Consider the following 57671-nt stretch of genomic DNA (forward strand, 5'->3'; position numbering starts at 1 on the left):
CCATCCGCAAGTTTCGTCCGCGCTGCCGCCAATCGGCTCATGACGGTGCCGATCGGCACATCAAGAATTTCGGCCACTTCACGATAGGAAAGCCCCTCGACATAGGCCAGGAACACGGCTGTGCGCTGTGCTTCCGGCAATGCCTGCACGCGCTCCAAGACCTGGCCGGCGAGAACACGCGTTTCGGTTTCCTGTGCGCCGTCAAATACGAGCGTCTCGTCGGCTTCGACGAAGCCCTGCCCCATGCGCACGCGGCGCGAACGGACCTCGTTCAGCCAGATCGAATGAAGGATGGCAAACAGCCAGCGGTCCAGCCTCGTGCCGGCGGTAAACTGCGCCGCCCGCTCCAAAGCTCTGACGCAGGTCGCCTGCACCAGATCATCCGCCACGTCGCGTTGGCGCGACAGCACCACGCCATAGCGCCACAACCGCGTCAGGTGCCGCGACAGGCCTGCCCTGATATCCTCTTCGCTCGCTATTGCATCCTCCGCGGCATTCGCAGGTCCGGAAACCGCCGACCTTTTCGGCGGCTCCGTTGCTGTCAGACTATAAGCAGAAATAGCACCACGAGCGACCGGCATCACTCCCATATCTCTCGCAAAGCTCCCTACTTGCCATCTTTATCACTGACACGGACCCGCAATCACAGGCTGGACGGATTCATGATCGCGGCGTGGAGATCGCGATATTCCTCGCAGCTCGTATTGCCGCAGAGCGTCTTGATCGTGTTCAGCTGATCCTTGGCGAGGTCCATCTGGCCCTTGATGACGTAGGCTTCGCCGAGATATTCACGAACCAGCGTGTACTTCGGATCCATGGCGACAGACTTCCGGTAATAGGAAATGCCTTCGTCCGTGCGACCGAGCTTGCGGGTAACATAGCCGCGATAGTTCAGCGCTTCTGCCGTATTCGGGTTCTTCATCGTGTCGAGAACGGCTAGGGCTTCCTCGTAGCGATGATCCTTCTTGGCGAGCGAATAGGCGTAGTCGGCGCGGTTTTCGTCGGTGACATTGGCGCTCTGCTGCTTGACGCACTTCTTCGCCTTCTGATCGTAGATCTCGCCCTTCTTGCAGGTCGGCGTCGTGCTGGAATCGTCGCCGGCGGCGAAGACGGGAACGGCGAAAGCGCCGAAGGTCAGGCTTGCGCCGAGGGCGATGGAAGCCAGGCGAAATGCTTTGGTCGTCATGGGATGTCTCCTTGGCAAAATGAACGTTGCGAGGGGAGAACACACCGTCTGCATATTTTATTCGAACGACCCGAGAATTTTTTCGACGCATCCTATGTCGAGACGCCGTCACTCTTTCGTGACCGCTCCGGCATCGAATAGACCACCTCTATCGCGTGTTTCAGCCGACATGCCCCTCAAGGGCACAGGAGAAACTCGTGACCGATACCGTCAAACTTCTAAGCCTTGCCGTCGCAACGCCCGACAACATCATCCTCCAGACCGACGCTGCCGAGACGGCGGGCCGTCTGTTCTCGAACCGTTTTCAGGATTTCAAATATCTCGCGCGCGTGTTCGAGAGCACCGGCATTCGCAGGCGCCATGTGGCGCGCCCCCTCTTCTGGTTCGAAGAGCCGCATGGCTGGCAGGATCGCATGGCTGCCTATACTGAGGTGGCCTCCGAGCTTTTCCGCCGTTCTGCAACAGCAGCGCTACAGCGGGCCGGTCTCGAGGCCGGAGAGGTCGGCTGCATCGTCACGGCTTCGTCCACAGGGCTTGCGACGCCGAGCCTCGAGGCACGGCTTGCGGGCGAGATGGGCTTTCGTCCGGATATCGAGCGCGTGCCGATCTTTGGGCTCGGCTGTGCTGCCGGCGTATCCGGCCTTGCCGTTGCGGCGAAAATGGCAAGAAGCCGGCCAGGCGCCGTCGTACTCTTCGTCGCGATCGAACTCTGCTCGCTTGCCTTTCGGCTGGACGAGCTGACACGGCCCAACATTATAGCCACCGCGCTGTTCGGCGATGGAGCCGCGGCCTGCGCGCTCCGCGCTGGCGAAAGCGGCATTGCGGAAATCGAATCGACCGGCGAACATCTTTTCCCTGACAGCCTCGGCATCATGGGCTGGAAGATCGACAATACCGGTTTTGGCATCATCCTCGAACAATCGCTGCCGGTCTTCGCCGAAACGCATCTGAGGCGCGCGGTTGCCGGCATTCTGGAGCGATCCAGGCTTTTGATCTCCGATGTCGACCGCTTCATCTGCCATCCCGGCGGCGCCAAGGTGCTGTCGGCCCTCGAGAAGTCGCTCGGTCTTGAAGAAGGTTCGCTCGATATCGAGCGCGAGGTGATCGGCGACTATGGCAACATGTCCTCTCCCACCGTACTGTTCGTGCTGGAGCGGGTGATTGCGGCCGGCTTGCCGGAGCGTTCCGCCCTACTCGCCATGGGGCCGGGATTTTCGGCAAGCTGCATGACGCTGAAGAGGGTTGCGTGATGCTGTGGCCATCGATCGCACTTCTGACCTTCGTGACGCTGCAGCGGCTGGCGGAGCTCATCTATGCCAGGCACAATACCACAGCGCTCCTTGCCCGCGGCGCTCGGGAACATGCGCCGGAGCATTATCCCTTCATGGTGGCGATGCACGCGGCCTGGCTGATCGGATTGTGGTTCTTAGCCATCGGCCGGCCGGTCGATCCCGTCTGGTTCGTGCTGTTCATGGTGCTGCAGGCAATGCGCCTCTGGGTGCTGACGACACTCAAGGATCGTTGGACGACGCGCATCATCGTATTGCCCGGCGCCGCTCTCGTGACCAAAGGTCCCTATCGCTTCCTCAGCCATCCCAACTATGCCGTTGTCGTCGGCGAGATCGCCGTCTTGTCGCTCGCTTTTGGCATGCCGCTTTATGCCGCGATCTTTTCGCTGCTCAACGGCATCATTCTTGCGATCCGCATCCGCGCCGAAAACGCCTGCCTCCAACAGAGTACGACCTGACCCGCATTTTTCAATTGCACCGCAGAAATTTGCCAGGCATTTTCGATGCTTAGAGCGCGGTCCAGGCTATGCGGAACGACCGGGCGGCAATGCAATAAGCATGCGGATAGCAGGGTGAGATGACAAAGGACGCAATCGTTCTCGGCGCAGGCATCGTCGGTGTTTCGACGGCAATCCATCTGCAGCGGCGGGGACGGCAAGTCGTCCTCGTCGATCGGCAGCCACCGGGCCGTGGGACCTCGTTCGGCAATGCCGGCCTCATCCAGCGCGAGGGCGTGGTGCCCTATGGCTTTCCTCAGCAATTCGGCCTGCTGCTGCGCTATGCCTTCAACAACCGCATCGACGCACATTACCATCTGCGCGCCCTGCCGGCGCAGATCGCCTTTCTTGCCCGCTATTGGTGGAACTCCAATACCAAGCGCCATGAGATGATTTCGCGTGCCTATGCGCCGCTGATCGAACATTCCGTCAGCGAGCACAATGACCTCATCGAAGCCTCGCACGCCGAGGAGCTCATTCGCAAGAACGGCTGGATGGAGCTGTTCCGCTCGAACGAGAAGCGGGATGCCGAGTTTGCCGAGGCGGAGCGCCTCAACCGCGAATTCGGCATCGGCTATGACGCGCTGAGCAGCGCAGATATCGCAAGTGCCGAGCCGCATCTGAGAGGCAGCTTTGCTGGAGCACTTCGCTGGCGCGATCCCTGGTCGGTGCTGGACCCGCACGGATTGACGGCGGCCTATCGGCGATATTTCGAAAGCATTGGCGGCCGTGTGACGACCGGGGATGCCGTCTCGCTCGGCATGGCAGGTTCGGCGTGGAGAATGGTGACGGCGGAGGGATCGATCGAGGCGGAGGATGTCGTCGTCGCACTCGGCCCGTGGGCTGATATCGTCACGAAACGCTTCGGCTACGCTTTCCCGCTCGGCGTCAAGCGCGGCTACCACATGCATTACGCCGCCGAGGGCAATGCCGTTCTCAACAACTGGATGCTGGATGCCGAGCGCGGCTATCTGCTGGCGCCGATGAGCCGTGGCATTCGTCTGACGACCGGCGCCGAATTCGCCCTGCGCGATGCACCGAAGACGCCGGTGCAGCTCGATCGCGCAGAGGCCATCGCCCGCGCCGCCTTCCCGCTCGGCGAACGGCTCGATCCGGAACCCTGGATGGGTGCGCGGCCCTGCACGCCTGACATGATGCCGATTATCGGCAAGGCGCCGCGCCACAACGGCCTATGGTTCGCCTTCGGCCATGCCCATCATGGATTGACGCTCGGCCCGGTGACCGGCCGCGTGCTTGCAGAGCTCATCACCGGCGAGACGCCGTTCATCGATATTTCGGCTTATGCTCCTAGCAGGTTTGCGCCCTAAAGAATTGCTTTCAAGCTTCTGACAGAAGCATCGACGATCTCCTTGATCGTGGCATCGATATCGACGGTGACGACGCCAGGCTCACCGGTCGGTACTTCCAGCGTCTGCAATTGGCTTTCGAGCAGCGAAGTCGGCATGAAATGCCCCTTGCGCTCGCCCATGCGCTTCGTCAGCAGCTCCTTCGAGCCTTCGAGATAGATGAAATAGAGATGGCCACCGGCAGATGCCCGCAGGCGTTCGCGATAGACGCGCTTCAGCGCCGAGCAGGTAACGACAACGCCCTCGTCTTTCTCGATGCTTGCCGCAATTTCCTGACCGATCTTTTCGAGCCAGGGCCAACGATCCTCGTCGGTCAGGGGGATGCCCTTGCTCATCTTCTCGACGTTAGCGGCCGGATGCAGCGCGTCGCCTTCAATGAAATGGATGCCAAGCTGAGCAGCCACGCCCTCGCCGATCGAAGATTTGCCGCTGCCGCTGACGCCCATGACGATGATGGCGAGGGGTGCCTTGGATTGTTCATTCATGCTGTTTTCTGCCTTGGATCATGGCCGATAAGGATAGTCAGGCCGGTTACGCCGTTGACTCATCTCAGTGTCTGGCCCCTCACCCCAGCCCTCTCCCCGCATGCGGGGAAGGGCTGGGGTGAGGGGCTAGGCAGAAAGGCGCGGCAAAGCGGCATCTGCCCGATTCACAACTTGGATCAATCCAGCGGAAAGAAACAGGAAAATTTATGCGTACCTTCGCCCGCCAGTTCCGGTTCGACCTGACGGCACTTGTCCTGAGCGCGCCAGCAACGCGGGTTGAAGTGGCATCCTTTCGGCGGGTTGAGCGGCGACGGCAGCTCGCCCTGCAGGCGGATGCGATTCTTCTCGCGCTCCGGATCGGCTATCGGCGTCGCCGACAGGAGGGCGGCCGTATAGGGATGGCGCGGCCTGTTGAAGACTTCCTCCGCCGTGCCGGTTTCGACTGGGCGGCCGAGATACATAACCATCACGTCATCGGCGATATGGCGCACGACGGAAAGACCATGCGAGATGAAGAGATAGGCAAGCCCCATCTCTTTCTGCAGGTCCATCAAAAGGTTCAGCACCTGTGCCTGGATCGACAAATCGAGCGCGGAGACCGGCTCGTCAAGCACCAGCACCTTCGGCCTCAGCATCAGGGCACGTGCAATGGCGATACGCTGGCGCTGGCCGCCGGAGAACATATGCGGATAGCGATCATAATGCTCCGGGCGCAGGCCCACACGCGCCATCATCTCCTCCGCCTTGCGGCGGCGAGTGGCAGCGTCGTCGTCAGTGTTGATCTTCAGCGGTTCCTCCAGGATGGAGCCGACCTTCTGGCGCGGATTGAGCGAGCCATAGGGGTTCTGGAACACGATCTGCACGGCACTGCGCAGGCTGCGGTCGCCGAGCCTGGCGGGCTTGCCGTCGATCAGCAGCTCGCCAGCCGTCGGATTTTCGATCATCGTCACCAGGCGGGCAAGCGTCGACTTGCCGCAGCCGGATTCGCCCACAACGGCGAGCGTGCGGCCCGACTGCAGGCTGAAGCTGACGCCGTTCAGCGCCTTGACCGTCGCTTCCGGTTTGAAGGTGCCGCGCTTGACGGTGTAGAATCGGGCGAGATCGCGCCCTTCGAGAACAGCGCCGGTCATGCGGCACCTCCTGCTTTTTGCGTGACGGCAATGCCGGGATGTCCGAGCGGCTTGCCATGTTCCAGCGGATAGTTGCAAAGGGTCAGGCCGAGCTCGCTACCCTGGCGCTTGACGCCCTTGTCGCATTCCGGCGTTGCGAAGGAGCAACGGGGCGCAAAGAGACAGCCTCTGGGACGATCATGCTGACCGGGAACGACGCCAGCAATCGACGGCAGGCGCTCGCCGATTTCGGCACGCTCAGGCAGAGCCGAAAGAAGGGCTGCCGTATAGGGATGATGCGGATCGCGGAACAGCGCCTTGACCGGCTGCTCCTCGACCTTTTGGCCGGCATATTGCACCTGCACGCGCTCCGCCGTTTCGGCAACGACGCCCATGTCATGGGTGATGAGCACGAGCGCCATGCCCTGCTCCCGCTGCAGGCGCACGAGCAGATCGAGGATCTGCGCCTGGATCGTCACGTCGAGCGCGGTGGTCGGCTCGTCGGCGATCAGCAACTTCGGATTGCAGGCGAGCGCCATGGCGATCATGACGCGCTGGCTCATGCCGCCGGACATCTGATGCGGGAAGTTCGACAGCCGATCCTCGGGCGCGGGAATGCCGACCAGATTCAGAAGCTCGATCGAGCGTTCGCGACGCGCCTTGCGGTCAAGCCCCATATGGATGCGCAAGGTCTCGCCGAGCTGGAAGCCGACTGTGAAGCACGGATTAAGGCTCGACATCGGCTCCTGGAAGATCATCGCCATATCCTTGCCGATAATCTTGCGGCGCTGACGCGAGGAGATGCCGCGCAGATCCTTGCCATCGAACATCATGCGATCGGCGGTGATCTTCGCCGTCCAAGGCAGAAGACCCATCATGGCAAGCATGGATACGGATTTTCCGGAACCGGATTCGCCGACGATCGACAGGATTTCACCCTTGTCGCATTTCAGCGAGACGCCATCGACCGCCCGGAACAGGCCGGACGAGGTCTGGAATTCAACGGATAGGTTTTCGATATCGAGGAGTGCCATTACGACCTCTTCAGCTTCGGGTCGAAGGCATCGCGCAGGCCGTCGCCCATCAGATTGATGGCGAGAACCGTGATCAGGATGCAGAGACCGGGGAAAGTAACGAGCCAAGGGTTGCTCTGGAAGAATTCACGCGAATCCGCCAGCATCGTGCCCCATTCCGGCGTCGGCGGCTGGGCGCCCTGGCCGAGGAAGCCGAGGGCAGCGGCATCAAGAATGGCGGATGAGAATGCCAGTGTCGCCTGAACGATCAGCGGGCCGAGACAGTTCGGCAGGATCGTCTTGAACATCAGCCGCAGCGGACCGGCGCCGGCAACACGCGAGGCGATGACATATTCCTTGTCGCGCTCGGCCATGACCGAAGCGCGGGTCAGACGAACGAAATGCGGCTGGTTGACGATGGAGATCGCGATCATCGCATTGGTCAGGCCCGGTCCGAGGATAGCCACCAGCACCAGGGCGAGCAGCAGGGAGGGGACCGCGAGGATGATGTCCATGATACGCATGATAATCGTATCGGTGCGGCCGCGAACATAACCGGCCACGAGGCCGATCAGGATGCCGGCCAGCGCCGAAAGCGAGGCAACCACCAGGCCGATGAACAGCGAGAACCGCGTGCCGTAGATGAGGCGCGACAGAAGATCGCGGCCGTTGGCATCGGTGCCGAGCAGGAAGCTGGTGTTACCGCCTTCTGCCCAAGCCGGCGGCAGTCGCTGCATGTCGCTGCCATAGGCAACATCGGGATTATGAGGTGCCACGACGCTGGCGAAGATCGCCAGCAGCAGGACGAAGATGAAGATCGCGAGGCCGATGACGGCGCCCTTGTTGCGAGAAAAATAGTACCAGAACTCCGCGAGAACGGAAGGACGATCGGTCTTGACGCTTACCGTGCTCATGGACCGCTCCTAGTGACGAATGCGTGGATTGACGAAGCCGTAGAGCAAGTCGACAGCAAGATTGACGAGCATAACGATGCCGGCGATCAGCAGCAGGCCGCCCTGCACCACCGGATAATCGCGCTTGAAGACCGCATCGATCATCCATTTCCCGATACCCGGCCAGGAGAAGATGCTTTCCGTCAGGATGGCGCCGCCGAGCAGCACGCCGACCTGCAGGCCGATCGTGGTGACCACGGGGATCATGGCGTTGCGCAGCGCATGGACGGAAACGACACGCAGCGGCGACAGGCCCTTGGAACGGGCCGTGCGCACGTAATCCTCGCCGAGCACTTCCAGCATGGCGGAGCGCGTCTGGCGGGCGATGACGGCCAGTGGGATGGTGCCGAGCACGACGGTCGGCAGGATCAGCGAATTGAACGCGGACCAGAAGGCGCCCTTCTGGCCGGAGAGCAGGCTATCGATCAGCATGAAGCCGGTGATCGGCTTAAAGAAATAGATGAGGCCGATGCGGCCGGAAACCGGCGTCCAGTGCAGATAGCCGTTAAAGACGATGATGAGCAGCAGGCCCCACCAGAAGATCGGCATGGAATAGCCGACGAGGGCGACGCCCATGACGCTCTGGTCGAACCAGGTACCGCGCTTGACGGCGGCAAAAACGCCGGCCGGGATGCCAAGACAGATCGCCAGGATTATCGCGCAGATCGACAGCTCAAGCGTTGCCGGGAAGAAGGTCAAGAAGTCGGTCAGCACGTCGCGCTTTGTCGTGATCGACGTGCCGAGATCGCCGTGCAGGGCGCTCCAGATATATTTGCCGTACTGGACGATCATCGGCTGGTCGTAGCCGAGATCGTGCGAGATCTGCGCATGGCGTTCCGGCGACATGACGCGCTCGCCCGACAGCAGCATGACAGGATCGCCTGGAAGCAGGCGGATGAAGGAGAAGGCGACGATCGATACGCCGAGGAATGTCGGGATCAGAACCGCAAGGCGGCTGAAAAAAAATCGCAACATGACAGTTGTCCAAATTTTTCCGGCGGTCAGACAGAGTGCCTGACCGCCGGGTCGCCCGGTCCTAGCCGGGCATTCTCACAGATTTTTCGTTATTCGGCGATATCGACGCCATCGAAGCGGTGAACGCCGACCGGGTCCTGATGGTAGCCGGAGACATTCTTCGTCATCGGGATGAATTCTTCCGAATGGTCGATGGTCATCCAGGGTGCTTCACGCTTGAAGATAACCTGGGCTTCTTCGTAGAGCTTGGTGCGCTCCTTGACGTCAGCCGTCTGCTTGGCCTTCTTCACCAGATCGTCGAATTCCTTGTTGCACCACTGTGCACGGTTGTTGCCGCCAACGGCATCGCAGCCGAGAAGCGTGTCAAGGAAGTTGTCCGGGTCGCCATTGTCACCGGTCCAGCCGAGGATGGCCGCACCGTCACGGTCCTTGGCGGAGGAGAGCTTCAGGTACTGGGCCCAGTCATAGGTGACGATCTCGGCCTTGACGCCGATCTTGGCGAGGTCTGCCTGCATCAGCTCGGCAGCGCGCCGCGCGTTCAGCATGTACGGACGCGAAACCGGCATGGCCCAGATCTTCATGCTGAGATCCTTGACGCCAGCCTTCTCAAGCAGCTTCTTGGCTTCTTCCGGATTGAAGGCGTCGTCCTTGATGTCCTTGTTGTAGGACCACATGGTCGGCGGGATCGGGTTCGTCGCTACCTTGGCAGAGCCCTGGAAGACGGCATCGACGATGGCCTGCTTGTTGACGGCCATGTTGATCGCCTTGCGCACTTCGACCTTGTCGAACGGAGCAACCAGCGTGTTGTAGGCGAGGTAGGAAACATTCAGACCGGCCTGCTCAAGAACCTTGAGGTTCTTGTCAGCCTTGAGGTCCTTGATATCGGCCGCATTCGGGTAAGGCATGATATTGCACTCACCGGACTTCAGCTTCTGCGCGCGGACGGAAGCGTCCGGAGTGATGGCGAAGACGAGATCGTCGATCTTTTCCTTGCCCTTGAAATAGGTTTCGTTTGCCTTGTAGCGGATGACGGCATCCGGCTGGTAGGCAACGAAAGTGAATGCGCCAGTGCCGAGCGGCTGCTGGTTCATCTGCTCCATCTTGCCATCGGCCTGAAGCTTGTCGGCATATTCCTTCGACAGGATGGAAGCGAAGTCCATGGCCAGGTCGGCGAGGAAGGGAGCTTCCGGACGGTTCAGCACGAACTTGACGGTGAGGTCGTCAACCTTGTCGATCGACTTGATGAGCTTCGGGAAGCCCATGCCATCGGCGTATTCGTAGGTACCGCCGGCGACATACTTTGCCCAGGGGCTGTCCGTGCCCAGCTGACGGCTGATCGAGAAGATCACGTCATCAGCATTGAGGTCACGCGTCGGCGTGAAGAAGTCGGTGGTCTGGAACTTCACGCCTTTACGCAGCTTGAAGGTGTATTCCTTGCCGTCCGGAGACACGGTCCAGCTTTCAGCCAGGCCCGGCTCGATCTCGGTGCTGCCATGCTTGAACTCGACGAGACGGCTATAGACCGTGCGCGACGAAGCGTCGAAAGTGTTGCCACCCGTGTAGAGACCCGGATCGAAACCTTCCGGCGAGCTTTCCGAGCAATAGACAAGTGTTTTTGACCAGGCGGACGTCGCCATGACCGAAGCCAGGGCTGTCACTGCCAGCAGGACAGAAATCTTTTTCATGATATCGTTTCCCAGATTTGTTATTCTTTTGAAGCCGTGGACACCACCAGAGGTTCCCATCCGGATCGCGCCGATGGAACTTTATTTTAAGTTTGAAAGCAACAAGCGCCGCCTAAAATTTTTCCAATTTATGGAGTTTGGAAATTTTTGGACAAAAAAACCTCTGAATTGATAATTTTCTGGCAAAAAATTGCATGGTTTTAGTAGATTCAGAACGATTTGGCGTTTTCTTCCCTCAATTTGCGAACCACTTATTGCCCGGATAGGAGGCAATACAAACGAAAATCCGCAGCTACCGGAGGTAACCGCGGATCAAAAACACGATCGAATTCTGGATGGCTGATCAGGCGGCCGGCGCTGCAACCGTCGGCTTCTTCGCGATCGCCTTGTGATCCTGATCGGTGAGGCCGAGCAGGAAGTTGATCTGCGGCCGCGCCTTGACCAGATCATCGATGGAATATTCGGTCAGAACATCGAAGAAGGCGTTCAATGCCTTGCGCAACGCCGAATTGAGGCCGCAGCTATCGACCAACGGGCATTCCACCACGCCGTCTTCGAAACATTCCGCCATGGCGAAGCTATCCTCGGTGACGCGGACCACGTCGAACAGGCTGATATCGGTTGCCGGCTTTGCAAGGCGCACGCCGCCATTGCGGCCACGCACCGTTTCAACGAGACCTGCCTTGGTCAACGGCTGCAGGATCTTGAAGAGGAACAGCTCGGACACGCTGTATGCCCTTGCGATCTCCGGGATGCGGCTCAGATGGCCATCATTGGCGGCGCAATACATCAGCATGCGCACTGCGTAATTGGTCTGCTTGGTCAAGCGCATGCCGATCTCCTGGAATCAAGGCTGCTTAGGGGCTGGACCCGTATATAGTGGCTTTCTTAGTTTTGAACAATTCCAAAATATGAAATTCATATTCACGTTATTCCGAACGCCCGGCCATTCTGCCTTGCCGATCTCTGCCCGGCCTATGCCGAAACTTATGGCACGGAAATCCAGACGGCCATTTCGCAGCCACCCGGCTCGCGGAAGTGAAAACGGCGGCCGCCGGGAAAATCGAAGGCGGGACGGGTGATGACGCCGCCGGCAAATTCGACGGCGCGCTGTGCAGCTTCCAGATCGGTGGTGCGCACGACGGGCAAAGGCGTACCCGCCGCCTCTCCCGCATCTCCGTCAATGCCGGCATCTATTCCGGCCGCCTCGATGACATGGTAGGTCGGTCCATAGCTGACAAAGCTCCAGTCAAAGGCTTCTTCGAAAAAGCGGCGGGTCTTCAGGCCGTCTTTCGACGGAAATTCGAGATAGTCGATCTGATAGGTCACGGCCATCGCGCGGCCCTCCCGTTGTTCTTGTTTTGTTCTAAATGATAACGGCGGCCCTGACAAGATGACTCCATCGAAAACAAACGCAATAAAAAAGCCGCCGTCCGAACGGTGTCGGACGGCGGCCGATACGAGCCAATGATTGCGATGCTTACTTCATCGTCGGCATGACGAATTCGGCACCGTCCTTAATGCCGGACGGCCAGCGGGCGGTGATCGTCTTGGTGCGCGTCCAGAACTTGATCGAGTCCGTGCCATGCTGGTTAAGATCGCCGAAGCTCGATGCCTTCCAGCCGCCGAAGGAGTGGTAGGCGAGCGGAACCGGGATCGGAACGTTGACGCCGATCATGCCGATGTTGATGCGCGAGGCGAAGTCGCGGGCAGCATCGCCGTCGCGGGTATAGATCGCAACGCCGTTGCCATATTCATGCTTCATCGGCAGCTCGAGGGCTTCTTCATAGTTCTTGGCACGAACTACCGACAGAACCGGTCCGAAGATCTCGGTCTTGTAGATGTCCATCTCCGGCTTGACATGGTCGAACAGCGTGCCGCCGACGAAATAGCCGTCCTCATAGCCCTGCAGTTTGAAGCCGCGGCCATCGACGACCAACTTGGCGCCCTCTTCGACGCCGCGATCGATCAGGCCGTTGACACGGTTATAGGCATCCTTGGTGACGAGCGGGCCCATGTCGGCCTTGTCATCGGTATAGGGGCCGATGCGCAGGGATTCGATCTTCGGCACCAGCTTCTCGACGAGACGGTTGGCGGTCTCTTCGCCGACCGGAACTGCGACCGATACCGCCATGCAGCGCTCGCCGGCCGAGCCGTAGCCGGCGCCCATCAGGGCGTTGACGGCCTGATCCATATCGGCGTCGGGCATGATGATCATGTGGTTCTTGGCGCCGCCGAAGCACTGGGCGCGCTTGCCGTTCATCGCGGCCGTGCCATACACATAACGGGCGATCGGCGTGGAGCCGACGAAAGAAACGGCAGCGATGTCCGGATCCGTCAGGATGGCGTCGACGGCGGCCTTGTCGCCATTGACGACGTTGAGGATGCCGGCAGGCAGGCCGGCTTCGATCATCAGTTCGGCCAAACGAAGCGGCACGGAGGGATCGCGCTCAGACGGCTTAAGGATGAAGGCATTGCCGCAGGCGATTGCCGGGGCGAACATCCACATCGGGATCATGGCCGGGAAGTTGAACGGCGTGATGCCCGCGCCGACCCCGACAGCCTGGCGGATGGAATACATGTCGATCGCCGGGCCGGCGCCTTCGGTAAACTCACCCTTCTGCAGATGTGGAATGCCGCAGACGAATTCGCAGACTTCGAGGCCGCGGATGATATCACCCTTGGAATCCTCGACCGTCTTGCCGTGCTCCTTGGAAAGAAGCGTCGCCAGTTCATCCATGTTCTGGTTCAGAAGTTCGACGAATTTAAAGAAGACGCGGGCGCGGCGCTGCGGGTTGGTGGCGGCCCATTTCGGCTGCGCAGCCTTGGCGTTTGCGACGGCTGCGCGCAGTTCTTCGACGCTGGCGAGCGCGACGGTTGCCTGCACTTCGCCGGTTGCCGGATTGTAGACGTTGCTCGTGCGCCCGCTCGTGCCGGCGAGGTGCTTGCCGCCGATGAAATGACCGATCTCACGCATGGATGTGCCTCCTCGTTTTCTTGGATGCTGACAGGATGGCACTTCAATTTGCACAAATCAATGAGCTGTTATAAGCAACCGTTGTGCAAAAATTGAAGTCCTTCTTGTGCAAGAGAGGGTGTGTAAATGGATTGGGATGATGTCCGGATGTTTCTGGCCGTGGCGCGCACCGGCCAAATCCTGGCCGCTTCGAAACGGCTCGGCGTCAACCACGCCACCCTCTCCCGTCGCGTAACGACGCTGGAGGAGCGGCTGAAGACGCGGCTGCTGGTGCGACGCACCAATGGCTGCGACCTGACTGCCGAAGGCGAGATCTTCCTGCATGCGGCGGAGCGCATGGAAACGGAGATGCTGCGCGCGCAGGCGAGCGTCGGCCACCTCGACAGCGCGATTACCGGAACCGTGCGCATCGGCGCGCCTGATGGCTTCGGCGTTTCCTTCCTCGCGCCGCGGCTCGGGCGGCTGATCGCCCGATATCCGGAGCTGCGCATCCAGCTCGTGCCCGTTCCCCGCTCCTTCTCGCTGTCGCAGCGCGAGGCCGATATCGCGATTACGCTCGAACGTCCCGAGCAAGGTCGCCTGGTCTCATCGAAGCTGACGGATTACACGCTCGGGCTCTATGCCTCCAAAACCTATCTGGAGCAGGCCGGATTGCCCGAAAGCGTCGAGGCGCTGAAGCTGCATCCGCGCGTCGGCTATGTCGAAGACCTGATCTTTACGGCATCGCTTAATTTTTCCGGCGAGATCATGCGCAGCTGGGATGCCTCCTTCGAGATTTCCACCGCCATCGGCCAGACTGAAGCGGTGCGCTCCGGCGCCGGCATCGGCATTCTGCATGATTATATTGCCAGGCAGTTTCCGGAGCTGACGCGCATCCTACCGGATGTCTCCATCAGGCGCGCTTACTGGACGACCTATCATGAAACTGCGCGTGACCTGGTGCGCGTGCGCACCGTCGCGGACTTCCTGCAGGAGCTGGTGAGCGAGGAGCGGCGGATCTTCCTGTGACATAACGCCGGCCAGTGGGATGGCGCCGGCGGATGTGCCGCTGGCCTGTCCGCGGCGATCACGGCATTAAGGTGCTCCACCATGACGGCGGATGGGCAGACGCGACTGCATGCTTTGGCGGTTCCTCGTTCTCATCCGGATTGGGAACAGGAACTTCATCCGGCAGCCTGTCAGGATCCGGCTCCTCGACGGGCGGCTTCGGTGTCCAGCCGGGTTCGGGCATCGGAGGCGTCTCGGGGATCGGCTCGTTTGGTACAGACATGTCCGCTCCTTTCGTCTCGTTGCCGATATGGACACAACGACGAGCGATGCGGACGGTTCCAAGATATTTCGGCATGCGGCCCGCATTTGTGGCGTGGGCGCGGTCCGCCACTCCTCGCCGTTCGTCCCTCGCGGCTGGACAAAGGCCGGACGAAGCCTAGTATTTCAGACAGAGAACAGGGCCAGGACGATGAGCGACAAGAAGCAGCAGAAACTGGACGAGAAAAAGCACAAGGAACAGGACGATTATCTGGAGGAAGCGCTGGAAGAGACTTTCCCGGCAAGCGATCCGATATCGCCAGGTCACGTGTCCAAGAAGCCTAAAGACAAGAAATAATCCCACAAGGCCAAAGGCGTCGGCATCTTATAAAGGATGGATCGGGAGAGAATGGTACGGTTGAGTGGGGTCGAACCACTGACCTCAGGTGCCACAAACCTGCGCTCTAACCAACTGAGCTACAACCGCACATGATCGCGTTGCCGCGTCAACGGGGGTCACATACGAGGACTTTGAAATTATTTCAAGTCCTATCTCCCCGCAATATAAAAAAGCTTTGCAGATATCCAAATGATGATGCTGGGCCGGATGTCGGCCAAGCCGGCTTATGCTGCAAATGAAAAGTCCCGCCCCAGGTTTTCACCTGGGAACGGGACATTCGTGCCTTGGGAGGCGTATCGGAAGTGATTAGGCCTTGAAGGAGGCCATTGCCTTTTCAGCGGCGTCCTTGGCGGGCTTTGCCAGCTTTTCAGCAACCTTCTTGGTGGTGTCCTGAATGGACTTGGCCTGCTCGACGGTAACTTCAGCCTGCTTGCGGATGAAAGCGGTCTGAAGTTCGAAGAGTTCTGCAACGGACTTGACACGAAGCAGAGCTTCCATGTGAGCCAGCGAGCTTTCGGCATTGGTGCGCAGAACGTCGATGGCCTTGAGGCCGATTTCGACCGAGCCAGCCTGTGCATTCTGAACGGTTGCTTCAACCGTCTTGCCTGCTTCTTCGGTGGCAGCCTTCAACTTGGCAAAGGCTTCCTTGGACTGGACAGCGCCCTTTTCCGCGAAATCGCGGAAGGATTCGGAGAGCTTGGACGGGTCGAATGCAGCCGTTGAAAAAACGTCGTCTTTCTTTACAGTAGCCATGATTACGCTCCTAAAAGGGCCCTCCCTGAGGCGCCCGTCGTGAACTTGTGTGAGGGGTATATAATATAAAATATTGTGCAGTGCAACATATTTGTGCGTCGCACAAGACGTTAACCTTTCCGGCCGAAAAATAGGCCGTTCGCTGGACCGGAAAGCGGGGCGCCGTTATTAATAAACCGTTAAATCACGAGAGGCGATCACGCCCGCAAAACAGGTTGGAAAATGCCCGCAATTCAATATCCGTTCATTGACATTGCCGTGCATCCGCGCGTTCGGGAACGTTTCGCGCGCGGTGAAGCCATGGTCATGTTCTCGACCGGCATGGATCGCGTGCTCTGGGCCAATGGCGCCGGCGCCAACCTTTTCGGCTATGATGTCATTTACGATTTCGTCGAACAGGGACCGAAGCCAGGCGACGTCACGTTCCGCCAGATCGAGGCGACGGCGCGCGGCCTTGGTGCTCTCGGCGATCAGCGCACATTCCTGATCCGCATGGCCTCCGGCTTCCAGCGGGCTGTCGTCAATGCCGCCGTCGAGCTGATCCGCATTCAGGCCGGCGAAGAGGCCGTGCTGTTTTCCTCTCCGGTCTCTTCGAAGCCGCTTTCATCAGCCGAATGCGCCAAGCGCATGATCGACGGGTTCGACGATCCTGATACCCACATTGCCGTCATCGGCCGCGACGGCGAAATCGTTACCACTTCTGCCGGCTTCAGGACGCTCGGCGTAACGCCGCAGACCGCACGGATGCTGACAACCATGGCCGGCGCACAGCCGGACCGGCTGATCAAGCGGCCGATCCCGACCGGACATGGCTATCTGCCCGCCGCCATCGGCAAGCTTTCCGAAATCCCGGCTCTGCACCTGCTGTTCGTCGTAGAAACGGTGCTTGGTCATCTCGACCCGACGGGAAGCCTTGCCGAGGAGACCAGCCCTGCCGCCATCGAGCCGCAGGCGGAGGAAGTCCGCAAGGAGCTGGAAGCAGCGGCGCCGGACGAGGAGCCGAAAGCTGCTCCGACCGCTCCTTTCGGCGACGTCATCGATGCGGTGGCTGATATCGAGGAGCTGGACGAAACGCCGGAATATCGCGAGGACGAACAAGCGGAGGCGACCCCGGCCACCGGAAATTTAAGCGAGACCGGAACGGACGCGACTGCCGATGCGGATAGCACGCTCGGCGCAGTTGCCGAGACCGAAGTTCACGCCGATGAGCATAAGCCGGAAACCGTGCCGGATAGCGAAAATAGGGTCGCCTCGGAGACAAAGACGGCAGCGGAACCGCCTCCGTCGGAAACTCATACCAATCCGGAAACCCGTACCGATATTGAAAACACCCCTGCGGAAGGTTTCAGCTTCAAGCACAACGGACGCGCCACCCGTTTTGTCTGGAAGATCGATGCCGCCGGCCATTTCAGCGAGGTTTCCCGCGAATTTGCCGATGCGGTGGGGCCGCATGCCGCCCAGATTGCCGGGACGGCCTTTGCCGATGTCGCCCGCCGCTTCAATCTCGATCCGGACGGCAAGATCGCGGAACTATTGGCGCGGCGCGACACATGGTCCGGCCGCACGATCTACTGGCCGGTGGAGGGTACGAGCCTAACGGTGCCGGTCGATCTCGCCGCTTTGCCGACCTATACCCGTAGCCGCGAATTCGATGGCTTCCGGGGCTTCGGCGTCGTCCGCTTGGCGGATGCCATCGAAGATCCGATGAAGCGCGGCATGGCTCTCGGCACACAGGCGACCGATGACACCGCGCCCATCGCCGAATTGCCCCCCGAAGCGGCAGCTGCATCCAACGAGCAATCACCAGCTATCGAAGCTGAACCATCTCCAGCGACGGAAGAGATTGAAAGCCCCGCTCAGGATAGCGCAGAAACCGCCCCGATCTCGCATTACGAACCGCCAGCACTGCGGATTTCCGAGACGCCGAACCGTCGTGAGTCGGACAAGGTCGTTCGTCTGCACGAGCGTCGGACGTTGACGCAGACTGGCCTTTCGCTGAGCGAACAGGCAGCGTTCCGCGAAATCGCACGGCAGCTCGAACCTTTCGGCAAGCGCACGGAACCGCCGGCGGAACAGCCTTACGACGGGCAGCATGAGCATGAGGAGGGTACGGATACTCCTCCGCAACCGAATGCGGCCGACGAAATCCTTTCCGAGGCACCCGAAACGACGGACGGACACGGCCATACCGATGACGAGCCGCCGGAAGCGGCAATTGCGGAAGAGACTGTAGCGACGCCGGTCGTGACATTCGTCGAGGCTACGGATGATAACGCCCCGAAAACAGGGGATGAGGCTGCCGCCGAAGCGGCGCCGGCATCGGCCGAGCCGGAGGAGGATTTCGACCCGCTGGATGTGCTAAGCAGCGCCATTCCGCCGCGCGTGAAAATGCGCACGGGCCTGTCGTCCGACATCGTCGACCAGCTGCCGCTCGCGATCCTCGTCCATGCCGGCGATCGCCTGATCCACGGCAATCCGGAATTCCTGCGGCTGACCGGCTATGACAGCCTTGGCGAGCTCGAGCAGGTCGGCGGGTTGGATGCGCTGCTGCAACGCAACGATCTCGAAGGCAAGACCGAGCAGCCCGGCACGATGATGGTCGTACGCGCCGACGATGCGCTCGTGCCTGTGACGGCCCGGCTGCAGTCGATCCGGTGGGAAGACGGCACGGCCCTGATGCTGGCGCTGATGCCGGTGGAAAGAAGCGAGCCGCCGGCACCGCCTCCAATTCCCGAAGAAGCCCGCCCCGAGCGCATCCTCGAAAAGGTCGCCAAGCTGCAGGTGGAGATCGAGGAACTGCGCTCGACGCTGGAGACGGCGACAGACGGCGTGATCATCATCGGCCAGGACGGCGAGATCCGCTCGATGAACCGCTCGGCCAGCGCCCTCTTCAATTACGACGACCAGGAAACGCGCGGCAAACCCTTCGTCATGCTGTTTGCACATGAAAGCCAGAAGGCTGTGCTCGATTATCTCGGCGGCCTGTCCGGCCACGGCGTCGCCAGCGTGCTGAACGACGGCCGCGAAGTGATCGGACGCGAGGCTTCCGGTGGTTTCGTCCCGCTCTTCATGACCATGGGCCGGCTGAATTCGTCGAACGGCTATTGCGCCGTCATCCGCGACATCACGCAATGGAAGCGTACCGAAGAAGAGCTGCGCAACGCCAAGCGCGCCGCCGAAACCGCCAATGCCCACAAGACGGATTTCCTTGCCCGAGTGAGCCATGAAATCCGCACGCCGCTCAACGCCATCATCGGCTTTTCCGACATGATGGCCGGCGAGCGCTTCGGGCCGATCGGTCACTCGCGCTACGTCGAATATGCCACCGATATCGGCCGTTCCGGCCGCCACGTGCTCGACATCGTCAACGATCTCCTTGATATCTCGAAGATCGAAGCCGGCGAGATGGATCTGGATTTCGCCTCGGTCGGCCTGAACGAAGCGATTACCGAAGCGGTGTCGCTTGTGCAGCCGCAGGCCAACAGCCAGCGCGTTATCATCCGCACCGCTCTGTCGCAAGCCGTGCCGAATGTCGTGGCCGATCTTCGTTCGATCAAGCAGATTGCACTGAACATCCTTTCGAACGCCATCCGCTTCACGCCGTCGGGCGGCCAGATCGTGGTGTCGACTGCGTACGAGGGCAATGGCAGCGTCGTCCTGCGCATCCGCGATACCGGCGTCGGCATGACGCGCTCGGAGCTGGAGCAGGCGATGAAGCCCTTCCGGCAGGTGGCCACCAATTCCCGCAAGCGCGGCGATGGCACGGGCCTAGGACTGCCTCTGACCAAGGCGATGGTCGACGCCAACCGCGCCACCTTCTCGATCAACTCAGCCCCTAACGAGGGCACGCTGGTCGAGATCACCTTCCCCTCGCCGCGGGTATTGGCGAACTAAGATAATCTCGGCGTGCCGTCAAAACCAGAGGTCGCGCACGCATCGCCCGTCGGAAGGAAGGTCTTCAAACGTGTCGAGCCCATCGAAATGATCGATCGGCAGGTCGGCAACAAGATCCGGCGGCGCCAGCCGCACATTGACAGCCATGCGCCGGCGGCCATCCTTTTGCAGCCCTAGACCACGCCAGCTCACGACACAGGCGCAAGACGGGCAGAACAATATTTCGAGAGAAGGGTGTTCCTTGCCGGCGCGGGTATAGGAAGCGGTCGAGCCGATGACGGAGACCCGCTCCCCTTCATAGTCATAGGCCCATAGCGCACCATAGCGCCGGCAGAGCGTGCAATTGCAGGCGGTAATCGAGCCTGGGTCGCCTTCGAGCGTCCAGCCTGATTTACCGCAGTGACATGAACCGATCAGCATAGGTAAGCCGCTCCATCCCGCAATCTGGTCGCAGACGATATTCTGCCTAAGTCGCGCAAGGCCTGCAAACCTCCGCAACGGCTTTCGCTACCGAACAGCAATGGTATTCGAAGGATGCCGCCTGGATGAAGGCTTCGGTTGTCCGATCGACAATGGCCTTGCCAGCTCAACTCGCCAGCGCCAACCCACCATACCGGCTGATTTCGCTTTCGATCTCAGCCACAAGCGTATCGAGCGCGGGATTTCTCACCTTGCGACCGCGGCGGACTACGTAGGCCAAAGCCGGCGGCGTCGGCAGGCCTTGGGTGATGATCTCCATATCAGGCTGCAGGTGACGGCCGTTCAAAAGTGCGACACCCAAGCCCGAGGTTACGGCCGCGATGATGCCCGCCGCACTCGCACATTCGAAGACGGTCTCCAGAACCACGCCGCCATCCTGCCCGATATCAAGCGCCCATCGGCGATAGAAGCATTCATCATCAAAAGAGAGGAATGGAACCGGGCCGTCCGGCGGCAGAACGAGGTCCGGATGCTTGACCCAATGCAGCTGCTCGCGAAAGAGAACGACATCGGTCGGGCGGACCTCGTGGGCGAAAACCTGCACGATCGCAGCGTCAAGCTCCCCTCGCTCCAGCATTCCCCGAAGGATCAGGCTCATGCGGACCTTGGTGCGCACGGAGACATTCGGGTGCAGGCGGCGGAAACGCCCCAGGATGCGGGCAAGATCGGTGCAGGTTGTGTCTTCGGTAAGGCCGAGGGCAACGCGGCCGGCAAGCGATGTCTTCGAGAGGCTCAGCAGCGCCTCGTCATGCAAGCCGAGGATGCGTCCGGCATAATCGAGCAGATCCTCGCCGGCTGCGGTGAACATCGACGCTCCGGGTTTGCGACTCAGGAGATCGCAATCGAGGCTCGTCTCCAGCCGCTTGATCTTGTGGCTGACGGCGGATTGCGACAGGCCCAGGGCTTCTGCCGCGCGGGTGATACCGCCGTGATGGCGGATTGCCCACAAGGCGCGCAGAGCGTCGATTTCCAAACGTCGGCTTGTCAGTTCGGTCATGGCAACTTGTTCCAGATAATAATTCTTCGGGAAGAATGCATGTTCCGGCGGCAATAAGCAAATATTCATGAGCTTCATATCTGAAAAGTCATGCCATGATCTATATTTGTCATGTGCCCTCTATCTGACTCTCGCCTATGGCTGCCTGTGAAACCATTCAATCGAGAGCCTGATGACAGACCAGAGCCTATCCCGGACCGCGCCGAACGAACGCCGCTTCCTTTGGCCGTTAATGGCGGCGTTGCTGATCGTCAGCTGGAGCTCCGGCTTCATCGGCATCCGCTATGCCAGCCAGGAGGCCAGCGTCATGCTGGTCCTGTTCTGGCGCACGCTTCTGTCCGGTGTGATCCTGCTGCCGTTCGCCTTCTCAATCGGTCCGCGGATGCGGATACGCACGATCGCCGAACAGATGCTGTTCGGGGTGATGTCGGTCTTCCTCTATCTCGGTGGCTTTGCGCTCGCGATCGAACAGAGGGTGCCGACAGGGCTGGTGGCGCTGATTTCGGATCTGCTGCCGCTCGCGATTGCGGCTCTATCACAACCCGTGCTGAGAGAGCGGCTAAGCCGGCGCCAATGGCTGGGGACGGCCATCGCAGTCGCAGGTGTACTGATCGTGTCGGTCGACAGCCTCAGCTTCGGCGCGGCCCCCATATGGGCCTATGGACTAACGGTTGGCTCGATGCTGGTCTTTGCCTTCGCATCGGTCCTGCACAAACGGCGACGCAGCAAGCGCATGCCCGTTCACCAAAGCCTCTGCATCCACACGCTGACGGCCTCGGTGCTTTTCGGCATCTGCGCGATGATGCAGGGCGATCTTGCGCCGCCGCTGACCCGCGGTTTCGCGATCGGCATGATATGGCTGGTGCTGATCGCGACCTTCACCGCCTATTCGGTCTATTATACCAGCCTGCGCCTCTTCCCCGTGGCGCAGATCAGCGCGGCCATCTATCTCAGCCCGCCCGTAACCATGCTATGGGCCTGGGCCTTGTTTTCCGAACCGCTGACGACGGTGATGTTCGCGGGGCTGGCGGTGACGCTGGTGGGCGTTTGGCTGACGTCTCGTAGATGAGGGAGCGAATGCCTCTTCCGTCAGGAACCAAGGACGGTCCAGCCAACGCCCAAAGCTGCAGATGCCAACAAGGTCGTTATCACTGACATCTTCAGGCGAAAGATGGCCATCGCGGCCAAGAGGGTCAGTATGAGCGAGGGCAATGAAAGCGAGATCAGGACGGGGACATCCATTGTCCAGGAACCATAGGTGAAACTCGTGGTCTCACGGAACAGCACATGGAGCCCGAACCAAATAGCAAGGTTCAGGATAACGCCCACCACCGCCGCCGTTATCGCAGACATGGCGCCGGTCAGCGCGACATTTCCGCGCATCTTCTCGATGAACGGCGCACCTGCAAAAATCCAAAGGAAACTCGGCAGAAAGGTAACCCATGTTGTCAGCACGGCGGCAAAGGTCGCCGCCGCAAGGGGGCTGAGGGTGCCGGGATTGCGATAACCCGCCAGGAAACCAACGAACTGCGTAACCATGATCAGCGGTCCCGGGGTCGTTTCCGCCATCCCCAGACCGTCCAGCATCTCGCCCGGCCGCAGCCAGCCCAGCTGCTGCACGGCCTCCTGTGCGACATATGCCAGCACGGCATAGGCGCCGCCAAAGGTGACGACTGCCATCTCGCTGAAGAATATCCCGATTTTGGAAAAGACGTTGTCGGGGCCGAGCGTCATTAGGAGGGCCGCAACCGGAATGAGCCACGCGGCCGCCAGCGCACCCGAGGTCTTCAGAGACCAGGCGAGGTTTGGTCGAGCGTGCAAAGGGATCTCCTCGCCAAGAACAGAGTCCTTGTCCTCCAGAATTGTCCCGGAGCCCGACTTGTGCCCTCCCCCCATTTTGAAGGCCGCAACGCCTGCCCGAGAGGCCAGGTAGCCGATAAGTCCGGCTCCAACGATGATGACGGGGAACGGAACATGCAAGAAGAAGATCGCCACGAAAGCAGCGGCGGCCAGAGCAACCATAGCCCTGCTCTTGAGGGCTCGGCTCCCGATGCGAAAGACCGCCTGGACGACGACCGCCAGCACGGCGCATTTGAGCCCGAAAAACATCCCTTCGATAAAGGTAAGATTCCCGAACAGGACATAGACGTAACTGAGTGCGAGAATTGCCAGAAAGCCCGGCAGGACGAACAGAATGCCCGCGATCATGCCGCCCCGCGTCCTGTTCAGCAGCCAGCCGATATAGATGGCGAGCTGATGCGCTTCCGGACCCGGCAGCAACATGCAGTAGTTCAGGGCATGAAGGAACCTGTGCTCTCCCACCCATTTCTTCTCGTCGACGACGATGCGGTGCATGACGGCGATCTGTCCCGCCGGTCCGCCGAAGCTCAGGGCGGCAACGCGGGTCCAGACCTTGACGGCCTCATGGAGGGGAACGATGTCCCGATCAGCCGCGCTTGATCGCTCGGCTAAATTTTTTACGAGATCGGTCATAGTCGCTTACATCTTCCTCGGATTTGGCCAGTTGTGCGTCTCTTCCGTTGCATCACGACACCAACGATAGAAGGCATCGTAAAGCGTCATGCCGGCTTCCAGCTGCTGCAGGTCGTCGTTGAACATCCGCGAAAGCCCCAGCGAGGCCGCAAGCAGCCCCGGCACTTCAGGTGCTAGGTCGGGCCGGGCGGTATCGGCGCCCCGAACGATGGTTGCAAGGTGAAGGAGAGGTTCTGTGCCGAGACCAAATTCCTCGATCATGACATCGAAAGTGCATAGCTCGCCGCGATGGCTCCAGAAAGCATCTTCGATATCGAATGGTGTCGCTTTAAAGCGATCGCCGACGGCCGAAACTTCGGTTGCGGGAACGAACAGGAAGATTGCTGACGGATCGATGAAGCGGCGGATCAGCCATGGGCAGGCGATGCGATCGATCTTCGGCCGTGCCCTCGTTACCCATACGGTCCGCCCCTTGGCATCGCGGGGAGGCAGCTTTTCCCCGGCGACCAGCATGTACTCCGCGCTGCGCCACGCTTCGAACCCGCCTTCGAGGACCTCCGCCTCCTTTCCGACCACACGCAGATGGGCAGCAACTCCGTGGGCGAGTTTCTGTCCTTTCTGACAGAGAATGATGGCAGGCCCCGCCAGTTCGTTCGCCCAGTCGGTTACGGTTCGATAGTCGCGCCGGATGGAGCCGGGAATAAGACGTGGATCGGCGGCGAAATCCTCATCATTGCGGACATCGATAATCGCAGGCAAATTGGGCGTGCCGATAATACGATTGAGCTTGTCGGGTGTAATTTCTAGAAACGACGGCATGGCGCGTCCTCCGTTGGCTCGGTTTCACGGACGCGATTCTTCAGCCGTAGCCTCGTGGGGTGATCGCGACCCCATGATCGATTTTCTGCCTGACGCGCTTCAAATGTCAAGCCGAATACCGCGTGCTGCACCGGGCAAACATTTTCTCGACTTCCGCAGCCACCTGCAGATTGGTCGTAACGTCGCGGTTGTCGTGAAGTTCTGGTGCGACGATCGTAGACCCCGATGACTTCAGCCGCGCCGCCGGCGAAGACTATCTTATGTATCCCCTTAGTATTATCGATAATAAACTTAAAATCAGTCGCCTTTTGTGAGATAATTCATCCTTGCGACCGACTATTCCGGTCGGTCATTGGGCACATAAGGGGGGATCCAATGTCATCGACGGCAGTAGAAGCAGACGTAGGCGAAGTTTCACCTAATCTCGTGGTCGATGCGATGTTTGCATGCCGAAAGACGGCCGCCATCGTAGCCGCCATCGAACTCGATCTTTTTACTTTGATTGGTGATGGCAGCAATGCAGCATCTTTGGCGGCCGCTACAAATGCAGCGGAAAGAGGCGTGCGCATCTTGTGCGACTATCTCGTTGTGAACGGCTTTCTCACGAAAACAGGTAATCAATACGCTCTGACACCATCCAGCCGAGCCTTCCTCGACCGGCATTCGCCAGCCTATATGGGCGCGGCCATCGAATTTCTGGCCGCGCCGGAAATCCTCAAGCAGATCCTGAACGATCCGCCTTCCTATGTCCGCAACGGTGGGTCCATTGGATTGGCAAACATGTCTCCGGACAATCCGGTGTGGGTGAAATTCGCTCGTGGCATGGGCGCGTTCACAGGCGGCAGCGCAATCAGCCTCGCCGCCGAAATGGCCAACTTGCCCATGCAGCCAAGAAAAATACTTGATATCGCCGCGGGGCACGGGCTTTTCGGGATCGAGATGGCGAAGGCTTTTCCTTCGGCCGAGATCGTTGCGGTCGATTGGGGCTCCGTTCTGGAATTGGCCAAGCAAAATGCGCAGCAATTTGGCGTCGCCGAACGATACAAGGTCATTGCCGGCAGCGCATTCGAAGTCGACTGGGGCACGGACTATGATCTTATCCTGCTGCCGAACTTCCTGCATCACTTCGACCTGGAAACCTGTGCCGGCTTGCTTAGGAAGTGCCGAGCTAGCCTGAGCGCCGAGGGCAAGGTGGTTGCGGTGGACTTCGTGCCGAACGACGATCTCGTCTCGCCACCCTTCCCGGCCGCTTTCTCATGGGAGATGCTGGCCAGTACGCCAAGAGGCGAGGCCTACACGCAGAAGGACCTTGCCGAGATAGCTAGACGCGCCGGTTTCCAAAATGTGAGCGTAAAGCCACTACCACCATCGCCGGCAAGCTTGATCTTCTTCGAGTAGCGGTGCCCCGAGTACCGATCTCCTCTTGCCGGGAGATGCGGAGATAGCGACAAGGGGGCGTCCGCTCCCTTGAACTCGGCGACAGAAATTATTCCCCCTGAGCCCGCGCGGCCTTGCGCTTGGCCCTCGACTTCGGCTTGCCTGCTGGCGGGCCGTCGTTCTTGGCGAAGCCCGGTTTGCCGGGCTTTTTCGCCCAGGGCTTCTTGTCGGAACGCTCGGAAACGCCGCCCTCGCCTGCATGCGCCCGCTCCGGCTTGCGGTCGGACTTCCATTTCGGCTTCGGGCCGTCATTCGAACGGGCGCCCTTCTCAGCGAAGGGCTTCTTCTTTGCGAAGCCGCCTTCCCGCTTGGCCTGGAAATCCGGCATGCCGGCAAGCGGCTTAACGCGAATGCCGCGCTCCAGGGTCTTGTCAGGGCCGATGGCCGCGAGGAAGCGCTCAAAACTCTCCTGCGAGAGCTCGACGAAAGTTTCCTCGGGCTGCATCTTGATGGCACCGATATCGCGCTTGGTCAGATTGCCGTTGCGGCAGAGCATGGGGATGAGCCAGCGCGGCTCGGCATTCTGCTTGCGTCCGACAGAGAGCGATACCCAGAGACCATCGGTGAAGTCGTTGCGTCCCGCACCCTCATCGCGCGGCGTGACCGGAAAGTCATCCCGACGCGGCTTTCTGCGCTCCCCTTCGGCCGGCACGTCCTGCAGCTCCTCGGGCGCGGAGTGACCAGTGCGGTATTGCCGCAGGAAGGCGGCGGCGACCTGCTCGGCGCCGTGGCGCTCCAGCAGCTGCCGGACGATCGTCTGCTCGTCTTCGGCAAGCGGCGCTTCAAAGACCGGATCGGCAAGAAGCCTTTCATCGTCGCGCAGGCTCACTTCATCGGCTGACGGCGGCTTTGCCCAGGTGGCACGGATACGGGCGGCTTCCAGCAGGCGTTCGGTGCGGCGACGGGCGCTGAGCGGCACGATGAGGGCGCTGACGCCCTTGTTGCCGGCGCGGCCGGTGCGGCCGCTGCGATGCAGCAGCGTGTCCGGATTGGTCGGCAGGTCCGCATGTATAACCAGTTCCAGGCCTGGCAGATCGATGCCACGGGCGGCCACGTCGGTGGCGATGCAGACGCGGGCGCGGCCATCGCGCATGGCCTGCAGGGCGTGGGTGCGCTCGTTCTGGCTGAGCTCCCCTGAGAGCGCAACGACCGAAAAGCCGCGATTGTTGAACCGCGCGGTCAGATGGTTGACGGCGGCGCGCGTCGAGCAGAACACGATGGCGTTGCGCGCTTCATAGTAGCGCAGTACGTTGATGATGGCGTTTTCCCGGTCGCTCGGCACGACCGTCAGCGCGCGATAATCGATATCGACATGCTGCTTGGCCTCAGAGGTGGTGGCGATGCGGACGGCATCGCGCTGGTAGTTTTCGGCGAGCTTGGCGATCGAGCGCGGCACGGTTGCGGAAAACATCAGGGTGCGGCGCTCGGAGGGTGCTGCTTCCAGAATGAACTCCAGATCTTCGCGGAAACCGAGATCGAGCATCTCGTCGGCCTCGTCAAGCACGACGGCCTTCAATTCGGAGATATCGAGCGAATTGCGGCGAATATGATCGCAGAGACGCCCCGGCGTGCCGACGACGATATGGGCGCCGCGCTCGAGCGTGCGCCGCTCCGTGCGCATGTCCATGCCGCCGACGCAGGAGGCGATCGTGGCACCCGTCAGCCCATAGAGCCATTCCAGCTCGCGCTGCACCTGCAGCGCCAGTTCGCGGGTCGGTGCAATCGCCAGCGCCAGCGGCGCACCTGCGCGGCCGAAACGTTCCGCGCCGTCAAGCAGACCGGGCGCCAGCGCCAGGCCGAAGGCAACCGTCTTGCCCGAGCCGGTCTGAGCCGAGACAAGCGTATCCTTGCCGGCGAGGCCGGGATCGAGCATGGCCTTTTGCACCGGCGTCAGCGTTTCATACCCGCGCTTCGCCAAAGCCTGGGCGATCGCAGGAGCGATGCCTTCGAATTCAGTCATCATCTGTCTTTCGGAATTCTTCGCGCACCCTCAGGCGGCGATCATCGTGGTTCGCACGTCGCGAACCTCTTCTTCAGGCGTGCACATACTTGCTCAATGCGGCAATGTACAGAGCAGAGGCGGATTCGCGACGAGGAAATGAAAAAAAGGCAGCGAACCGCGCTGCCTTTGAAGTTTATGCTGTCGAAAGCAAGCTCGAGTCGGGGAACTTCATGTCTCGGGAGCCGAGAGTGGCTCCAATCCGCTCCAGCTCATGCGAACGGCCTCAAGTTAGCCTTTACTTTTGACCAAGCTTTCTTAACGCGAGGTTAGCAAACGATGGTCATCGTTTGCCCCTCAGTTTTAAGGCCCACCTTAACTTTTGAGTTCTTCCAGCCCGGCGAAGAGATCGAGCGCTTCCGGGTTGGCAAGCGCTTCCTTGTTCTTGACCGGACGGCCGTGCACCACCTCGCGCACCGCAAGCTCGACGATCTTGCCGGATTTCGTGCGGGGGATGTCGGCAACGGCGATGATCTTGGCCGGCACATGGCGCGGGGAGGCGCCGGTGCGGATGCGGGTCTTCATCGCCTTGACGAGATCTTCGGTCAGGGAGACGCCGGCGGCGAGGCGGACAAAGAGTACGACGCGGACGTCATCATCCCAATCCTGACCAATGCAGAGCGCTTCCAGAACCTCGGGAATCTGCTCGACCTGATTGTAGATCTCGGCCGTGCCGATGCGCACGCCGCCGGGGTTGAGCGTCGCGTCGGAGCGGCCGTGAATAATGAGGCCGCCATGCTCTGTCCACTCGGCGAAATCCCCGTGGCACCAGATATTGTCGAAGCGCTCGAAATAAGCAGCCCGATATTTGGCGCGCTCCGGATCGTTCCAGAACATGACCGGCATGGAGGGGAAGGCCTTGGTACAGACGAGCTCGCCCTTCTCGCCGCGCACCGGCTTGCCTTCATCGTTCCAGACATCGACGGCAAGCCCGAGGCCCGGCCCCTGGATTTCGCCACGCCAGACCGCTTGCAGCGGGTTGCCGAGCACGAAGCAGGAGACGATATCGGTGCCGCCGGAAATGGAGGCCAGCTGGATATCGTCCTTGATGCCCTCATAGACGAAGGTGAAGCCCTCCGGCGACAGCGGCGAGCCGGTGGAGGTCATCAGCCGCAGGCTCGAAAGATCATGCGAGGTCTTCGGCGTCAGGCCGCTCTTATGCACGGCGTCGATATATTTGGCAGAAGTGCCGAACAGCGCGAATTTCTCTTCCTGCGCATAGTCGAACAAAATGTTGCCATCGGGGGCGAAGGGCGAACCATCGTAAAGGCAGAGCGTTGCGCCGGCGGCAAGGCCGGTCGTCAACCAGTTCCACATCATCCAGCCGCAGGTGGTGAAATAGAAGACCTTTTCGCCGGGCACGACGCCGCAATGGAGGCGATGCTCCTTGAGGAGTTGCAGCAGCGCGCCGCCGGTGGAGTGCACGATGCATTTCGGAACGCCTGTGGTGCCTGAAGAAAACAGGATGAACAGCGGGTGGGAGAAGGACACGGGCACAAATTCGACCGGCTTCGCCTCGAAGGGCGCGACCAGATCACCAAGGGTCCTCGCGCCCGGTGTCGCTGCCACGACGGCTTCGGCATTGCCGGCATAGGGCACGATGATGGTAGGCGCTTTCAGGCGCTGGGCTATGGCACTGACCTTTGCTGTGACGTCCTGCAGCTTGCCGCTGTACCAATAGCCGCTGCACGCGATGAAGAGCTTCGGCTCGATCTGGCCGAAGCGGTCCATGACGCCCTGCTCACCGAAATCCGGCGAACAGGAGGACCAGATCGCACCGATCGACGCGGCCGCCAGCATGCAGGCGATGGTTTCGGGCATGTTCGGCATCATCGCTGCGATGCGGTCCCCCTTGCCGATGCCCTCGGCGCGGTAGGCCTGCTGCAGGCGAGATACCATCGCGGCCAGCCGGTCCCATGACCAGCGATCGCGCACCTTGTCCTCGCCCCAGAACACAAGCGCATCGCCCTCGCCGCTTCGCGAGAGCAGGTTTTCGGCGAAGTTCAGTTCGGCATCGGGAAAGAAGCGAGCATCCAGCATGACATCGCCATGGATCAGCGCCCGTTCACCGCGCTTGCCCTTCACACCGCAGAAATCCCAGACCGCCGACCAGAAGTTTTCACGGTCGGCGATAGACCAGGCATGGAGGCTGGCAAAGTCGGACAGCGAGAGGTTGAAACGGCGGTTGCATTCCTGCATGAAAGCGAACATCGGACTCTGGCGGCGAAATGTTTCCGATGGTGTCCAGAGCGGCTGCTGATCCTGCATATTTCTCTCCCGCTTTTTGCACTATATAGCAATGCTGCAGCGCATTAATAAAATCACGGTGTTGTGGGTATTGCCAGTGCGTGACGTTTGCATCCGACAAACATTTCCTATATCCGCCAAACTCAGGCAGATTATCCCTATCAGTTCAAGAGTCTCCACGGGATCATGAGAGCTTCGAAAAACAACAAGTGGCGGTTGACGATGCGTTCGGCCTCGCGCTGGCTGCCTGCCGTTGCTCGGACGACCGGCATCATTCTTCTCACGATCCTCATCGTGTTCGCTGTCTTCAGAGCGACCGCGCCTTTCCTGATTTCAAGCGGTCTGGTGCGCTCCGGCATCGAGAAGGCATTGTCGGACTGGACGGGATACCGAGCCCAGATCGAAGGCGACCCAACGCTCGAATTCTGGCCGACGCCCCGCGTGACGCTCAATCAGGTCACCATCCGCGAGCCGTCGCGAAACGGCAAGGTCCTCGGCCATGTCGACAGCCTCTCCGCGGATTTCTCGCTGTGGTCGGCGATCCGCGGGCATGCGCATTTTCACGAATTCCATTTCCTGCGCCCGATCCTCTATATCCGCCGCGACGAGAACGGCCTGATCGACTGGACGAACGAAGGCCGCCTTTCCAAGGCGATCGAACAGGCCGAAACCTCCTCCGGCCAGGGCATGCGGATGAGCAAGGAACAGGATGCCGCCATCGGCATGCTGACCATCGAGGACGGAAGCGTCGAAATGACCGACGAGCGCAGCGGCAGCATCTACAAGCTGAACGCCGTCAATGCCGACATCGCATGGCCGCGGCTTTCCCAATCGCTGAGCGCCGTCATCCTTGCCCGCTTCAACGGCCAGGACATCAAGCTGAACTTCGACTCGACGCAGCCCCTGCTCTTCTTCGCCGGCAAGAATGTGAACACCACGACCAGCTTCGTTTCGCCGCTGATCAGCTGGACCTATACAGGCATTACCAGCATATCGGATTTTTCGGCACTTTCGGGCAATCTGGATCTGAGTGTGCCGAACGTGCCCTCCTTCATCGCCTGGAGCGGTCAGCGTCTGCCGGCAGCCGACGCCCTCAAGAATATCTCGCTCAGCGCCAATATCACAGCATTCGACAACGGTCTGCGCTTCAACAACCTTAGCTTCAAAGTCAACGATTCCGCCGCTTCCGGCATCATGGATCTGAACTATACGAAATCGGGCAAGCCGAAGATTTCCGGTACGCTTGCCTTCGACCAGATGAACCTCAATCCGTTCCTGGCCGCCTTCTCCATGCGTCTGGCCGCGGAAACCGCCATCGACGCGCTGTTGAACGGCAATCCGCTGCAGCGGCTCGACCTCGATATGCGGCTGTCGTCGAACAAGGCGGCTCTCGGTCCCTTCCAGTTCGAGAATATCGGCGCCAGCCTGCTGGTGGCAGGCGGCAAGGCGAAATTCGACATAGGCGACAGCAGCTTCGAGAGCGGTTCGCTGACCGCGCATCTGGAGGTCGCACCAGGCGACTTCGATGGCGGCGGCAAATTGCAGATATCGATCCGCAACGCCGATTTCGGTGGCCTCTTCACGCGCCTGAAGCTGATAGGCCCGTTGCCGATGCCGTCATCGGCGTCCTTGGATCTTTCGCTCAGCACCTCGAAGCCGATCTGGGTTGCCACGCTCAGTGATGTCGCCGGCACGCTGCACTTCACCTCGTCGGCAGGATCGTTTCGCCAATTCGATATCTCGACCTTCCGGACGCTCGCCGCCGAGAAGGCTTTCTTCCGGATGAGCGATATCGCCGATTCTTCTTTCGACTTCGACAGCATCAGCGTGGATGCAAGTTTTGCGAAGGGTTCCGCCGAGGTGCAGAACGCGGCCATTGCGGGCCGCAACGAAACGATCAGCTTCAACGGCGTCGTTCCGTTCCGCACCAACGGGCTGGCACTCTCCGGCGCGCTCGAGGCGACCTCGCCCTCCGACGCAGACGAACTGCCGATGCTGCCCTTCTTCATTGGCGGCAGCTGGCCGAATCCAGTGATTTCGCCGGTCGCAACGCTTCTGCAAAAGCCCATACAGCAGCCGTAGTTCTTTCACGCCTTTCGGCCGCAGCACTTCAAGCTGCTGCAGCCGCCTGCTCGTCTCTCTGCCGTTGGACCTCCCGGCGCTTCGTCGCGATGGAGGCGCAGATAACGCCCACGGCGACCACGCCGATCAGGATGGTGCAGATGGCGTTGATTTCCGGCGTCACGCCAAGCTTGACCTGACTGTAGATCAGCATCGGCAGCGTTTTCGCGCCGGCACCCGAAGCGAAGGTTGCAATCACCAGATCATCGAGCGACAGCGTGAGGGCCAGCACCCAGCCGGAGAAGACGGCCGGCGCAATGATCGGCAGTGTCACCTCGAAGAAGGTGCGCACCGGCGGCGCACCGAGATCCATCGCCGCTTCCTCGATTGAGCGATCGAAGGTCAGCAGGCGGGACTGAACGACAACGGCGACGAAGCACATGGTGAGCGTCGTATGCGCCATGACGATCGTCCAGAAGCCGCGATCGACGCCTGAGGTGACGAAGAGCAGCAACAGCGACAGGCCGGTGATGACATCAGGCATGACCAGCGGCGCATAGATCATGCCCGAAAACAGGATACGGCCGCGGAAGCGCGTATAGCGTACCAGGGTAATGGCCGCGAGCGTGCCGAGCACCGTCGCAATCGTCGCCGAGAGCAGCGCGATGCGCACCGTCAGCCATGCGGCATTCAGCATCGTATCATTGCTGAAAAGATGCACGTACCATTGCGTTGAGAAGCCGCCCCAGACGGTGACGAGGCGCGAGCTGTTGAAGGAATAGATGATCAGCAGCAGGATCGGCAGGTAGAGGAAGGCCAGACCGAGTGTGACCGAGACGATGTTGAAGCGGGACCAGCGGATCATACGTTATCTCCCCTTCTCATCGGCTCTGGCCTGGAAATGCTGGAAGAAGACGATGGGCACCACCAGCACCAGCAGGAGGATGGTCGCCACCGCCGAGGCCAGCGGCCAGTCGGTATTGCTGTAGAACTCCGTCCAGAGCACCTTGCCGATCATCAGCGTCTGCGAGCCGCCGAGCAGATCGGGGATGACGAACTCGCCCACAGCGGGGATGAAGACCAGCATGCAGCCGGCGATAACACCAGGAAGCGAGAGCGGAAAGGTGACGCGCCAGAAGGCGCCGATCGGCGTGCAGCCGAGATCCTGCGCCGCCTCGATCAGCGTGCCGTCCATCTTCTCGAGCGCGGAGTAGAGCGGCAGCACCATGAAGGGCAGGTAAGAGTAGACCATGCCGATATAAACCGCGGTATTGGTGTTCAAAATGACGAGCGGCTCATGGATGATGCCGAGCCCCATCAGCAGCTGGTTCAGGAGGCCCGTCGTGCTGAGGATCGACATCCAGGAATAGACGCGGATCAGGAAGCTCGTCCAGAAGGGCAGGATGACCAGCATCAGCAATGTCGGCCGGATCGTGCGTGGCGCCTGCGCCATGCCATAGGCGATCGGATAGGCGATGATCAGCGTCAGAAGCGTCGAGATGCCGGCGATCTGCAGGCTCTCGATATAGGCGTTCATGTAGAGCGGGTCGCCGGCAAGCCATGTGTAATTGTCGAACGACATGGTCTGCAGCTTGTCCCACCAGTCGCTGAAACTGTCGCTCCAGGCGAAGGATGGGTCGTAGGGCGGCACCGACAAGGCCTTCGTCGACAGCGAGATGCGGAAGACGATCAGGAAAGGCGCGAGAAAGAAGATCAGCAACCAGGCATAGGGAACGATGATCACGAGGCGCTGATAGATTAGGGAACCGAGCGCTTTCATGATCAATCCTTCAGCAAGACGCCGGCATTTTCGTCGAAGGAGACCCAGACGTTCTGGTCATAGGCGAAGGGCTCTTCCACGGCGCGAACTGCGTTCAGCGATGATGCCTTGACCACCTGCCCGCTCTTCAGCTTGACGTGGAAAACGGTCATGTCGCCGAGATAGGCGATATCCCATATCTCGCCTTCGGCAGCATTGACCGAGGCATTGGCCGGGGCACGCGGCGTCACCCTGAGCTTCTCCGGACGGATGGCGAGGCTGGCGCGGCTTCCCGCCGAGGGCGTGTCTCCGGAAGCCGTGCGCACCGTGAAGCCCGACTCGACCGCCATCTCGACGATGCCAGATTGTGTCGAAGTGACATTGCCGTCGAGGATGTTCACATCGCCGATGAAGTCGGCAACGAAGCGGCAGTTGGGCGCCTCGTATATCTCGGCCGGCGTTGCCACCTGCACCACCTGGCCGTGGCTCATGACCGCGATGCGGTCAGCCATGGTCATCGCCTCTTCCTGATCGTGAGTGACGACAACGAAGGTCAGCCCCAGGCTCTGCTGCAGATCCATGAGTTCGAACTGCGTCTCTTCGCGTAGCTTCTTGTCGAGCGCGCCAAGGGGTTCGTCGAGCAGCAGCACCTTTGGGCGCTTTGCAAGCGAGCGAGCCAAGGCCACGCGCTGGCGCTGGCCGCCGGATAGCTGGTTGGGCTTGCGCTTGGCGAACTGTTCGAGCTTCACGAGCTTCAGCATCTGCGCGACGCGATCGTCGATCTCGGCTTTCGGCATGCCATCCTGGCGAAGGCCGAAGGCGATATTCTTCTCCACCGACATATGCGGAAACAGCGCGTAGGACTGAAACATCATGTTGACTGGGCGGCGGTAGGGCGGCGTGCCGGCAAGGTCCTGATCATCGAGCACGATTTCGCCAGTCGTCGGCTGCTCGAAGCCCGCCAGCATGCGCAAAAGCGTGGACTTGCCGCAGCCGGATGCGCCGAGAAGAGCGAAGAATTCGCGATTGTAGATATTCAGGGAGAGATTATCGACGGCGGTGAAATCACCGAATTTCTTCGTCACGTTCTTGAAGGAAATGTAAGGCTTGGCCGAAGGGTCGGTCCAAGGAGCAAAGGAACGCCGGATATTACCGAGTGACTTCATTATCTATCCCCAATTGAACGCCCTTGTGGGCGCGCGTCGCGCCGGCTCTTCCCCATCCCGGCCCGCTCGTGATTCCTAACTTTATCCTCATAAGGAAAGGCCCGGACGTTACCGTCCGGGCCGCTTCGATTTATTGGCCTGTCGTGACCTTTGTCCACAAGCGCGTCGCCACGCGCTGCGTTTTAGAGTCCCAAGGGGTCAGCGTGTATAGTTTCTCGCGAACCGCATCCGTGGGATAAACGGCCGGGTCATCGAGTACATCCTTGCTCACGAACTGCTGCGACGCCTTGTTGCCGTTGGCATAGGCGGTGAAGTTGCTCGCCTTGGCAATGACCTCAGGCTTCATGATATAGTTGAGGAAGATGTGCGCCTCCTCGACATGCGGCGCATCGGCGGGGATCGCCATGACGTCGAACCACATCTGTGCGCCCTTCGTCGGGATAGAATAGGCGATATTGACGCCATTCTTGGCTTCGGCAGCACGGTTGCGGGCCTGCAGCACGTCGCCGGAATAGCCGAAAGCAAGGCAGATATCGCCATTGGCGAGCGCGTTGATGTATTCGGAGGAATGGAACTTGCGCACGAAGGGACGGATCGCGGTCAGGAGATCCTCGGCCTTCTTGAAGTCTTCCTGCTTGGTCGAATTCGGGTCAAGGCCCAGATAGCGCAAGGCGGCCGGAATGACGTCGGTCGGCGAATCCAGCACGTAGATGCCGCAATCCTTGAACTTGGCGGCGAGCTTCGGATCGAAGATCACGTTGATATCGGGAGCATCGTCGGTGCCGAGGATCTGTTTCACCTTGTCGACGTTGTAGCCGACACCGCTCGTGCCCCACATATAGTCGATGGCGTATTGGTTGCCGGGATCATAGGTGGCGATGCGCTGCTGCACCGTATCCCACATGTTGGAGAGATTTGGCAGCTTGGACTTGTCGAGCTTCTGGAAGACACCAGCCTTGATCTGGCGCTGCAGGAAATAGGCCGTCGGCACGACGATGTCATAGCCGGTCTTGCCGGCCAACAACTTGGTTTCGAGCGTCTCGTTCTGGTCGAAGGTGTCGTAGACGACCTTGATGCCGGTTTCCTTGGTGAAATCCTCCAGGATCGAATTGTCGATGTAATCCGACCAGTTATAGATATTGACGACCTTGTCTTCTGCCTGAGCGACCGTAGCCAGCGAAACGACGGCAAACGCCGTTGCTGCAAGCCGTGCGAACATGGACTTCATAGTCTCTCCTGTTTTGTTCAAGGGCATCCAGGCGATACCCAACCCTCTGTTTTTCCCGTTAGACTAGAAAGGAAATCGGAAGGCGACAAGGGAAAAAGCAAGCAGGCATAAGCTTTAGCCGTTTTCCCCGAAAACGATCGATCGCGCCGTAAAATTGCCCGCCAAGAGACATGCCCTTCGCACGCAATTGTGAACGCAGGGCCTGCTTCGCGCGTGAATGCGGAAGCCGGCTTTGCTAACATCGCGGTGTTCTCGTCCGCGGACATTCTCAAGCCTGTTTCGTCATCCTGCCCAGCGGGCAAATTCAAACCCATCATCGGGGGCCTATCATGCAGTATCAAAAATTCGGCAATACCGGTCTCAGCGTCTCGCGCCTTTGCCTGGGTACGATGACCTTCGGCCTGCAGATCGAGCAGGAAGACATAGCTCATGCCATTCTCGACAAGGCCGCGGATGCCGGCGTCAATTTCATCGACACGGCAGACGTCTATCCGCTGGGAGGCGGTGAACAGCTTGCCGGCCGCACCGAAGAGATTGTCGGCCGCTGGCTGAAGGGCAAGCGCGACCGCTTCATCGTTGCGACGAAGGCTGTCGGAAAGGTCGGCCCGTCTCCCTGGGATCAGGGCGCGTCGCGCAAGCATCTTCTCGACGCCATCGATGCTTCGCTGCGGCGGCTCGGCACCGATTATGTCGATCTTTACCAGCTGCATTCGGACGATCGCGAAACACCGCTCGACGAGACGCTGGAGGCGCTCGACATTATCGTGCGCTCGGGCAAGGCTCGCTATGTCGGCGTGTCCAACTTCCTCGCCTACCGGCTGGCACTGGCGCTCGGTCGCGCCGATTTTTTGCGGACAGCCCGCTTCGTTTCGGTGCAGCCACGCTACAATCTGCTGTTCCGCCAGATCGAGCGCGAACTGCTTCCCTTGGCCGAAGAGCAGCGCATCGCCGTCATCCCCTACAACCCGATCGCCGGCGGCCTTCTCACCGGCAAGCACAAGCATGATGTCGCACCGACCGAAGGCCGCTTCAGCTCGCAACTGCGCAGCGCCGGCAGCAATTATCTGCAGCGCTATTGGCATGAACGCGAATTTGCGACGATCGAGAAGCTCCGCGGCATCGCCGAAGAAGCCGGGCAGTCGCTGACCAAGCTTGCTGTCGCCTGGGTCGCCGCCAATCCGGTCATCACCTCAGCCATCATCGGCGCCAGCCGTCCCGACCAGTTGACGGATACGCTGGCCGCCATCGATCTCCAGCTCGATCCGGAGCTGAAGGCGAAGCTTGACGAAGCCACGGTCGAATATCGCTGGGGCGACGCGGCCCGGTGAAGAAGCGCGAACCGGTGGCCAATTGCCACCGGTTCTTTCACAGATAGGTTGGGCGCTTGCCGGCAAAGAGCTCGGCATGACTTTTCAGCAATTTGGTCATGCGGTCGACCACGGTCCGGATTTCCCGGCGATGACGGTCAGCATTGTTCATGACGATCCACTGCCGATGGCGCAGCTCCGGGATTTCCTCGCCGACCCGCTCCAGCCGCGGCTCCTGGTCGCCGACGAAGCAGGGCAGTACGGCAATGCCGGATCCGGCAAGCACCAGATCGTGCAGCGAACGCGGGCGACTGACCGTAAAGGCGATTTCCTCGCGCTTGTTCTGATGCGGCCAGCGCAGATAGGCCGAGATCGCCTCCTCCTCCGCTACCGCGATCCAGCGCTGCGGGCCGGAAAAGCGCATGTTGCGGGCCTGATAGGCGGCATAGGCGACATCGCCGGTCTTGATGGCGGCGAGATTGGTCTCCTCCGGCTCGAAGGCGCGGATACCGATATCGCTTTCGCGATGGGCGAGGCTGGCGCGACGTTCGCCGAGATGAAGGTCGATGCGGAACCCGTCCCGCTCCGAACAGATAGTCGGCATGTTCTGGCTGAGCAGCCAGCCGACCCAGGTGCCGGCAGCGATGCGGACGATGGATGCACCCTGGGCATCGCGCTGCCAGCTATCGACCTTGCGGGCGGCCGCTTCCATCTCCAGCAGTTGGTCGAACAGGGCCTGGCCGTTGCCGGTCAGCGTGTAGCCCGCCTGGCTGCGCTCGAACAGCGGGCGTCCGATCTGCCCCTCCAGCTCCAGCATGCGCCGGCCGATCGTCGCCGGGCTCAAGCCGCTAGAAGCGACCGCGCCGGTCAGGCCGCCGCCACGGGCGACATCCAGAAAAAGCTGATAGGAATCCCAGGTCGTGTTTTTCATAAATGAAAAACATAAGGCAAAAATGGCTATTTATAAAGAAAATTCCGATGTGTAGTTGAAGGGATGCCTCACAGCAAGGAGACATCTCATGATGGAGAGCATCGCCCTGGCGAAAGCCATAGAAATACGGAACCTGGCGCGCGAAGAACAATGGCGCCGTAACGAGGATCTGTTCTACCTCGACAATGCCGGGGATCCCTCACCCTTTTTTGAATGGCTTGGACGGAGGTTTGCCGCTGTACGCAACCGCTATCAGGCAATGAAGAAGGCGGACCGGCGGGAAATGGGCCGATCCGCCTGCGATAGCAACACCAGCTGCGGTCAGGCCGCCTGCTCGCGCATGTAGTTCGCGCTATAGCCGGTCTCGATCTTGAACTGCAGGATAAGGTGCAGCAGGGCATCGGCCTCGGTGGCGAGCTCGCGGCTCGCCGCCGTGGTTTCTTCTACCATGCCGGCATTCTGCTGAGTCATCTGATCCATGTGATTGACGGAGGAGTTGACCTCCTGCAGCGCACTTGCCTGATCGTGGCTGGCGCGGGCGATCATTTCCACATGGTGGCTGATCGTTACGATCTGACTGCTGATCTGCGCGAGCACCGAACCGGCCTCCTGCACGTACTGCGAACCGGAATTGACCTCCTCGGTCGACTTGTTGATGAGGCCCTTGATCTCCTTGGCGGCAGCGGCCGAGCGCTGTGCCAGCTCGCGCACCTCCATGGCGACGACGGCAAAGCCCTTGCCCGCATCGCCTGCGCGGGCGGCTTCGATACCGGCATTGAGCGCAAGAAGGTTGGTCTGGAAAGCGATCTCGTCGATGACGCCGATGATCTGCTCGATCCGGCGCGAGGCGTCCTCGATACGCGACATGGCATCGATGGCGTTGCCGACGACGACGGAGCTGTCATCGGCGCTGCGCTTGGCTTCGCGCACGATTGCATCGGCGTCCTTCGCGCGCTCGGCAGATGAACGGACCGTCGTCGTGATCTGGTCGACGGCAGCCGCGGTCTGCTCCAGCGAAGAGGCCTGCTGCTCGGTGCGCTTCGAGAGATCCTCGGCGGAAGCCGCCATCTGAGCGCCGTTGCTCTGGATCATCTCGACATTGCTGCGGACCTGGCTCAGCGTGTGCTGCAGGCGGGACAGCGAACTATTGAAGTCCTGGCGCAGCTGCTCGAGGCGGCCGATAAAGGGCGTGTCGATCGTTGCCGAGATATCGCCTTGGGCAAGACGCTCGAGACCGGCGGCAAGCTCGCTGACGGCATAGTCGATCTGACGGTCGAGCTCGCGCTTTTCGGCGTCGTTGCGCTGGCGTTCATGCTCTGCGGCAGCACGCTCCTCGTCGCTCTGCTCTTCGACACGGATCTTCGAAATGGCGTTTTCCTTGAAGATGCCGAGGGCTCTGGCCATGTCGCCGATTTCGTCGCGGCGCTGCTCGCCGGAGATCGAGGTCTCCAGCATGCCATCGGCGATGCGGCGCATGGCAGCGGTGATCTGGCCAATCGGACGCTGCAGGGTCAGCACGAGCGCGATGCCGCCAGCAACGGAGAGGATGATGCCGAGTGCGGTTGCAAGGATGGATATGGAATTTGCCTGGTTGCGCTCGCTGCCGGCACTTTGTTTCTGCGTCTCGGCGAAAGCGGTCAGCTGGCCCCAGACCTGATCGAGCTGCTGGCGGGCGCTGGCATATTCGCCGATCCGCTGATTAATGGTATCGACCAGCTTGCCGCCGGCCTCATCCATGGATTTGATGGCCGGACGAATGGCCGAGTCGATGTCGCCGGCAAAATCCATGCTCTTCGCGCTCTGGTTCAGCGTATCGATATCGCCACCAAGCTTGGAGACTTCCTGGCGCAGGCGGACGAGATTGTCCTTGTTCGTATTGGCGTTGAAATCGGCCAGCACGAGCTGCAGCGAATAAATCGAGTCTTCAAGGCGGCGCGTGTCCTGCAGGACGGAATTGGTCTGCGCGACGCGGGCATCGAGGGAGACGAAGGTCGTGGTCGCCTGGCGCATCATCTGTGTCGCCGTCAGCTGCGTATAGGTCGAGGTCTGGCGGAAGCGCGAAAGCAGCCGGCTGATATTGGTGATCGTATCGTCGGTCGGAACATCCGTGCTTTCGGTGAAGGCAGCAAGATCCTTGATGGTACCCACGAGCGACTGGACAACACTCTTCTGGTTCTGCGGCAAGGCAAGGTCGATAGAGCGCTGTGCCTTGTTCAGGTCCGGCAGCCGGTCCTTCAGGAGCTTGACCTTGTCGGCCGGTGTCGCGGCCTTGTTGAAGTCTTCGGCAACAGAGGCCAGCATATCACCGCCCTTCAGCAGGCGGTCGGCGGAGCGAAGCGTAGAGGTCGCGTCCGCCTGGTCCTGGCGCATCCGGTCTTCCAGCTGCTGGCTGTTGAAATTGACATTGAAGCGGGCACTGATCAAGGCGCGCTGGGCGTCGTCGATCGTCTTGCGCAGCGAGAGTTCCTGTTCGTGCAGCGACCAAAGCCTGCCGACGAGGTTGGACATGTCGGCGGTCTTTGCCATCGCGTCGGTCAGATTGTCGCGACCATCCGCATCCGCACCGAGCTGGCCGAGCGTCGCATTCAACACGCCCTGCTGCGCCTTGATGTCTTCATAGAGCTTGTCGCGCTGCTGTGTATTGGTGATGCGCAGGAAGTCATCCATGGAACCATAGAGGTTCTTGAACCCGGTCAGGGACTGCAGAACGCTGTTGGAGATCTCCATGCGGCCCTGAAGCAGGCCCGACGCATAAAGCCCGGTGAGGCCCACGGCTGAAATGCTGATGACGAACGGCAGGACGAATATCAGAACTTTCGTCTTGATGTTGAAACGCGACAATATCTTGTCAATGAACATTTTGGCCCAGACCTCTCACACACCGCTCCCCCGTCGACGCCGCCTCGGCGCTGACCGGATGTATAATCATCATTCTTGAAATATCGGCAGGCGGGGTTCCCGAGTATAAGTCGGGAAGCAATCATTGCTTCGGCTCCAGCTTGCAGTAGAGCGCCCCAAGAAATCGACTGGGATTGTCGGCGTGATTAATTAATTTTCAGATAAGGATGTAGTGTGACCCGCAGCATACAATCAAACGCTGAAAAGCGGAGGGAGAGATCTATCTCCGTGCGCGAGCCAAGGCCGCCGTTCAACGACGGGCCAAGAGCAATGTGGCGGCTGAAATCAGAAGCCGCGTACGGTAAGGTAGGCGATGCAAGCGGCGGTAACGCCGGTCGCCAACATCAACAGTCTTGCCGCCAAAAGCTTGGCATTGTCACGGGTCTGAGCGATTGCAATGGCGCGAGCGCGACGAGGTGTTCTGTTCATGAGTATATTCCCATTTTCGCACTGACACGATAACCGGCAAATGGTGCTTTCGGCAACTGCCAATGTATTCACTAATAATGTAGGAAAGGAAAACGCGAGAAACAGAGGCGGGTTCCATTTTCTCAAGGCGCCGACAAGGCCTTGAATCGGCAGTTCAAGCCGCTTCGCCGGCTACATGCCCGGAGGCCCACGCCCATTGGAAATTATAGCCGCCGAGCCAGCCGGTCACGTCGACGCATTCGCCGATGAAGAACAGGCCGGGAATGGTCTTTGCCTGCATCGTCCGCGAATCGAGGCAAGCCGTGTCGATGCCGCCGAGCGTCACTTCGGCGGTGCGATAGCCTTCCGATCCAGAGGGTTTGACCGGCCAGGACTGGATAGAAGCCGCAAGCTGCTGCAGGCGTTTGTCCGATAGATCTGCCATGTTGCCGGAGATGCCCTCATTCTCGACAATATGCTGAGCCAGTCGTTTCGGCAGGATTTCCGCAAGCGCCGTCTGCGCCGATTGCCGGCCATTGAGCTGCTTGGCTTTCTTCAGAAGTGCGAAAATATCGATATCGGGCTCGATTGCGACGTTGATGTCCTCGCCTTCCCGCCAATAGGAGGAAATCTGCAGAATTGCGGGGCCGCTGAGACCGCGATGGGTAAAGAGCAGGGCCTCGCGGAATGCCGTCTTGCCGTGTCGGATCTCGGCGGGGGCAGCAATGCCCGACAACGGCGCCAGACGCTGAAGCAATTGCGGATCGAGCGTCAGCGGCACAAGGCCTGGCCGCGTTTCGATGACAGGCAAGCCGAATTGCTCGGCAATGCGATAGGCAAAACCGGTGGCCCCCATTTTGGGAATGGACTTGCCGCCAGTTGCGACGACCAGCGAGGACGCTTCGAAGGCGCCTTCGGATGTGCTGACACGATAGCCGCCTGCCCTCTGCTCGATGCCGCTGATCTCCGTTCGCAGTCGCAGTTGCGCACCGGCCGCGCGCATCTCGTCGATCAGCATGCGGATGATGTCCTTAGCACTATCATCGCAAAAGAGCTGGCCGAGCGTCTTTTCATGCCAGCCGATGCCATGGCGCTCGACCATGGCCAGAAAATCGGCAGGCGTGAAACGCGCCAGCGCCGATTTGGCGAAATGCGGATTGGCGGACAGGAAGTTCTTCGGGCCTGCATGGATATTGGTGAAATTGCAGCGGCCGCCGCCGGAAATGCGGATCTTTTCGCCAGGTGCGGCGGCATGATCGAGCACGAGAACGGACCGACCGCGCTGGCCGGCGCGGATGGCGCACATCATGCCGGCGGCGCCTGCGCCAAGGACGATCACATCATATCTGCCGGTCACGCTTCAGCCCTTTATTCTTCGCCGCGCTTTCTCGTCATTTTTCCATCATACGGCGAAAGTCCGAGCGGTTTTCCCCCTCGCCAATTGGCAAACTGCAGTTATGATGCACTCACCGATCAACCCAAATACGGTGTTTTATGCCCGCGAGAAAGACCCCGCTGAAAGCTTCCATACCCGTCTCGAAAGCACCAATAGTACCCCCCAGTCTGAGATCGGCACGCGGCGTGGCAAACTGGAAGGAAGCGGCGCAATGGTTGCGGGCACGCGGGATCGAGGACATAGAATGCATCACGCCGGACCTTGCCGGCGTGCCTCGCGGCAAGATGATGCCGACCTCGAAATTCACCTCGAACACGTCGCTGGCACTGCCCTCGGCGATCTATCGACACACGATCTCCGGCGAATATCCGGAAGAGACCGAAAGCTTCCGCTACGAGCCGCGCGACAATGACCTGAAGCTGGTCCCCGACCTGTCGACGCTGTCGGTCGTGCCCTGGGAAACGGATCCGACCGCGCAGGTCATCTGCGATATCGTCAATTCCGAGGGACAGGAAGTCTCCTATACGCCGCGTAACGTGCTGAAGCGCATCATGGGGCTCTATCGCGATCGCGGTTGGAAACCGGTGGTGGCGCCGGAAATCGAATTCTATCTCGTCGCCAAGAATGACGATCCGGATTATCCGCTGCACCCGCCGAAGGGTCGTTCCGGTCGCTCGATCCTCGGCGGCCAAGGCTATTCGATCGCCGGCATCAACGAGTTCGACGAGCTGATCGACGACATCTATCACTTCTCAGAAAAGCAGGGTCTCGAGATCGACACGCTGATCCATGAAGAGGGTCCGGCGCAGCTCGAGATCAACCTGCGTCATGGCGATCCGATCGAGCTTGCCGACCAGGTGTTCATGTTCAAGCGCACGATCCGAGAGGCGGCGCTGAAGCATGGCATCTACGCGACCTTCATGGCCAAACCGATGCAGAGTCAGCCCGGCTCGGCAATGCACATCCATCAGTCGGTCGTGGATATCGAGACGGGCAAGAACGTCTTCACCAATCCGGATGGCAGTCCCTCGCCCGAATTCTTCCATTTCATCGGTGGCATGCAGCGCTTCGTGCCGAATGCGCTCGCCATGCTGGCGCCCTATGTGAACTCCTATCGCCGGCTGGCGCCGAATATGTCCTGCCCGGTTAACAATGCCTGGGGCTATGACAACCGTACCACGGCTTTCCGCGTGCCAATCTCCGATCCGCAGGCGAGACGTGTGGAAAACCGGCTGCCGAGCTCCGATGCCAACCCCTATCTGGCACTCGCCGCCTCTCTCGCCTCCGGCCTGCTCGGAATCATGAAGCAGGTTGAGCCGACGGCGCCCACCGAGGATTCCGCGAATGAAGGCTCCATCGATCTGCCGCGCGGCCTGCTTGAGGCCATTGCCTTGATGGAGGACGAACCGGCTTTCGAGGAGGTCCTCGGCAAAGATTTCATCGACATCTATGCCGGCGTCAAACGCGGTGAGTTCGAGACCTTCATGCAGGTGATCAGCCCGTGGGAGCGGGAATTCCTTCTGCTTAACGTGTGAGGGAGATTGCCGTGACATTGCAGGAAACATGGCAGAGCCCGATTGCGCCGGGACTTTCCTTCTATCAGGCGACCGTCGGCCCGCGTCCGATCTATCCGAAGCTCGACGGCTCGCGTCGGGCAGATATCGCAATCGTCGGCGGCGGCTATACCGGCCTTCAGGCCGCCTACAACCTCGCCAAGGGTGGTGCCGACATCGTCCTGATCGACGCCAACCGCTTCGGCGACGGCGCCTCCGGCCGCAACGGCGGCCAGCTCGGCACCGGCCAGCGCTGGTGGCCCGAAGAGCTCGAGGAGAAGATTGGCTATGAACGCTCCAAAGCCCTCTTCGATCTAGCCGAAGACGCCAAGCGGCATCTGCTCGATTTTGCGTCGGAGCATGGCATCGACATCGATTTTCTGCCCGGCCAGATGAATGTCACGCACAAGCGCAGCTATAAGCGCGACTATATGGACAGTGCGGAGATCGCGGCGACCCGCTACGGCTATCCGCATATGACCTTCATGGATCAGGCCGAAACCCAGGAACGGCTGGGGTCGCAATTCTATCTCTATGGCGTCCGGGATACGGGCACGGGCCATATCCATCCGCTGAAACTGCTCATCGGTCTCGCCCGCGTCGCGGCCGAAGCCGGTGCCGCCCTCTTTGAGATGACCAAGGCAAAGGGCTTTCGCCAAACGGGCGGCAAGACCGTTATCGACACGGATGGCGGCGAGATCACCGCCGACCGCGTGCTGATCGCTTGTAACGGCTATATCGGCAACCTCGAGCCGGTGACGGCAAGTCACGTCATGCCGATCCGCTCCTTCATCGGCGCAACGCAACCGCTGGACCGCTTCCCACAGGTTCTTCCCGGCAACGAGGCCGTGGCCGATTCGCGATTCGTCGTGCGCTATTTCCGCAAATCCAAGGATGGACGCCTGCTGTTCGGCGGGCGCGAGGCCTATACGGCGGACAATCCACGCGACATAACGCAGCACATACGCCGGCAGATCACCGAAATCTATCCGGCCCTCGGCGATATCAACATCGATTACGCCTGGGGCGGTTCGGTCGGCATCACCATGCCGCGCCAGCCCTTCGTGCGCGAAGTCATGCCTGGAGTCACTTCCATCGGCGGCTATTCCGGCCACGGGGTGATGCTGTCAAATTATTGCGGTAAACTTTATGCGAAAACGGTTCTCGGGAATGCGGATGAACTTCATCTGTTTAAGGAGCTGAACATTCCGCCCTTCCCCGGCGGTGCGCGCATGCGGGCGCCTCTGCTGTTCCTGGCGCTCTCGTGGTTTGCGTTGCGCGACAGGTTTTAAAAACCGGAAGATGATTTCTTCCGCCGGCAATCCGCTCTAAAAAGCCGCATCTGAATTTTGCGATGCACACTGGCCTTTTTAAATCGATTAGATTAAAAGGGGCCTCAACCAAGACCGATTGAGAGATAGCTCATGAGCAGCCAAATCATTCCCGTTGAACCATTTGATTATGTCGTTTTCGGCGGCAGCGGCGACCTTGCCGAACGCAAGCTCCTGCCCGCTCTTTACCATCGTCAGGTCGAAGGTCAGTTTTCCGAGCCGACCCGCATCATCGGCGCTTCGCGCAGTGCGCTTTCCAATGAAGAATACCGCAAATTTGCCGACGCCGCCCTCAAGGAACACCTGAAGAAGGGCGAATATGACGACGCCGAGGTCAAGAAGTTCCTGGCTCGCCTGTTCTACGTACCCGTCGACGCCCGCAGCGACGCCGGCTGGGATCAGCTCAAAAAGATCCTGGACGAAGGCAAGGAGCGCGTCCGTGCCTTCTATCTCGCCGTCGCTCCGGGCATCTTCGGCGACATCTCGCAGAAGATCCACGATCACAAGCTGATCACCAAGCAGACCCGCATCGTGGTCGAAAAGCCGATTGGCCGCGACCTCGCATCCGCCCTGCAGCTGAACGATACGATCGGCAAGGTCTTCAAGGAAGAGCAGATCTTCCGTATCGACCACTATCTCGGCAAGGAAACCGTGCAGAACCTGATGGCACTGCGCTTTGCCAACGCTCTCTACGAGCCGCTGTGGAATGCCAATCATATCGACCACGTGCAGATCACCGTCGCTGAATCGGTCGGTCTCGAAGGCCGCGCCGGCTACTACGACACGGCTGGCGCCCTGCGCGACATGGTGCAGAATCACATCCTGCAGCTCCTCTGCTTGACCGCGATGGAAATCCCCTCCTCGATGGATTCGGAAGCCGTTCGCGACGAGAAGCTGAAGGTACTGCGCGCGTTGAAGCCGATCGACGCTTCCAATGTCGAGCAGGCAACGGTTCGCGGTCAGTACCGCGCTGGCGCTTCGGCAGGCGGCCCGGTCAAGGGCTACCTCGACGAACTGGAAGGGGGCGTTTCCAACACCGAAACCTTCGTCGCCATTAAGGCCGAAATCGGCAACTGGCGCTGGGCTGGCGTTCCCTTCTACATCCGCACCGGCAAGCGTCTCGCCGGCCGCATGTCGGAGATCGTCATCACCTTCAAGCACATTCCGCACACCATCTTCGATCAGGCTGCCGGCCGCATCGTCGCCAACCAGCTGATCATCCGCTTGCAGCCGGATGAAGGCGTCAAGCAGTCGCTGATGATCAAGGATCCAGGCCCGGGCGGCATGCGCCTGCGCAACGTCTCGCTCGACATGAGCTTCGCGTCTGCCTTCAACGTCCGCAATCCGGATGCCTACGAGCGCCTGCTGATGGACGTCATCCGCTCCAACCAGACGCTGTTCATGCGCCGCGACGAAGTGGAAGCCGCATGGGAATGGGTCGACCCGATCCTCAAGGGTTGGGAAGAAGCCAGCCAGCAGGTGCAGGGCTACACGGCAGGCACCTGGGGTCCGAGCCAGGCTATCGCGCTCATCGAGCGTGATGGCCGCACCTGGCACGACGATATCTAATCTGGGACGGTAACGATGACAGCGAACATGCATGCTTTTGCCAATGGTGCCGAACTCGCCGGCAAGCTCGCGGACAAGGTGGCCGAGACCCTCTCGGACGCCGTCGCGACGCGCGGCTCCGCAAGCATCGCGGTCTCTGGCGGCTCGACGCCAAAGGCCTTCTTCCAGGCGCTGTCATCGCGCTCGATCGAATGGGGGAAGGTGACGATCACCCTCGTCGACGAGCGGTTCGTGCCGGCGGACAATCCGCGTTCGAACCACCTGCTCGTTCAGGAAAACCTGCTGAGGGACAAGGCGGCTGCCGCCAAGTTCCTTCCGCTCTATCAGGCCGCGGCTTCCGTCGAAGAAGCCGCGGTCATCGCCACCGAAAAGACCAAGGCTGTTGGCCATCCCTTCGATGTTGCCATCCTCGGCATGGGCAATGACGGCCACACGGCCTCTTTCTTTCCTGGCGGCAGCAATCTCGCAACCGCACTCGATCCGAACACCCCGCGCGGCATCATCACGATGGAAGCGGAAGGTGCCGGTGAGCCGCGCCTGACATTCACTTTCTCCAGCCTTCAGGATGCCCGATTGCTGGTGCTCCATATCGAGGGAGAAGGAAAGAAAGAGGTTCTCGCCAAAGCCGAAGCGGTGGGCGAGGAAACCGAGATGCCGATCCGCTCCATGCTGCGACGGGCGGCTTCACCGGTCGAGATTTATTGGGCTCCCTGACACGGCCGCAAGGCCTCGTCATCGAACCCTGAATGACACAGCAACCTATGCTGCGCCATGTGCCCTTGCGGGTGCAGCGGCAGAGCATTGACTTTTAGATCCCGCGCCGCGCCCTTTACCGAAACAGATCTCACGGGCATCGCGCAGAACAGACGGAGGCAGATCGACCATGGCCGCTGACGCCCGCATATCAGCGATTACCGCACGCATCGTCGAGCGCTCGAAGCCGACGCGCGAGCGCTATCTGGACCGCCTGCGCAGCGCCGCGAGCAAGGGAGCGCAACGCTCCGTTCTCGGCTGCGCCAACCTTGCGCATGGCTTCGCCATCTGTTCCCCCTCCGAGAAGGACGCACTGGCGGGAGACCAGGTGCCCAATCTCGGGATCATCACCTCCTATAACGACATGCTCTCGGCGCATCAGCCCTTCGAGACCTATCCTGCGATCATCCGCGAGGCGGCGGCCGAAGCGGGCGGCATCGCCCAGGTGGCCGGCGGCGTACCGGCCATGTGCGACGGCGTCACGCAGGGACAGCCGGGCATGGAACTCTCGCTCTTCTCGCGCGACTTGATTGCCATGTCGGCCGCCGTCGGCCTGTCGCACAATATGTTCGATGCGGCTGTCTTCCTCGGCGTCTGCGACAAGATCGTTCCCGGCCTCGTCATCGCCGCTCTCTCCTTCGGCCATCTGCCTGCCGTCTTCATTCCGGCCGGGCCGATGACCTCGGGCCTGCCGAACGACGAGAAGTCGCGCGTGCGCCAGCTCTATGCCGAGGGCAAGGTCGGCCGCGCTGAGCTGCTGGAGGCGGAATCGAAATCCTATCATGGTCCCGGCACCTGCACCTTCTACGGCACGGCGAATTCGAACCAGATGCTAATGGAAATCATGGGCTTTCACATGCCGGGCGCCTCCTTCGTCAACCCCGGCACACCGCTGCGCGAAGCTCTGACGCGCGAGGCGACCAAGCGTGCGCTCGCCATCACCGCCATGGGCAATGAGTTCACGCCGGCCGGCGAGATGATCGACGAGCGTTCGATCGTCAACGGCGTCGTCGGCCTGCATGCGACGGGCGGCTCGACGAACCATACGATGCACATCGTCGCCATGGCGCGCGCCGCCGGCATCGTGCTCACCTGGCAGGATATTTCCGAGCTTTCCGACATCATCCCGCTGCTTGCCCGCGTCTATCCGAACGGGCTTGCCGACGTGAACCATTTCCATGCCGCCGGCGGCATGGGCTTCCTTATCAAGGAGCTCCTGAAGAAGGGGCTGCTGCACGATGACGTGCGCACCGTCTACGGCCAAGGCCTCGAGAGCTACTCCATCGATGTCAAGCTCGGCGCCGACGGCAATGTGGTGCGCGAGCCTGCCCCGGATAAAAGCCACGACCCGAAGGTGCTGGCAAGCATCGACACGCCCTTCCAGAGCAATGGCGGGCTGAAGATGCTGCGCGGCAATATCGGCAAGGCGGTCATCAAGATCTCCGCCGTCAAGCCGGAGCGCCACATCATCGAAGCGCCGGCCGTGATCTTCCACGACCAGCTGGAGATGCAGCAGGCCTTCAAGGACGGCAAGCTGAACCGCGATTTCGTCGCCGTCGTCCGCTTCCAGGGACCGAAGGCTAACGGCATGCCCGAGTTGCACAAGCTGACGCCCGCGCTCGGCGTGCTGCAGGATCGCGGTTTCCGCGTGGCGCTCTTGACCGACGGGCGCATGTCCGGCGCCTCGGGCAAGGTTCCGGCCGCCATCCATGTGACGCCGGAGGCCGTCGACGGCGGCCCGATCGCCCGCATCCGGGAAGGCGACATCATCCGCATCGATGCGATCGCCGGCACGCTGGAAGTCCTCGTCGATGCTGCTGACCTGGCCGAGCGAGAGCCGGTCGTAGCCGATCTCTCGGAGAACGAGTTCGGCATGGGCCGCGAGCTCTTCGCGCCGTTCCGCCACGCCGCAGGACCGGCGGATCAGGGCGCGAGCGTCCTGTTCCGCCACTGAGATTGTCCTCCGGATTTCGGCAGGGCGGCTCGGCAGGGCGGCATCGAAGGCTGATCAAGGAGCTTTCGGTGCCGTGGTTCCTGCTTCCGGCGGAGCCTTGTCGGTCCAGGCAGGCGGAAGGCCGAGGCGTGCTCCGACGAAGCCGGTTACACCCGGTGACTTCCCGAACGCCTTGCAGGCCTCATACTTGGGCGCGCGACCGACGAGGGCCGCCAATTTAGCCCTGGAAGGGAACGAGGGCGCCGCGCCGAACGGCGTCTTGCCCTTAACCAGCATCTTACTGAAATCGCCGCCGAATTTGGCGGCGAGGCTATAGGCATCCCCTTCCTTGGCGACCGTGCCCGAATCAAAAAATGCGTTCGCACCACGTCCCCAGATCATGACTGCCTTCTGCGCACCCTGGGGATTGAAAGCCTCCGCCTCGAGCGAGAGGCTGCCCATGCCGATCGGAATACGCGGAACGGGCACTGGTACACCCGGCAGCAATACGCTCTTGCCCACGGAGGCAACTTTCGAGACCCCGACGGCGGTAGGATTGGTTGCCTTAACCTGCGTCACGACGGCGCGGACGGTCAAATCTGCCGGCTCGGACAGACCGACGACGGCGAAGCGTTCGCTCAATCCGGAACAAAGCGCCCTATCGACGGCATTAGTAACGAGATCACGCTGTTTGGGTGTGAAGGCGGCGCTTTCGGCGCGCATGGAAAAGGTCGTGGGAATGATCTTCACGGTTTTGGCCGCAAGAACATCGTCCTTGCTCACCCTCAGAAGCGAGTGCGCGACCAACCCGTCCGATCGGGTCAGGCCATCATAGGACCGCAGGGATCCCGCCCGATCCAGCGGCGCGGCGGCACAGCCCCCTAGCACGCTCAACAGCAGAGCCATCGAGCAAATTTCAGGCCTCCGACGGCTTTCGGCCGCATATGGACCATAGGTCTTACTTCCATCGTGATTTGAGATTGCATTGGCTGCCATGGATGTTTGTGCTCCTGCACCGGGTTATGAACATCAGCATCAATATTAATTATCGCACTGAGTGTAATATTAATGTCGGCCGATTTGCGGCAATCGAGGAGCGAAGCGGAGAATTTATTTCACCGGAGATTGAGACCGCAGAGCAGGAGCCGCAAGGCATGCGCCAGATTTGAGCGGCGTTGCGACTCATGCCAAAATGATCGAATGCACGATGCACCATCCAAGCCGGAAGGCCTGCGCGAATGCAAGCGCCGCCTGACCTTTCAACGCATAGCGGACGTCGGGATGAAATCCTTTATGGCGAAAGGCTATCAGGAAACGACGATCGAGGAGATTGCGGCAGCGGCCGGGATTTCCCGCCGGACTTTCTTTTATTACTTCAAAAGCAAGGACGATATTCTCCGGGCGCATCAGAACAGATATATGGACGCACTGCGGACCAGCATCATGGAGAATGCATTGGCCGGCCGACCGCTCGAGGTCGTTCATCAGGCAACGCTGGGACTTGTGGCTCGCCTCGAGGCGGAAGCACCTCGGCTTCTTGAGACGGCCAAGATTTTACGCCAAAGCGATGCCCTGCGCGCCCGCTCGCGGGGTAACTCTCTGCAGCTCGAACAAATCGCCTATGAAGCCCTGTGCGAACTGTTTCCGACGAAGAATCGCGACGGTCTGCGGCTGGTTTCGATGATTGCGGTCAGCCCGCTGCGCCTGTCAGTCGACAAATGGCTGCAGGAAAATGGCAGGCTGCCGCTGATCAAATGTCTTGAGGATGCGCTCGAAAAATGGCGGACGGAAATCTGAACCGTCAGCCGAACGGAGCGTGCGAAGCCGTTTCTTGTGGGTCGTTGATCAGGATCTGATATCGAGCACGCGGTTCTTATGGGCCGGGTGCGTGCTGTAGACGAAGATCTTGTTCATTTCCTTCTCCGTGAGAAGCCGCAGGAAGCGGACCTCGACCGTGTTGTTGGAGAAGACCTTCATCAGCACGCAGCCGATCTTGGTGATGCGCGCGTCGGGGATATCCAGATAGAACTGCTTCGGCAGATTATACTGGGTGAGGATCGCGAGAACCGCACTGCTCTGCGAGATGCGGATAATATCGCAGCGGCGGGACGCAAGGTTCATCACGCCCTTTTCGGTGTATTCGAGGCGCGCCGCATTCATGGTGTCTTCCATGCGAAACCGCACCTCGCGGTCATACATGAATGATTCTTCTTTGTTGAGGAAATGCTGACCCGAATTAGCTCTGCCGAACGCGGCCATCTTGCTAGACCCCTGAAGTATATTATGAGGGGAAGACTATCAGCCGGTCTTTAACAGAAGGTTTGAACGCGCCAGCCCAAGATGAATTTTGTTGTTCACCTTTGCTTGAGCCGGCGACGTTCCCCGTAAGCCGCTACTTGCGATAGGAGTGGCCGCCGGCATCAAACAGATGCAGCTTCTGCCGGTCGGCCGTAAAACGCATCTTTTGGCCGCGATGGATATCGGCAATGCCGGGGATCTTGACGATAATCGGCTCGCCATCGACCAGGCCTTCGAGATAGAGCTGGGTCACTTCGCCGAGCGCTTCGACAATCGAGACCTCGCCTTCGAAGAGATAGTCGTCACCAGTCGCGACACGCAGATCTTCCGGACGCACACCGAAGCTCGCCGTCTTGCCCTTCTCGGACGCCTCCGTCGGTACGTCCAGCGTCACGGCCTTGCCGCCCGTTAGCGTCACGGTCGTCGTTGCGCCTGTTTCGGTCACGGTAGCGGGGATGATGTTCATGGCCGGCGAGCCGATGAACTTGGCGACGAACAGATTGGCCGGGCGCTCGTAGAGTTCAAGGGGAGCACCGACCTGCTCGACACGGCCGGCCGACAGCACGACAATACGGTCGGCCAGCGTCATGGCCTCCACCTGGTCGTGGGTGACGTAGATCATCGTCGTCTCGGGCATGGAATCGCTGAGTTTGGCAATCTCGATGCGGGTCGCGACGCGTAGCGCGGCATCGAGGTTCGACAGCGGTTCGTCGAACAGGAAAACCTTGGGGTTGCGGCAGATGGCGCGGCCGATGGCGACGCGCTGGCGCTGACCGCCCGAGAGCGCCTTGGGCAGACGCTCCAGATATTGCGTGAGCTGCAGGCTCGCTGCCGCCGCCCGCACACGACGGTCAATCTCCTGCTTGCTTTCGCCGGCAATGCGCATGCCGAAGGCCATGTTGTCGTAGACGGTCATATGCGGATAGAGGGCATAGGACTGGAAGACCATTGCGATACCGCGCCGCGACGGCGGCACCTCGTTCACCTTCTGGCCGGCGATCATCATATCCCCGGCCGTGATGCTCTCCAGCCCGGCAATCATCCTGAGCAGGGTGGACTTGCCGCAGCCCGAGGGGCCGACGAAGACAATGAATTCGCCCTCGTTGATCTCCAGATCGATGCCGTGCAGCACATGCACGCTGCCGTAGGATTTCTTGATATCCTTCAGAACAAGTCCCGTCATTATGCTTCCTCCTCCCAAAGGTCAGGCGAGACGCGCGAAGTAAGCGCCCCAGGCCGGAATATCGATCTTGTTGCCGTAGTTGTTGCTGGTAAATCCATGTCCCGTCAACGCCTGCCAATTGCCGTCAGGCAGGATTGCCAGCGTTTCGACAGGGCTCATGTTGAAGGCGCAGAGAATGGTCTCGCCGGCATAAGCGCGGGTGTAGATCAGCACATCGCCCTGCGGCTCCGAAAAGGCAATCTCGCCCTTGGCGAAAGCCGGATGCTGCTTGCGGAAGGCAAGGAAGCGGCGGTACTGCTCCAGCACCGAATTTTCATCGCCCTGCTGGACGCTGACGGCGCGCAGGATATGTTCGACCGGCACCGGCAGCCATGGCTTAACCGTCGAGAATCCGCCTTGTGTCACCTGGCTGTCCCAAACCATCGGCGTGCGGCAACCATCGCGCCCCTTGAACTCCGGCCAGAACTGGATGCCATAGGGGTCCTGCAGGTCCTGATAGGCGAGATCGGCTTCCGTCAGCGCCAGTTCCTCGCCCTGATACAGGCAGACGGAACCGCGCAGGGTCAGCAGCAGCGCCGCATAGAGCTTGGCGAAAGCATCGCGGTCCGCCACCAGATTGCCCCAGCGGCTGACATGGCGCACCACGTCGTGGTTGGAGAAGGCCCAGCACGCCCAGCCTTCCGGAGCAGCCGTATCGAAGTCATTCATCACCTCTTCGACGCGATCCGGCGACAGGGCATCCGGCGCCAGGAATTCGAAGGCGTAGCACATATGCATCTTGTCGCCGCCGGAGGTGTATTCGCCGACGATTTCGAGGCCGCGCTGGCTGTCGCCGACTTCGCCGACGGCGGCAATCGCCGGATATTCGTCGAGCACGGCACGGAAGCGCTTCAGGAATTCCAGGTTCTCGGGGCGGTTCTTGTCGTAGAGATGTTCCTGGAAGTTATAGGGATTGACTGCCGGCGCGGTGGAGGCATTGCGGCGCGAGGGCTCCAGCGCCGGATTGTCGCGCAATTCCCTGTCGTGGAAGTAGAAATTGATCGTATCGAGGCGGAAACCATCGACGCCACGGTCGAGCCAGAAACGTACGACATCTAGCAAGCGATCCTGCACCTCGGGATTATGCAGGTTCATATCCGGCTGCGAGGTCAGGAAATTGTGCAGGTAATATTGCATGCGGGTCGGATCCCACGCCCAGGCCGATCCGCCGAAGATCGACAGCCAGTTGTTGGGCGGCGTGCCGTCCGTCTTGGCATCGGCCCAGACGTACCAGTCGGCCTTCGGGTTATTCTTGCTCGAGCGGCTTTCGACAAACCATGGATGGCGGTCCGAGCTATGTGACAGCACCAGATCGATCATCACCTTGATGCCGAGACGATGAGCTTCCGTCACCATCGCATCGAAATCGGCCAGCGAACCGAAGATCGGATCGACGTCCTCATAATTGGAGACGTCATAGCCGAAATCGCGCATCGGCGAGGTGAAGAAGGGCGAAATCCAGATCGCATCGACACCAAGAGAGGCGACATGCGGCAGGCGGACGGCGATACCCTTGAGATCGCCGATACCGTCGCCGTTGGAGTCCTGATAGGAACGCGGATAGATCTGATAGATCACGGCGCCGCGCCACCAGTCCTTGTCAACTTCCGAAGCCGATTGAAGAGCAATGCTCATGCTGAGTGGGTCCTGTAGTAAGTGCGTGTTTTTGTATCAGCCCCCCTTCACCGACCCGGCGAGCAGACCGCGCACGAGATAGCGCTGCAGACCGAAGAAGACGAGGAGTGGGATAAGGATGGTGACGAAGGCCGAGGCCGTGAGGATTTCCCAGTTGCCGCCGCGCGAGCCGAGCAGCGCGTTGAGGGCGGCCGTGAGCACGAGGTGATCCTTGTCGGTGCCGAGGAAGACCATGGCGATCAGAAGATCGTTCCACACCCAGAGGAACTGGAAGATCGCGAAGGAGGCCAGCGCCGGGAAGGACAGCGGCAGGATGATCTTGACGAAAATGTCGAAATCGCTGGCGCCGTCGACGCGGGCGGATTCGATGATCTCCTTCGGCAGGCCGGCAATGTAGTTGCGCAGCAGATAGATGGCGAGCGGCAGACCGAAGGCCGTATGCGCCAGCCAGATGCCGGGATAGGTCTTCGACGGTACGCCGAACATCTGGCCAATCTCGTTATAGATGCGCAGAAGCGGAATCAGCGACATCTGCAGCGGCACGACGATCAAGCCGACGACGAGCGCAATCAGGATCGCGCGGCCGGGAAACTCCATCCAGGCAAGCGCATAGGCCGCAAAGGCGGCGATCAGGATCGGGATGACGGTCGCGGGGATCGTCACCGTCAGCGAATTGATGAAGGACTGGCCGATACCCTCGCCGCCCAGCACGTTGCGATAGTTGTCGAGCGTGAATTGCGGCGGGGTGGCGACCGTCAAATAGACGCGCTTTGCCCGGGCATCGGCTTCGAACGGGCCATTCTTCTGATAGCGATAGCTTCCGTCGGAGTCGATCGTCAGCGTCTCACCATTTTCCAGCGCGGCGGGAGCGCCTGCCTTGTAGGCTGCCGGCTCCTGCACGCGCAGGCCGAAGGACTGGATCTTGCCGCCGCCTTCGACGGCGAGCGTGCCTGATATCACGAAATTTGCGCCATCAGGTTTTGCCTTATCCGCACCGTCAAGGCGGGCTGCCGTGGTGCGCGACGAGCCGGCAAAGGCCGTCCACCAGCCGGAAGCGACGATCTGATCCTTGTCGCGCAGCGCGGTGACGAAAATGCCGAGCGTCGGCAACAGCCAGAGCAGGACGATGAGCAATACCGCGGCGTGAACGAAAATGCGGGCGGGGCCGATGCGACCGAGATTTCCAATCATGTCAGCGCCCCTTCGTCTCAGCATTTGCGCGGCGAATGTTCCAGATCATGATCGGCGTGACCGCGACCATGATGACGAGCGCGATGACGGCGCTTCGGCCACTGTCGCCGCCGCCACGGAACATCCAGTTAAACATCAGATTGGCGAGCACCATCGTGTTCCATTGACCGTTGGTCATGGTCAGCACGATGTCGAAGACCTTGAGGACGAGAATGGTGATGGTGGTCCAGACGGTGGCGATCGTGCCCCAGACCTGCGGCACCATTATCTTCCAGAAGATCTGCCAGCCATTGGCACCATCGATGACGGCCGCTTCGATCGTCTCCTCCGGAATGCCGCGCAGGGCCGCCGAAAGGATGACCATGGCGAAGCCGGTCTGGATCCAGATCAGCATGACCATCAGGAAGAAATTGTTCCAGAACGGAATCGTGATCCAGACCTCGGGCGTGCCGCCGAACAACTGGACGACGGCGTTCAAAAGGCCGATCTGCGCGTCGGTGCCGCCGCGATATTCGTAGATGAACTTCCAGATGACCGAGGCGCCGACGAAGGAAATCGCCATCGGCATGAAGATGACGGCCTTGGCGATGTTGCCCCACCAGATGCGGTCGGTCATGACGGCGATGACGAGGCCGAAGAAGGTGCAGGCGGCAGGCACCACGGCAAGCCAGAGAATGTTGTTGAAGATCGACTGGCGGAATTCGGTGTCGTTGAGCGCCCAGAGATAGT

The 57671-nt window shown here is 60.4% G+C and carries 50 protein-coding genes and 1 tRNA gene (2 of these 51 cut by a window edge); 17 read left to right on the plus strand and 34 right to left on the minus strand.

Going from position 1 to position 57671, the window contains the following annotated elements:
* Together PH558_RS30770 and PH558_RS30775 are read right to left on the minus strand one after the other, a co-directional pair.
* A protein-coding gene (locus PH558_RS30770) for an RNA polymerase sigma factor (RefSeq protein WP_285208149.1) crosses the window boundary here: on the minus strand, positions 1-581 show its 5' portion. 64 nt of this gene lie to the left of the window's left edge; the window shows 581 of its 645 coding nt (coding positions 1-581); it begins with the start codon at positions 579-581; its stop codon lies beyond the left edge, outside the window.
* 62 nt (positions 582-643) lie between these two features.
* Positions 644-1186, minus strand: coding sequence for a tetratricopeptide repeat protein (locus PH558_RS30775; protein ID WP_095434012.1), 543 nt, complete (start codon positions 1184-1186; stop codon positions 644-646).
* 197 nt (positions 1187-1383) lie between these two features.
* Between PH558_RS30775 and PH558_RS30780 the strand changes: the two genes are divergently transcribed.
* From PH558_RS30780 to PH558_RS30790, 3 genes are all read left to right on the plus strand, one after another.
* Complete coding sequence (locus PH558_RS30780) at positions 1384-2436, plus strand: type III polyketide synthase (protein WP_285208150.1); 1053 nt, start codon at positions 1384-1386, stop codon at positions 2434-2436.
* On the plus strand, positions 2436-2933 hold the full coding sequence (locus PH558_RS30785; RefSeq protein WP_285208151.1) for an isoprenylcysteine carboxyl methyltransferase family protein: 498 nt from the start codon (positions 2436-2438) through the stop codon (positions 2931-2933). The genes PH558_RS30780 and PH558_RS30785 overlap by 1 nt, the downstream gene beginning before the upstream one ends.
* Positions 2934-3052: 119 nt before the next feature.
* On the plus strand, positions 3053-4300 hold the full coding sequence (locus tag PH558_RS30790; RefSeq protein ID WP_285208152.1) for an NAD(P)/FAD-dependent oxidoreductase: 1248 nt from the start codon (positions 3053-3055) through the stop codon (positions 4298-4300).
* On the opposite strand, the gene PH558_RS30795 is transcribed toward PH558_RS30790, so the two are convergent.
* The 9 genes from PH558_RS30795 to PH558_RS30835 form a co-directional block, all read right to left on the minus strand.
* Complete coding sequence (locus PH558_RS30795; protein ID WP_285208153.1) at positions 4297-4824, minus strand: gluconokinase; 528 nt, start codon at positions 4822-4824, stop codon at positions 4297-4299. The genes PH558_RS30790 and PH558_RS30795 overlap by 4 nt on opposite strands.
* A gap of 176 nt (positions 4825-5000) precedes the next feature.
* Positions 5001-5954, minus strand: coding sequence for a peptide ABC transporter ATP-binding protein (locus PH558_RS30800; protein ID WP_095434007.1), 954 nt, complete (start codon positions 5952-5954; stop codon positions 5001-5003).
* Positions 5951-6967, minus strand: a complete 1017-nt coding sequence (locus tag PH558_RS30805) for an ABC transporter ATP-binding protein (RefSeq protein ID WP_285208154.1) — start codon at positions 6965-6967, stop codon at positions 5951-5953. Before PH558_RS30805 ends, PH558_RS30800 begins: the two co-directional genes overlap by 4 nt.
* Positions 6967-7860, minus strand: coding sequence for an ABC transporter permease subunit (locus PH558_RS30810; protein WP_285208155.1), 894 nt, complete (start codon positions 7858-7860; stop codon positions 6967-6969). The genes PH558_RS30805 and PH558_RS30810 overlap by 1 nt, the downstream gene beginning before the upstream one ends.
* 9 nt (positions 7861-7869) lie before the next feature.
* Positions 7870-8874, minus strand: a complete 1005-nt coding sequence (locus tag PH558_RS30815) for an ABC transporter permease subunit (protein ID WP_095434004.1) — start codon at positions 8872-8874, stop codon at positions 7870-7872.
* An 89-nt stretch (positions 8875-8963) separates the two neighbouring features.
* On the minus strand, positions 8964-10559 hold the full coding sequence (locus PH558_RS30820) for an ABC transporter substrate-binding protein (RefSeq protein ID WP_285208156.1): 1596 nt from the start codon (positions 10557-10559) through the stop codon (positions 8964-8966).
* Positions 10560-10902: 343 nt separating this feature from the next.
* Positions 10903-11391, minus strand: a complete 489-nt coding sequence (rirA, locus tag PH558_RS30825) for an iron-responsive transcriptional regulator RirA (protein WP_095434002.1) — start codon at positions 11389-11391, stop codon at positions 10903-10905.
* Between the two features lie 155 nt (positions 11392-11546).
* Positions 11547-11894 carry a VOC family protein gene (locus PH558_RS30830; RefSeq protein WP_015338872.1) on the minus strand — a complete coding sequence of 116 codons (348 nt, stop codon included), beginning with the start codon at positions 11892-11894 and terminating at the stop codon, positions 11547-11549.
* 145 nt (positions 11895-12039) lie between these two features.
* A complete protein-coding gene (locus PH558_RS30835) occupies positions 12040-13536 on the minus strand; it encodes a CoA-acylating methylmalonate-semialdehyde dehydrogenase (RefSeq protein ID WP_285208157.1) in 1497 nt (498 codons plus the stop codon).
* Between the two features lie 126 nt (positions 13537-13662).
* Between PH558_RS30835 and PH558_RS30840 the strand changes: the two genes are divergently transcribed.
* The gene (locus PH558_RS30840) at positions 13663-14544 is read left to right on the plus strand and encodes a LysR family transcriptional regulator (protein ID WP_095434000.1); all 882 of its coding nucleotides are present in this window, start codon (positions 13663-13665) and stop codon (positions 14542-14544) included.
* 58 nt (positions 14545-14602) lie between these two features.
* Here PH558_RS30840 and PH558_RS30845 read toward each other — a convergent pair whose 3' ends face one another.
* Positions 14603-14806 (minus strand): hypothetical protein, encoded by a 204-nt coding sequence (locus tag PH558_RS30845; protein WP_095436178.1) that lies wholly within the window; start codon positions 14804-14806, stop codon positions 14603-14605.
* A 189-nt stretch (positions 14807-14995) separates the two neighbouring features.
* On the opposite strand from PH558_RS30845, the gene PH558_RS30850 reads away from it, so the two are divergent.
* A complete protein-coding gene (locus tag PH558_RS30850) occupies positions 14996-15142 on the plus strand; it encodes a hypothetical protein (protein WP_285208158.1) in 147 nt (48 codons plus the stop codon).
* Between the two features lie 52 nt (positions 15143-15194).
* Here PH558_RS30850 and PH558_RS30855 read toward each other — a convergent pair.
* Together PH558_RS30855 and PH558_RS30860 are read right to left on the minus strand one after the other, a co-directional pair.
* Positions 15195-15271, minus strand: a tRNA-His gene (locus PH558_RS30855).
* A 219-nt stretch (positions 15272-15490) separates the two neighbouring features.
* On the minus strand, positions 15491-15937 hold the full coding sequence (locus PH558_RS30860) for a phasin (RefSeq protein WP_095433999.1): 447 nt from the start codon (positions 15935-15937) through the stop codon (positions 15491-15493).
* Between the two features lie 222 nt (positions 15938-16159).
* On the opposite strand from PH558_RS30860, the gene PH558_RS30865 reads away from it, so the two are divergent.
* Complete coding sequence (locus PH558_RS30865; RefSeq protein WP_285208159.1) at positions 16160-19831, plus strand: ATP-binding protein; 3672 nt, start codon at positions 16160-16162, stop codon at positions 19829-19831.
* An 18-nt stretch (positions 19832-19849) separates the two neighbouring features.
* Here PH558_RS30865 and PH558_RS30870 read toward each other — a convergent pair whose 3' ends face one another.
* Together PH558_RS30870 and PH558_RS30875 are read right to left on the minus strand one after the other, a co-directional pair.
* A complete protein-coding gene (locus PH558_RS30870; RefSeq protein WP_285208160.1) occupies positions 19850-20251 on the minus strand; it encodes a GFA family protein in 402 nt (133 codons plus the stop codon).
* Between the two features lie 166 nt (positions 20252-20417).
* Positions 20418-21308, minus strand: coding sequence for a LysR family transcriptional regulator (locus PH558_RS30875; protein ID WP_285208161.1), 891 nt, complete (start codon positions 21306-21308; stop codon positions 20418-20420).
* Positions 21309-21480: 172 nt separating this feature from the next.
* Here PH558_RS30875 and PH558_RS30880 point away from each other — a divergent pair, with 172 nt between their 5' ends.
* Positions 21481-22377: a DMT family transporter gene (locus PH558_RS30880; protein ID WP_285208162.1), complete on the plus strand. Its 897-nt coding sequence runs from the start codon at positions 21481-21483 to the stop codon at positions 22375-22377.
* 20 nt (positions 22378-22397) lie between these two features.
* On the opposite strand, the gene chrA is transcribed toward PH558_RS30880, so the two are convergent.
* Positions 22398-23801 carry a chromate efflux transporter gene (gene chrA / locus PH558_RS30885; RefSeq protein ID WP_285208163.1) on the minus strand — a complete coding sequence of 468 codons (1404 nt, stop codon included), beginning with the start codon at positions 23799-23801 and terminating at the stop codon, positions 22398-22400.
* Between the two features lie 6 nt (positions 23802-23807).
* On the minus strand, positions 23808-24620 hold the full coding sequence (locus tag PH558_RS30890; protein ID WP_285208164.1) for a chromate resistance protein ChrB domain-containing protein: 813 nt from the start codon (positions 24618-24620) through the stop codon (positions 23808-23810).
* A 375-nt stretch (positions 24621-24995) separates the two neighbouring features.
* Between PH558_RS30890 and PH558_RS30895 the strand changes: the two genes are divergently transcribed.
* Complete coding sequence (locus PH558_RS30895; RefSeq protein ID WP_285208178.1) at positions 24996-26018, plus strand: methyltransferase; 1023 nt, start codon at positions 24996-24998, stop codon at positions 26016-26018.
* A gap of 88 nt (positions 26019-26106) precedes the next feature.
* Here PH558_RS30895 and PH558_RS30900 read toward each other — a convergent pair whose 3' ends face one another.
* The gene (locus PH558_RS30900; protein ID WP_285208179.1) at positions 26107-28017 is read right to left on the minus strand and encodes a DEAD/DEAH box helicase; all 1911 of its coding nucleotides are present in this window, start codon (positions 28015-28017) and stop codon (positions 26107-26109) included.
* A gap of 354 nt (positions 28018-28371) precedes the next feature.
* Complete coding sequence (locus PH558_RS30905; protein ID WP_285208165.1) at positions 28372-30324, minus strand: acetoacetate--CoA ligase; 1953 nt, start codon at positions 30322-30324, stop codon at positions 28372-28374.
* 165 nt (positions 30325-30489) lie between these two features.
* On the opposite strand from PH558_RS30905, the gene PH558_RS30910 reads away from it, so the two are divergent.
* A complete protein-coding gene (locus PH558_RS30910; RefSeq protein ID WP_095436175.1) occupies positions 30490-32385 on the plus strand; it encodes an AsmA family protein in 1896 nt (631 codons plus the stop codon).
* A 28-nt stretch (positions 32386-32413) separates the two neighbouring features.
* On the opposite strand, the gene PH558_RS30915 is transcribed toward PH558_RS30910, so the two are convergent.
* The 4 genes from PH558_RS30915 to PH558_RS30930 all read right to left on the minus strand — a co-directional run bounded on the left by PH558_RS30915 (position 32414) and on the right by PH558_RS30930 (position 36508).
* Positions 32414-33229: an ABC transporter permease subunit gene (locus tag PH558_RS30915; protein WP_095433991.1), complete on the minus strand. Its 816-nt coding sequence runs from the start codon at positions 33227-33229 to the stop codon at positions 32414-32416.
* A gap of 3 nt (positions 33230-33232) precedes the next feature.
* A complete protein-coding gene (locus PH558_RS30920) occupies positions 33233-34144 on the minus strand; it encodes an ABC transporter permease subunit (RefSeq protein WP_095433990.1) in 912 nt (303 codons plus the stop codon).
* A gap of 2 nt (positions 34145-34146) precedes the next feature.
* The gene (locus tag PH558_RS30925) at positions 34147-35289 is read right to left on the minus strand and encodes an ABC transporter ATP-binding protein (RefSeq protein ID WP_095433989.1); all 1143 of its coding nucleotides are present in this window, start codon (positions 35287-35289) and stop codon (positions 34147-34149) included.
* A gap of 130 nt (positions 35290-35419) precedes the next feature.
* On the minus strand, positions 35420-36508 hold the full coding sequence (locus PH558_RS30930) for a polyamine ABC transporter substrate-binding protein (RefSeq protein WP_244575304.1): 1089 nt from the start codon (positions 36506-36508) through the stop codon (positions 35420-35422).
* A gap of 338 nt (positions 36509-36846) precedes the next feature.
* On the opposite strand from PH558_RS30930, the gene PH558_RS30935 reads away from it, so the two are divergent.
* Positions 36847-37845 (plus strand): aldo/keto reductase, encoded by a 999-nt coding sequence (locus tag PH558_RS30935; protein WP_285174495.1) that lies wholly within the window; start codon positions 36847-36849, stop codon positions 37843-37845.
* A 37-nt stretch (positions 37846-37882) separates the two neighbouring features.
* Here the strand turns inward: PH558_RS30935 and PH558_RS30940 are convergent, their stop codons facing one another.
* Complete coding sequence (locus tag PH558_RS30940; protein ID WP_095433986.1) at positions 37883-38755, minus strand: LysR family transcriptional regulator; 873 nt, start codon at positions 38753-38755, stop codon at positions 37883-37885.
* 88 nt (positions 38756-38843) lie between these two features.
* On the opposite strand from PH558_RS30940, the gene PH558_RS30945 reads away from it, so the two are divergent.
* Entirely contained in the window at positions 38844-39101 is a 258-nt protein-coding gene (locus PH558_RS30945) for a hypothetical protein (protein ID WP_285208166.1), read from the plus strand.
* Here the strand turns inward: PH558_RS30945 and PH558_RS30950 are convergent.
* The 3 genes from PH558_RS30950 to PH558_RS30960 form a co-directional block, all read right to left on the minus strand.
* Positions 39077-41614 carry a methyl-accepting chemotaxis protein gene (locus PH558_RS30950; RefSeq protein ID WP_285208167.1) on the minus strand — a complete coding sequence of 846 codons (2538 nt, stop codon included), beginning with the start codon at positions 41612-41614 and terminating at the stop codon, positions 39077-39079. The two genes, PH558_RS30945 and PH558_RS30950, sit on opposite strands and share 25 nt — an antisense overlap.
* A gap of 324 nt (positions 41615-41938) precedes the next feature.
* Complete coding sequence (locus tag PH558_RS30955) at positions 41939-42082, minus strand: hypothetical protein (protein ID WP_285208168.1); 144 nt, start codon at positions 42080-42082, stop codon at positions 41939-41941.
* Between the two features lie 154 nt (positions 42083-42236).
* Positions 42237-43418 carry a BaiN/RdsA family NAD(P)/FAD-dependent oxidoreductase gene (locus tag PH558_RS30960; RefSeq protein WP_483314212.1) on the minus strand — a complete coding sequence of 394 codons (1182 nt, stop codon included), beginning with the start codon at positions 43416-43418 and terminating at the stop codon, positions 42237-42239.
* 137 nt (positions 43419-43555) lie between these two features.
* Here PH558_RS30960 and PH558_RS30965 point away from each other — a divergent pair, with 137 nt between their 5' ends.
* The 5 genes from PH558_RS30965 (at position 43556) to edd (ending at position 50617) form a co-directional block, all read left to right on the plus strand.
* Positions 43556-44992, plus strand: a complete 1437-nt coding sequence (locus tag PH558_RS30965) for a glutamine synthetase family protein (RefSeq protein ID WP_285208169.1) — start codon at positions 43556-43558, stop codon at positions 44990-44992.
* A gap of 11 nt (positions 44993-45003) precedes the next feature.
* A complete protein-coding gene (locus PH558_RS30970) occupies positions 45004-46302 on the plus strand; it encodes an NAD(P)/FAD-dependent oxidoreductase (RefSeq protein ID WP_285208170.1) in 1299 nt (432 codons plus the stop codon).
* 132 nt (positions 46303-46434) lie between these two features.
* On the plus strand, positions 46435-47910 hold the full coding sequence (gene zwf / locus PH558_RS30975; protein WP_095433980.1) for a glucose-6-phosphate dehydrogenase: 1476 nt from the start codon (positions 46435-46437) through the stop codon (positions 47908-47910).
* 15 nt (positions 47911-47925) lie between these two features.
* Positions 47926-48624, plus strand: a complete 699-nt coding sequence (pgl, locus tag PH558_RS30980; RefSeq protein ID WP_095433979.1) for a 6-phosphogluconolactonase — start codon at positions 47926-47928, stop codon at positions 48622-48624.
* A 169-nt stretch (positions 48625-48793) separates the two neighbouring features.
* Positions 48794-50617, plus strand: a complete 1824-nt coding sequence (gene edd / locus PH558_RS30985; protein ID WP_095433978.1) for a phosphogluconate dehydratase — start codon at positions 48794-48796, stop codon at positions 50615-50617.
* Between the two features lie 54 nt (positions 50618-50671).
* Here the strand turns inward: edd and PH558_RS30990 are convergent, their stop codons facing one another.
* Positions 50672-51502 carry a DUF3313 domain-containing protein gene (locus PH558_RS30990; protein WP_483314213.1) on the minus strand — a complete coding sequence of 277 codons (831 nt, stop codon included), beginning with the start codon at positions 51500-51502 and terminating at the stop codon, positions 50672-50674.
* A 294-nt stretch (positions 51503-51796) separates the two neighbouring features.
* On the opposite strand from PH558_RS30990, the gene PH558_RS30995 reads away from it, so the two are divergent.
* Positions 51797-52393 (plus strand): TetR/AcrR family transcriptional regulator, encoded by a 597-nt coding sequence (locus tag PH558_RS30995; protein ID WP_285208172.1) that lies wholly within the window; start codon positions 51797-51799, stop codon positions 52391-52393.
* Positions 52394-52441: 48 nt separating this feature from the next.
* Here PH558_RS30995 and PH558_RS31000 read toward each other — a convergent pair whose 3' ends face one another.
* From PH558_RS31000 to PH558_RS31020, 5 genes are all read right to left on the minus strand, one after another.
* A complete protein-coding gene (locus PH558_RS31000; protein ID WP_095436174.1) occupies positions 52442-52795 on the minus strand; it encodes a hypothetical protein in 354 nt (117 codons plus the stop codon).
* A 193-nt stretch (positions 52796-52988) separates the two neighbouring features.
* Entirely contained in the window at positions 52989-54077 is a 1089-nt protein-coding gene (locus PH558_RS31005; protein WP_285208173.1) for an ABC transporter ATP-binding protein, read from the minus strand.
* Between the two features lie 21 nt (positions 54078-54098).
* Positions 54099-55751, minus strand: a complete 1653-nt coding sequence (gene bglA / locus PH558_RS31010) for a beta-galactosidase BglA (RefSeq protein WP_285208174.1) — start codon at positions 55749-55751, stop codon at positions 54099-54101.
* 36 nt (positions 55752-55787) lie between these two features.
* Positions 55788-56942 (minus strand): carbohydrate ABC transporter permease, encoded by a 1155-nt coding sequence (locus PH558_RS31015; protein WP_095433973.1) that lies wholly within the window; start codon positions 56940-56942, stop codon positions 55788-55790.
* Between the two features lies 1 nt (position 56943).
* On the minus strand, positions 56944-57671 hold the 3' portion of the coding sequence (locus PH558_RS31020; protein WP_092709183.1) for a carbohydrate ABC transporter permease. The gene runs 289 nt beyond the window's last position; the window shows 728 of its 1017 coding nt (coding positions 290-1017); the start codon falls outside the window, past its right edge — the gene reads right to left on this strand; the stop codon is at positions 56944-56946.

The organism is Rhizobium pantanalense, from assembly GCF_030182525.1.
In the GTDB taxonomy this organism is placed as follows: domain Bacteria; phylum Pseudomonadota; class Alphaproteobacteria; order Rhizobiales; family Rhizobiaceae; genus Rhizobium.

Excerpts from the sequence above, each read along its gene's own strand:
- PH558_RS30775 (WP_095434012.1), bottom strand. The coding sequence starts at position 1,186 with ATGACGACCAAAGCATTTCGCCTGGCTTCCATCGCCCTCGGCGCAAGC.
- PH558_RS30785 (WP_285208151.1), top strand. The coding sequence starts at position 2,436 with ATGCTGTGGCCATCGATCGCACTTCTGACCTTCGTGACGCTGCAGCGG.
- PH558_RS30790 (WP_285208152.1), top strand. The coding sequence starts at position 3,053 with ATGACAAAGGACGCAATCGTTCTCGGCGCAGGCATCGTCGGTGTTTCG.
- PH558_RS30795 (WP_285208153.1), bottom strand. The coding sequence starts at position 4,824 with ATGAATGAACAATCCAAGGCACCCCTCGCCATCATCGTCATGGGCGTC.
- PH558_RS30800 (WP_095434007.1), bottom strand. The coding sequence starts at position 5,954 with ATGACCGGCGCTGTTCTCGAAGGGCGCGATCTCGCCCGATTCTACACC.
- PH558_RS30805 (WP_285208154.1), bottom strand. The coding sequence starts at position 6,967 with ATGGCACTCCTCGATATCGAAAACCTATCCGTTGAATTCCAGACCTCG.
- PH558_RS30810 (WP_285208155.1), bottom strand. The coding sequence starts at position 7,860 with ATGAGCACGGTAAGCGTCAAGACCGATCGTCCTTCCGTTCTCGCGGAG.
- PH558_RS30815 (WP_095434004.1), bottom strand. The coding sequence starts at position 8,874 with ATGTTGCGATTTTTTTTCAGCCGCCTTGCGGTTCTGATCCCGACATTC.
- PH558_RS30820 (WP_285208156.1), bottom strand. The coding sequence starts at position 10,559 with ATGAAAAAGATTTCTGTCCTGCTGGCAGTGACAGCCCTGGCTTCGGTC.
- rirA (WP_095434002.1), bottom strand. The coding sequence starts at position 11,391 with ATGCGCTTGACCAAGCAGACCAATTACGCAGTGCGCATGCTGATGTAT.
- PH558_RS30830 (WP_015338872.1), bottom strand. The coding sequence starts at position 11,894 with ATGGCCGTGACCTATCAGATCGACTATCTCGAATTTCCGTCGAAAGAC.
- PH558_RS30835 (WP_285208157.1), bottom strand. The coding sequence starts at position 13,536 with ATGCGTGAGATCGGTCATTTCATCGGCGGCAAGCACCTCGCCGGCACG.
- PH558_RS30840 (WP_095434000.1), top strand. The coding sequence starts at position 13,663 with ATGGATTGGGATGATGTCCGGATGTTTCTGGCCGTGGCGCGCACCGGC.
- PH558_RS30845 (WP_095436178.1), bottom strand. The coding sequence starts at position 14,806 with ATGTCTGTACCAAACGAGCCGATCCCCGAGACGCCTCCGATGCCCGAA.
- PH558_RS30850 (WP_285208158.1), top strand. The coding sequence starts at position 14,996 with ATGAGCGACAAGAAGCAGCAGAAACTGGACGAGAAAAAGCACAAGGAA.
- PH558_RS30860 (WP_095433999.1), bottom strand. The coding sequence starts at position 15,937 with ATGGCTACTGTAAAGAAAGACGACGTTTTTTCAACGGCTGCATTCGAC.
- PH558_RS30865 (WP_285208159.1), top strand. The coding sequence starts at position 16,160 with ATGCCCGCAATTCAATATCCGTTCATTGACATTGCCGTGCATCCGCGC.
- PH558_RS30870 (WP_285208160.1), bottom strand. The coding sequence starts at position 20,251 with ATGCTGATCGGTTCATGTCACTGCGGTAAATCAGGCTGGACGCTCGAA.
- PH558_RS30875 (WP_285208161.1), bottom strand. The coding sequence starts at position 21,308 with ATGACCGAACTGACAAGCCGACGTTTGGAAATCGACGCTCTGCGCGCC.
- PH558_RS30880 (WP_285208162.1), top strand. The coding sequence starts at position 21,481 with ATGACAGACCAGAGCCTATCCCGGACCGCGCCGAACGAACGCCGCTTC.
- chrA (WP_285208163.1), bottom strand. The coding sequence starts at position 23,801 with ATGACCGATCTCGTAAAAAATTTAGCCGAGCGATCAAGCGCGGCTGAT.
- PH558_RS30890 (WP_285208164.1), bottom strand. The coding sequence starts at position 24,620 with ATGCCGTCGTTTCTAGAAATTACACCCGACAAGCTCAATCGTATTATC.
- PH558_RS30895 (WP_285208178.1), top strand. The coding sequence starts at position 24,996 with ATGTCATCGACGGCAGTAGAAGCAGACGTAGGCGAAGTTTCACCTAAT.
- PH558_RS30900 (WP_285208179.1), bottom strand. The coding sequence starts at position 28,017 with ATGACTGAATTCGAAGGCATCGCTCCTGCGATCGCCCAGGCTTTGGCG.
- PH558_RS30905 (WP_285208165.1), bottom strand. The coding sequence starts at position 30,324 with ATGCAGGATCAGCAGCCGCTCTGGACACCATCGGAAACATTTCGCCGC.
- PH558_RS30910 (WP_095436175.1), top strand. The coding sequence starts at position 30,490 with ATGAGAGCTTCGAAAAACAACAAGTGGCGGTTGACGATGCGTTCGGCC.
- PH558_RS30915 (WP_095433991.1), bottom strand. The coding sequence starts at position 33,229 with ATGATCCGCTGGTCCCGCTTCAACATCGTCTCGGTCACACTCGGTCTG.
- PH558_RS30920 (WP_095433990.1), bottom strand. The coding sequence starts at position 34,144 with ATGAAAGCGCTCGGTTCCCTAATCTATCAGCGCCTCGTGATCATCGTT.
- PH558_RS30925 (WP_095433989.1), bottom strand. The coding sequence starts at position 35,289 with ATGAAGTCACTCGGTAATATCCGGCGTTCCTTTGCTCCTTGGACCGAC.
- PH558_RS30930 (WP_244575304.1), bottom strand. The coding sequence starts at position 36,508 with ATGTTCGCACGGCTTGCAGCAACGGCGTTTGCCGTCGTTTCGCTGGCT.
- PH558_RS30935 (WP_285174495.1), top strand. The coding sequence starts at position 36,847 with ATGCAGTATCAAAAATTCGGCAATACCGGTCTCAGCGTCTCGCGCCTT.
- PH558_RS30940 (WP_095433986.1), bottom strand. The coding sequence starts at position 38,755 with ATGAAAAACACGACCTGGGATTCCTATCAGCTTTTTCTGGATGTCGCC.
- PH558_RS30945 (WP_285208166.1), top strand. The coding sequence starts at position 38,844 with ATGATGGAGAGCATCGCCCTGGCGAAAGCCATAGAAATACGGAACCTG.
- PH558_RS30950 (WP_285208167.1), bottom strand. The coding sequence starts at position 41,614 with ATGTTCATTGACAAGATATTGTCGCGTTTCAACATCAAGACGAAAGTT.
- PH558_RS30955 (WP_285208168.1), bottom strand. The coding sequence starts at position 42,082 with ATGAACAGAACACCTCGTCGCGCTCGCGCCATTGCAATCGCTCAGACC.
- PH558_RS30965 (WP_285208169.1), top strand. The coding sequence starts at position 43,556 with ATGCCCGCGAGAAAGACCCCGCTGAAAGCTTCCATACCCGTCTCGAAA.
- zwf (WP_095433980.1), top strand. The coding sequence starts at position 46,435 with ATGAGCAGCCAAATCATTCCCGTTGAACCATTTGATTATGTCGTTTTC.
- pgl (WP_095433979.1), top strand. The coding sequence starts at position 47,926 with ATGACAGCGAACATGCATGCTTTTGCCAATGGTGCCGAACTCGCCGGC.
- edd (WP_095433978.1), top strand. The coding sequence starts at position 48,794 with ATGGCCGCTGACGCCCGCATATCAGCGATTACCGCACGCATCGTCGAG.
- PH558_RS30990 (WP_483314213.1), bottom strand. The coding sequence starts at position 51,502 with ATGGCTCTGCTGTTGAGCGTGCTAGGGGGCTGTGCCGCCGCGCCGCTG.
- PH558_RS30995 (WP_285208172.1), top strand. The coding sequence starts at position 51,797 with ATGCACGATGCACCATCCAAGCCGGAAGGCCTGCGCGAATGCAAGCGC.
- PH558_RS31000 (WP_095436174.1), bottom strand. The coding sequence starts at position 52,795 with ATGTATGACCGCGAGGTGCGGTTTCGCATGGAAGACACCATGAATGCG.
- PH558_RS31005 (WP_285208173.1), bottom strand. The coding sequence starts at position 54,077 with ATGACGGGACTTGTTCTGAAGGATATCAAGAAATCCTACGGCAGCGTG.
- bglA (WP_285208174.1), bottom strand. The coding sequence starts at position 55,751 with ATGAGCATTGCTCTTCAATCGGCTTCGGAAGTTGACAAGGACTGGTGG.
- PH558_RS31015 (WP_095433973.1), bottom strand. The coding sequence starts at position 56,942 with ATGATTGGAAATCTCGGTCGCATCGGCCCCGCCCGCATTTTCGTTCAC.